Origin of the sequence: Enterobacter sp. AC1 (assembly GCF_050434705.1) — a bacterium.
GTDB lineage: Bacteria > Pseudomonadota > Gammaproteobacteria > Enterobacterales > Enterobacteriaceae > Enterobacter > Enterobacter cloacae_L.
In genome coordinates, this window is the sequence record NZ_JBNDIZ010000009.1 from 57,672 (window position 1) to 115,342 (window position 57,671).

52 protein-coding genes (2 of these 52 cut by a window edge) are annotated in these 57,671 nt (G+C 55.2%); 22 read left to right on the forward strand and 30 right to left on the reverse strand.

Features of this window, described 5'->3' with window-relative positions; genetic code table 11:
- From aceF to traT, 3 genes are all read left to right on the forward strand, one after another.
- Window positions 1-515, forward strand: the 3' end of a protein-coding gene (gene aceF, locus M2433_RS20635) for a pyruvate dehydrogenase complex dihydrolipoyllysine-residue acetyltransferase (protein WP_063957487.1). Its footprint begins 1,387 nt before the window's first position; 515 of the gene's 1,902 nt are visible here — the last part of the coding sequence; the start codon falls outside the window, past its left edge; the stop codon is at window positions 513-515.
- Window positions 516-690: 175 nt separating this feature from the next.
- Window positions 691-2,115 carry a dihydrolipoyl dehydrogenase gene (gene lpdA, locus M2433_RS20640; RefSeq protein ID WP_014068924.1) on the forward strand — a complete coding sequence of 475 codons (1,425 nt, stop codon included), beginning with the start codon at window positions 691-693 and terminating at the stop codon, window positions 2,113-2,115.
- Window positions 2,116-2,310: 195 nt separating this feature from the next.
- Window positions 2,311-3,042 (forward strand): conjugal transfer complement resistance protein TraT, encoded by a 732-nt coding sequence (traT, locus tag M2433_RS20645; protein ID WP_429057284.1) that lies wholly within the window; start codon window positions 2,311-2,313, stop codon window positions 3,040-3,042.
- Window positions 3,043-3,105: 63 nt separating this feature from the next.
- Here traT and M2433_RS20650 read toward each other — a convergent pair whose 3' ends face one another.
- The 3 genes from M2433_RS20650 to M2433_RS20660 all read right to left on the reverse strand — a co-directional run bounded on the left by M2433_RS20650 (window position 3,106) and on the right by M2433_RS20660 (window position 5,780).
- Window positions 3,106-3,897, reverse strand: a complete 792-nt coding sequence (locus M2433_RS20650) for a DUF2950 family protein (RefSeq protein ID WP_429057285.1) — start codon at window positions 3,895-3,897, stop codon at window positions 3,106-3,108.
- 10 nt (window positions 3,898-3,907) lie between these two features.
- Window positions 3,908-5,458: a DUF3300 domain-containing protein gene (locus M2433_RS20655; protein ID WP_429057287.1), complete on the reverse strand. Its 1,551-nt coding sequence runs from the start codon at window positions 5,456-5,458 to the stop codon at window positions 3,908-3,910.
- Window positions 5,459-5,600: 142 nt separating this feature from the next.
- Window positions 5,601-5,780, reverse strand: coding sequence for a hypothetical protein (locus M2433_RS20660; RefSeq protein ID WP_429057289.1), 180 nt, complete (start codon window positions 5,778-5,780; stop codon window positions 5,601-5,603).
- Window positions 5,781-6,351: 571 nt separating this feature from the next.
- Here M2433_RS20660 and acnB point away from each other — a divergent pair.
- Both acnB and yacL read left to right on the forward strand, forming a co-directional pair.
- Window positions 6,352-8,949 (forward strand): bifunctional aconitate hydratase 2/2-methylisocitrate dehydratase, encoded by a 2,598-nt coding sequence (gene acnB, locus M2433_RS20665; protein ID WP_429057292.1) that lies wholly within the window; start codon window positions 6,352-6,354, stop codon window positions 8,947-8,949.
- Between the two features lie 182 nt (window positions 8,950-9,131).
- The gene (gene yacL / locus M2433_RS20670; protein WP_047346374.1) at window positions 9,132-9,494 is read left to right on the forward strand and encodes a protein YacL; all 363 of its coding nucleotides are present in this window, start codon (window positions 9,132-9,134) and stop codon (window positions 9,492-9,494) included.
- Window positions 9,495-9,525: 31 nt separating this feature from the next.
- Here the strand turns inward: yacL and speD are convergent, their stop codons facing one another.
- The 3 genes from speD to M2433_RS20685 form a co-directional block, all read right to left on the reverse strand.
- Window positions 9,526-10,320 carry an adenosylmethionine decarboxylase gene (speD, locus tag M2433_RS20675; RefSeq protein ID WP_023334531.1) on the reverse strand — a complete coding sequence of 265 codons (795 nt, stop codon included), beginning with the start codon at window positions 10,318-10,320 and terminating at the stop codon, window positions 9,526-9,528.
- Entirely contained in the window at window positions 10,321-11,190 is an 870-nt protein-coding gene (gene speE / locus M2433_RS20680; protein WP_047346375.1) for a polyamine aminopropyltransferase, read from the reverse strand.
- A 115-nt stretch (window positions 11,191-11,305) separates the two neighbouring features.
- Window positions 11,306-11,653, reverse strand: a complete 348-nt coding sequence (locus M2433_RS20685; protein WP_014882582.1) for a YacC family pilotin-like protein — start codon at window positions 11,651-11,653, stop codon at window positions 11,306-11,308.
- A 145-nt stretch (window positions 11,654-11,798) separates the two neighbouring features.
- Here M2433_RS20685 and cueO point away from each other — a divergent pair, with 145 nt between their 5' ends.
- Window positions 11,799-13,367, forward strand: coding sequence for a multicopper oxidase CueO (gene cueO, locus M2433_RS20690; RefSeq protein ID WP_429057295.1), 1,569 nt, complete (start codon window positions 11,799-11,801; stop codon window positions 13,365-13,367).
- 438 nt (window positions 13,368-13,805) lie between these two features.
- On the opposite strand, the gene M2433_RS20695 is transcribed toward cueO, so the two are convergent.
- Window positions 13,806-16,196 carry a glucose/quinate/shikimate family membrane-bound PQQ-dependent dehydrogenase gene (locus tag M2433_RS20695; protein WP_429057297.1) on the reverse strand — a complete coding sequence of 797 codons (2,391 nt, stop codon included), beginning with the start codon at window positions 16,194-16,196 and terminating at the stop codon, window positions 13,806-13,808.
- 208 nt (window positions 16,197-16,404) lie between these two features.
- Between M2433_RS20695 and hpt the strand changes: the two genes are divergently transcribed.
- Window positions 16,405-16,941 (forward strand): hypoxanthine phosphoribosyltransferase, encoded by a 537-nt coding sequence (gene hpt, locus M2433_RS20700; protein ID WP_008501948.1) that lies wholly within the window; start codon window positions 16,405-16,407, stop codon window positions 16,939-16,941.
- 61 nt (window positions 16,942-17,002) lie between these two features.
- Here the strand turns inward: hpt and can are convergent, their stop codons facing one another.
- On the reverse strand, window positions 17,003-17,665 hold the full coding sequence (gene can / locus M2433_RS20705) for a carbonate dehydratase (RefSeq protein ID WP_429057299.1): 663 nt from the start codon (window positions 17,663-17,665) through the stop codon (window positions 17,003-17,005).
- A 107-nt stretch (window positions 17,666-17,772) separates the two neighbouring features.
- Here can and M2433_RS20710 point away from each other — a divergent pair, with 107 nt between their 5' ends.
- The 4 genes from M2433_RS20710 to M2433_RS20725 all read left to right on the forward strand — a co-directional run bounded on the left by M2433_RS20710 (window position 17,773) and on the right by M2433_RS20725 (window position 21,322).
- A complete protein-coding gene (locus tag M2433_RS20710; RefSeq protein WP_159515530.1) occupies window positions 17,773-18,699 on the forward strand; it encodes an ABC transporter ATP-binding protein in 927 nt (308 codons plus the stop codon).
- A complete protein-coding gene (locus M2433_RS20715) occupies window positions 18,696-19,466 on the forward strand; it encodes an ABC transporter permease (protein WP_023334536.1) in 771 nt (256 codons plus the stop codon). The genes M2433_RS20710 and M2433_RS20715 overlap by 4 nt, the downstream gene beginning before the upstream one ends.
- A 105-nt stretch (window positions 19,467-19,571) precedes the next feature.
- Window positions 19,572-20,012, forward strand: a complete 441-nt coding sequence (locus tag M2433_RS20720) for a PTS sugar transporter subunit IIA (protein ID WP_429057301.1) — start codon at window positions 19,572-19,574, stop codon at window positions 20,010-20,012.
- A gap of 62 nt (window positions 20,013-20,074) precedes the next feature.
- Window positions 20,075-21,322 (forward strand): polysaccharide deacetylase family protein, encoded by a 1,248-nt coding sequence (locus M2433_RS20725; protein ID WP_429057302.1) that lies wholly within the window; start codon window positions 20,075-20,077, stop codon window positions 21,320-21,322.
- 1 nt (window position 21,323) lies between these two features.
- Here M2433_RS20725 and M2433_RS20730 read toward each other — a convergent pair whose 3' ends face one another.
- From M2433_RS20730 to thpR, 16 genes are all read right to left on the reverse strand, one after another.
- Window positions 21,324-22,397, reverse strand: a complete 1,074-nt coding sequence (locus tag M2433_RS20730) for a fimbrial protein StkG (protein WP_429057304.1) — start codon at window positions 22,395-22,397, stop codon at window positions 21,324-21,326.
- Window positions 22,398-22,429: 32 nt separating this feature from the next.
- Entirely contained in the window at window positions 22,430-23,077 is a 648-nt protein-coding gene (locus M2433_RS20735; protein WP_429057306.1) for a fimbrial-like protein, read from the reverse strand.
- The gene (locus tag M2433_RS20740) at window positions 23,077-23,634 is read right to left on the reverse strand and encodes a fimbrial protein (protein WP_429057308.1); all 558 of its coding nucleotides are present in this window, start codon (window positions 23,632-23,634) and stop codon (window positions 23,077-23,079) included. The genes M2433_RS20735 and M2433_RS20740 overlap by 1 nt, the downstream gene beginning before the upstream one ends.
- 24 nt (window positions 23,635-23,658) lie before the next feature.
- Window positions 23,659-24,237, reverse strand: a complete 579-nt coding sequence (locus tag M2433_RS20745; protein ID WP_429057310.1) for a fimbrial protein — start codon at window positions 24,235-24,237, stop codon at window positions 23,659-23,661.
- Window positions 24,238-24,250: 13 nt separating this feature from the next.
- A complete protein-coding gene (locus M2433_RS20750) occupies window positions 24,251-26,830 on the reverse strand; it encodes an outer membrane usher protein (RefSeq protein WP_429057313.1) in 2,580 nt (859 codons plus the stop codon).
- 65 nt (window positions 26,831-26,895) lie between these two features.
- On the reverse strand, window positions 26,896-27,633 hold the full coding sequence (locus M2433_RS20755) for a fimbrial chaperone (RefSeq protein WP_429057315.1): 738 nt from the start codon (window positions 27,631-27,633) through the stop codon (window positions 26,896-26,898).
- Between the two features lie 60 nt (window positions 27,634-27,693).
- Window positions 27,694-28,281, reverse strand: coding sequence for a fimbrial protein (locus M2433_RS20760; RefSeq protein ID WP_429057317.1), 588 nt, complete (start codon window positions 28,279-28,281; stop codon window positions 27,694-27,696).
- Window positions 28,282-28,700: 419 nt separating this feature from the next.
- Window positions 28,701-29,081, reverse strand: coding sequence for an aspartate 1-decarboxylase (panD, locus tag M2433_RS20765; RefSeq protein ID WP_047346386.1), 381 nt, complete (start codon window positions 29,079-29,081; stop codon window positions 28,701-28,703).
- 31 nt (window positions 29,082-29,112) lie between these two features.
- Window positions 29,113-29,964 (reverse strand): pantoate--beta-alanine ligase, encoded by an 852-nt coding sequence (gene panC / locus M2433_RS20770; RefSeq protein ID WP_047346387.1) that lies wholly within the window; start codon window positions 29,962-29,964, stop codon window positions 29,113-29,115.
- An 11-nt stretch (window positions 29,965-29,975) separates the two neighbouring features.
- Complete coding sequence (gene panB / locus M2433_RS20775) at window positions 29,976-30,767, reverse strand: 3-methyl-2-oxobutanoate hydroxymethyltransferase (protein ID WP_059311950.1); 792 nt, start codon at window positions 30,765-30,767, stop codon at window positions 29,976-29,978.
- 123 nt (window positions 30,768-30,890) lie between these two features.
- Window positions 30,891-31,370, reverse strand: a complete 480-nt coding sequence (gene folK / locus M2433_RS20780) for a 2-amino-4-hydroxy-6-hydroxymethyldihydropteridine diphosphokinase (RefSeq protein WP_429057320.1) — start codon at window positions 31,368-31,370, stop codon at window positions 30,891-30,893.
- A complete protein-coding gene (gene pcnB, locus M2433_RS20785) occupies window positions 31,367-32,764 on the reverse strand; it encodes a polynucleotide adenylyltransferase PcnB (RefSeq protein WP_429057392.1) in 1,398 nt (465 codons plus the stop codon). The genes folK and pcnB overlap by 4 nt, the downstream gene beginning before the upstream one ends.
- A 42-nt stretch (window positions 32,765-32,806) precedes the next feature.
- On the reverse strand, window positions 32,807-33,697 hold the full coding sequence (gluQRS, locus tag M2433_RS20790; protein WP_429057322.1) for a tRNA glutamyl-Q(34) synthetase GluQRS: 891 nt from the start codon (window positions 33,695-33,697) through the stop codon (window positions 32,807-32,809).
- 59 nt (window positions 33,698-33,756) lie between these two features.
- Window positions 33,757-34,212 carry an RNA polymerase-binding protein DksA gene (gene dksA, locus M2433_RS20795; protein ID WP_003829221.1) on the reverse strand — a complete coding sequence of 152 codons (456 nt, stop codon included), beginning with the start codon at window positions 34,210-34,212 and terminating at the stop codon, window positions 33,757-33,759.
- A gap of 176 nt (window positions 34,213-34,388) precedes the next feature.
- A complete protein-coding gene (gene sfsA, locus M2433_RS20800) occupies window positions 34,389-35,093 on the reverse strand; it encodes a DNA/RNA nuclease SfsA (RefSeq protein ID WP_063957494.1) in 705 nt (234 codons plus the stop codon).
- The gene (thpR, locus tag M2433_RS20805) at window positions 35,083-35,637 is read right to left on the reverse strand and encodes an RNA 2',3'-cyclic phosphodiesterase (RefSeq protein ID WP_429057324.1); all 555 of its coding nucleotides are present in this window, start codon (window positions 35,635-35,637) and stop codon (window positions 35,083-35,085) included. Before thpR ends, sfsA begins: the two co-directional genes overlap by 11 nt.
- A gap of 73 nt (window positions 35,638-35,710) precedes the next feature.
- Here thpR and hrpB point away from each other — a divergent pair, with 73 nt between their 5' ends.
- The 6 genes from hrpB to fhuB all read left to right on the forward strand — a co-directional run bounded on the left by hrpB (window position 35,711) and on the right by fhuB (window position 46,981).
- On the forward strand, window positions 35,711-38,140 hold the full coding sequence (hrpB, locus tag M2433_RS20810; protein ID WP_429057326.1) for an ATP-dependent helicase HrpB: 2,430 nt from the start codon (window positions 35,711-35,713) through the stop codon (window positions 38,138-38,140).
- Between the two features lie 152 nt (window positions 38,141-38,292).
- Entirely contained in the window at window positions 38,293-40,818 is a 2,526-nt protein-coding gene (gene mrcB, locus M2433_RS20815) for a bifunctional glycosyl transferase/transpeptidase (protein WP_134349695.1), read from the forward strand.
- Between the two features lie 235 nt (window positions 40,819-41,053).
- Complete coding sequence (gene fhuA / locus M2433_RS20820; protein ID WP_429057329.1) at window positions 41,054-43,264, forward strand: ferrichrome porin FhuA; 2,211 nt, start codon at window positions 41,054-41,056, stop codon at window positions 43,262-43,264.
- Window positions 43,265-43,314: 50 nt separating this feature from the next.
- Window positions 43,315-44,112: a Fe3+-hydroxamate ABC transporter ATP-binding protein FhuC gene (gene fhuC / locus M2433_RS20825; RefSeq protein ID WP_047346397.1), complete on the forward strand. Its 798-nt coding sequence runs from the start codon at window positions 43,315-43,317 to the stop codon at window positions 44,110-44,112.
- On the forward strand, window positions 44,112-45,002 hold the full coding sequence (fhuD, locus tag M2433_RS20830) for a Fe(3+)-hydroxamate ABC transporter substrate-binding protein FhuD (protein ID WP_429057332.1): 891 nt from the start codon (window positions 44,112-44,114) through the stop codon (window positions 45,000-45,002). The genes fhuC and fhuD overlap by 1 nt, the downstream gene beginning before the upstream one ends.
- Entirely contained in the window at window positions 44,999-46,981 is a 1,983-nt protein-coding gene (gene fhuB / locus M2433_RS20835) for a Fe(3+)-hydroxamate ABC transporter permease FhuB (RefSeq protein ID WP_429057333.1), read from the forward strand. The genes fhuD and fhuB overlap by 4 nt, the downstream gene beginning before the upstream one ends.
- Before the next feature lie 93 nt (window positions 46,982-47,074).
- Here the strand turns inward: fhuB and hemL are convergent, their stop codons facing one another.
- On the reverse strand, window positions 47,075-48,355 hold the full coding sequence (gene hemL, locus M2433_RS20840; protein ID WP_429057335.1) for a glutamate-1-semialdehyde 2,1-aminomutase: 1,281 nt from the start codon (window positions 48,353-48,355) through the stop codon (window positions 47,075-47,077).
- Between the two features lie 177 nt (window positions 48,356-48,532).
- Here hemL and clcA point away from each other — a divergent pair, with 177 nt between their 5' ends.
- Both clcA and erpA read left to right on the forward strand, forming a co-directional pair.
- Complete coding sequence (clcA, locus tag M2433_RS20845; protein ID WP_429057338.1) at window positions 48,533-49,933, forward strand: H(+)/Cl(-) exchange transporter ClcA; 1,401 nt, start codon at window positions 48,533-48,535, stop codon at window positions 49,931-49,933.
- An 86-nt stretch (window positions 49,934-50,019) separates the two neighbouring features.
- Window positions 50,020-50,367 (forward strand): iron-sulfur cluster insertion protein ErpA, encoded by a 348-nt coding sequence (gene erpA / locus M2433_RS20850; RefSeq protein WP_010426752.1) that lies wholly within the window; start codon window positions 50,020-50,022, stop codon window positions 50,365-50,367.
- 93 nt (window positions 50,368-50,460) lie between these two features.
- Here the strand turns inward: erpA and M2433_RS20855 are convergent, their stop codons facing one another.
- Genes M2433_RS20855 through mtnN form a run of 3 tightly spaced genes read right to left on the reverse strand, consistent with a single transcriptional unit; the run spans window position 50,461 to window position 52,597 of the window.
- Window positions 50,461-51,078 (reverse strand): TRIC cation channel family protein, encoded by a 618-nt coding sequence (locus M2433_RS20855; RefSeq protein ID WP_429057341.1) that lies wholly within the window; start codon window positions 51,076-51,078, stop codon window positions 50,461-50,463.
- Between the two features lie 27 nt (window positions 51,079-51,105).
- The gene (gene btuF, locus M2433_RS20860; protein ID WP_429057342.1) at window positions 51,106-51,906 is read right to left on the reverse strand and encodes a vitamin B12 ABC transporter substrate-binding protein BtuF; all 801 of its coding nucleotides are present in this window, start codon (window positions 51,904-51,906) and stop codon (window positions 51,106-51,108) included.
- Entirely contained in the window at window positions 51,899-52,597 is a 699-nt protein-coding gene (mtnN, locus tag M2433_RS20865) for a 5'-methylthioadenosine/S-adenosylhomocysteine nucleosidase (RefSeq protein WP_008501920.1), read from the reverse strand. The genes btuF and mtnN overlap by 8 nt, the downstream gene beginning before the upstream one ends.
- A gap of 82 nt (window positions 52,598-52,679) precedes the next feature.
- Here mtnN and dgt point away from each other — a divergent pair, with 82 nt between their 5' ends.
- The 3 genes from dgt to cdaR all read left to right on the forward strand — a co-directional run bounded on the left by dgt (window position 52,680) and on the right by cdaR (window position 57,073).
- A complete protein-coding gene (dgt, locus tag M2433_RS20870) occupies window positions 52,680-54,194 on the forward strand; it encodes a dGTPase (protein WP_429057344.1) in 1,515 nt (504 codons plus the stop codon).
- Between the two features lie 131 nt (window positions 54,195-54,325).
- Complete coding sequence (degP, locus tag M2433_RS20875; RefSeq protein ID WP_059311934.1) at window positions 54,326-55,762, forward strand: serine endoprotease DegP; 1,437 nt, start codon at window positions 54,326-54,328, stop codon at window positions 55,760-55,762.
- A gap of 153 nt (window positions 55,763-55,915) precedes the next feature.
- On the forward strand, window positions 55,916-57,073 hold the full coding sequence (gene cdaR / locus M2433_RS20880) for a DNA-binding transcriptional regulator CdaR (protein WP_429057346.1): 1,158 nt from the start codon (window positions 55,916-55,918) through the stop codon (window positions 57,071-57,073).
- A gap of 92 nt (window positions 57,074-57,165) precedes the next feature.
- On the opposite strand, the gene M2433_RS20885 is transcribed toward cdaR, so the two are convergent.
- Window positions 57,166-57,552, reverse strand: coding sequence for a DUF3461 family protein (locus tag M2433_RS20885; RefSeq protein WP_014168696.1), 387 nt, complete (start codon window positions 57,550-57,552; stop codon window positions 57,166-57,168).
- A gap of 111 nt (window positions 57,553-57,663) precedes the next feature.
- Window positions 57,664-57,671: the end of a 2,3,4,5-tetrahydropyridine-2,6-dicarboxylate N-succinyltransferase gene (dapD, locus tag M2433_RS20890; protein ID WP_008501915.1), read on the reverse strand. 817 nt of this gene lie beyond the right edge of the window; only the last 8 of its 825 coding nucleotides appear in the window; its start codon lies off the right edge, out of view; it ends in the stop codon at window positions 57,664-57,666.

The window sequence follows — 57,671 nt, forward strand, 5'->3', positions numbered from 1 at the left end:
TGGTCTTCATCATGAAAGCCGTTGCCGCTGCCCTTGAGCAGATGCCACGCTTCAACAGCTCCCTGTCCGAAGACGGCCAGAAGCTGACGCTGAAGAAATACATCAACATCGGTGTTGCGGTTGATACGCCAAATGGTCTGGTTGTTCCGGTCTTCAAAGACGTGAACAAGAAGAGCATCACTGAGCTGTCCCGTGAACTGACCACCATCTCCAAGAAAGCGCGTGATGGTAAGCTGACTGCCGGCGAAATGCAGGGCGGCTGCTTCACCATCTCCAGCATCGGCGGCCTGGGTACCACCCACTTCGCGCCGATTGTGAACGCGCCGGAAGTGGCTATCCTCGGTGTGTCCAAGTCCGCGATGGAGCCGGTGTGGAATGGCAAAGAGTTCGTGCCGCGTCTGATGATGCCAATCTCTCTGTCCTTCGACCACCGCGTGATCGACGGTGCTGATGGTGCGCGTTTCATCACCATCATCAATAACACCCTGAGCGACATTCGCCGCCTGGTGATGTAATCGAAAAGCCGGCCAATCGGCCGGCTTTTTTCTGGTAATCTCCTGATGGTTGTGAGGTTATCGGCGAAAGCGACAATTCGTGAGCCGTTTGTTGTTTCAAAATTGTTAACAATTTTGTAAAATACGGACGGATAGAACGACCCGGTGGACGACGGGTATAAATTAAGAGGTCATGATGAGCACAGAAATCAAAACTCAGGTCGTAGTACTTGGGGCAGGCCCGGCAGGTTACTCCGCAGCATTCCGCGCAGCGGATTTAGGTCTGGAAACCGTCATCGTAGAACGTTACAGCACCCTCGGCGGTGTTTGTCTGAACGTCGGCTGTATCCCTTCTAAAGCGCTGCTGCACGTAGCGAAAGTTATCGAAGAAGCCAAAGCGCTGGCTGAACACGGTATCGTCTTCGGCGAGCCGAAAACCGATATCGACAAAATTCGTACCTGGAAAGAGAAAGTTATCACTCAGCTGACCGGCGGTCTGGCGGGTATGGCCAAAGGCCGTAAAGTGAAAGTGGTAAACGGTCTGGGTAAATTCACCGGTGCGAACACCCTGGAAGTAGAAGGCGAAAACGGCAAAACCGTGATCAACTTCGACAATGCGATCATCGCAGCAGGTTCTCGCCCAATCGAACTGCCGTTCATTCCACATGAAGATCCGCGCGTGTGGGATTCCACCGATGCGCTGGAGCTGAAAACCGTTCCTAAGCGCCTGCTGGTTATGGGTGGCGGTATCATCGGTCTGGAAATGGGTACCGTGTACCACGCGCTGGGTTCTGATATCGACGTGGTTGAAATGTTCGACCAGGTTATCCCGGCTGCAGACAAAGACATCGTTAAAGTCTTCACCAAACGCATCAGCAAGAAATTCAACCTGATGCTGGAAACCAAAGTGACTGCCGTTGAAGCGAAAGAAGACGGTATCTACGTTTCCATGGAAGGCAAAAAAGCCCCTGCAGAACCACAGCGTTACGACGCCGTGCTGGTGGCTATCGGCCGTGTGCCGAACGGTAAAAACCTCGACGCGGGCAAAGCTGGCGTGGAAGTTGACGACCGTGGCTTCATCCGCGTTGACAAACAGCTGCGCACTAACGTGCCGCACATCTTTGCTATCGGCGATATCGTCGGTCAGCCAATGCTGGCGCATAAAGGTGTTCACGAAGGTCACGTTGCCGCTGAAGTTATCGCCGGCATGAAGCACTACTTCGATCCGAAAGTGATCCCATCTATCGCGTACACCGAGCCAGAAGTTGCATGGGTTGGTCTGACTGAGAAAGAAGCGAAAGAGAAAGGCATCAGCTACGAAACTGCCACCTTCCCGTGGGCTGCTTCTGGCCGTGCTATCGCGTCCGACTGCGCAGACGGTATGACCAAACTGATCTTCGACAAAGAGACTCACCGCGTGATCGGTGGTGCGATTGTCGGTACCAACGGCGGCGAGCTGCTGGGTGAAATCGGTCTGGCGATCGAAATGGGCTGCGACGCTGAAGACATCGCGCTGACTATCCACGCTCACCCGACTCTGCACGAGTCTGTTGGCCTGGCGGCAGAAGTGTTTGAAGGCAGCATCACCGACCTGCCAAACGCGAAAGCGAAGAAGAAATAAGTTTATTGCTTCTTACTAAACGCCTCCTTCGGAGGCGTTTTTTTTGCCTGAAAACTACCCATTATGGTGGGTAACTTATTGTTATTTCCTCTAAAAATTTGCGCTTATCTGCCGATACTTTTTTCACCATTGTGTAGCTACTGGCCGCACGGTTAGAAGTGATGGATTTTTGATTACACGCAAAAAGGAAATAACATGTTTTTGAAGAAAGTGATGGGGATTGGCCTACTGGCGGCAGTCATGACGCTGACCGGATGCGGTGCGATGACGACGGCGGTGAAAAAACGTAACCTGGAAGTGAAAACGCAGATGAGCGAGACCATCTGGCTTGAGCCGTCTAACGAGAAAACGGTCTACATTCAGGTAAAAAATACCTCTGATAAAGACATGAGCAACCTCCAGACGTTGCTGGCAAACGATCTGAGCGCTAAAGGGTATAAGGTAACGTCCTCTCCTGACAGCGCATACTACTGGGTTCAGGCTAACGTCCTTAAAGCGGACAAAATGGACCTGCGCGAAGCCCAGGGCTATCTGAAAACCGGCTATGAAGGTGCCGCCGTTGGCGCTGCGCTGGGTGCCGGTATCACGGCCTATAACAGTAATTCTTCAGGTGCGGCGCTGGGCGTAGGGCTGGCGGCGGGTCTGATCGGCATGGCGGCAGATGCCATGGTAGAAGATGTGAACTACACCATGGTAACCGACCTGCAGATCTCCGAGCGTAGCAAAGCGAAAGTCACCACCGATAACATTGCGGCGCTGCGTCAGGGGACGTCCGGCGTGAAGCTGCAAACCAGCAGCGAGCAGGGCGATCGCGCGAAGTATCAGACCCGCGTGGTATCGAATGCGAACAAAGTGAATCTGAAATTCGAAGAAGCGAAACCGGTTCTGGAAGCGCAGCTGGCGAAGTCGGTCGCAAATATTCTGTAAGTTAAAAAGCCGGGTGGTGGCTTCGTCATATCCGGCTTGCAAAACGTGGTCCGTTGACCTTACTCAGGGCGCAACGGGCTGCCAGGTTTTATCAGGGTGATACGCGGTTAACGCCCGGGCTTTCTGCTCCGAATCGCTGCCGAGATCTGACTGATAAACCTTGTCGTCCTGATTTATCACGAAGCTCATGATGCCCGTCTGGCCATAGCTGACCGGCCAGGCAACCATCGCGAAACCGTTGTTCTCAGGCAGGATCCGAAAGCGATAGCCGTGATAGCCGGTACCCGGCTCTTTCGGACTGAATGCCGGTCCGAGCGGACTGGGCGCTTCCCCGGGTGAGGCTGGCCAGTACAAACCGTCTTTTTTCCCTCCCGCGCTGACAATTTTCTGCGCGTATTTTTGGTTCATCGCAAAGTAGCTTTGCTGCGCATCGACATAGGCATGTAAGGCTTCAATGGCGGCGAGCTCGTTACGCCCAATTTCGCGGGTCAGGATCTCTTCTGCACCTTCTTTGATATCGAACTGCCAGCCTGCTGCGGTTTTGTTCACCGGAATGGGAAGCTGCCAGCGGCTCTCTCCGACAACAAGATGCGCCGTATCCCCCTCGATAACAGTGTTATGACGGACTTTCCAGTCGCGCAGGAAGCGATCGACGGCGTCCGGATCAACGCCTTCAGGCGGCAGAAAATCGCGCCAGTTCTCTCCAAGCAGGTTGCTCATCGCGCTCTCATTATGTTCGCTTATGGCGTTGACCAGCGCATCGGTCGCCTGGTCGGGCGTGCTAAAGGACTGCTGCGCCATCGCCGAGGCCGAAAGCATGAACAACACCATTCCACTGAGTAGTTTACTTTTCATGTCGGTTCCCTTAGCGATGTCGAATTTCACGGCGTTCAGCGCGTCCACCAGACGCCTGGCGCGGCTGCTGCTGGCGAGCCGCGAGCTGTCTGCTTTGCGCACCACGCTGCTGCTGCGCCTGCCAGTTAGCGGAGCGGCTGTCGTTGCCGCTCAGCGCATTAGCCCGGGGCTGAATGTTTCGCTGCTGAGGAGCGCGTTGCTGCGCAGGTTGCGAACCCCGTTTTTCTTGTCTCTGGGCTGTGGCCTGGCGGTTTTCTCGCTGCTGCGCGGTCGTCCGCTTCGTCGTCTGCGGTTTGGTGTCGTAGCCCCGGTAGTTATTGCGCTGAGAAATCTGCTTCAGCTGTTCACTTGAGGCCTGGCGCTGCCCCTCTTTCGTTCCGGGACGGGCCGTTTGCGGGAAGGTTTTGCCCGTGGATTTCTCCATCTGGCTGAGGGCGGCCTGACGCTGGGTATCGCGGTTAGCCGGTTTTTGCTGCGTTGAGCTTAACCCTGTGGCCGCGCTGGTGGCGTGGAAGCGATTGTTGAGCTGGTTAGTGGGGTAGGGGACACCTTCCCGGTAGGCCGGGTTGTGCTGCCAGGTGCGGTTGGCATCCGTCAGCCGCTGCCCGCTGATTTTATTAAAGTTCTCAACGTTAATATTGATGTTGTTATCACCGTTGCGATTATAGCCGCCGTGATTATCCCAGTCGTCATGGTGATGGTCCCAGTCATCGTCATCATCCCAGTCGATGTTGCTGAAGATGGCATAGGTTGTGGCGACGCCCAGGCTGAAGCCTAAACCGTTGACGAAGCTGTTGCCAAACTGCTCTCCGGGTGAAGGAGGGAGATAGGTAGGCGGATAGGCGGTGTTTGGCCAGGTACCGTACACCGTATTGGGGTTATAGGTTGGGACGTAAACGACCTGCGGATCGGCAGATTCAATTTTAATCACCGTAGGCGCTGGCGCGGACGTTGTGGCTGTCGTTGACTCGGTGGTGCTGGTTTTAGCCGGCGCCGGTTTGGTCACGGTGGTGACCGTCTGCTGAGGCGTCGATTGTAAGGCGCCGGTCTTCTGTGCCAGCGCGCGCAGGCGCTGAACGGAATCCATCACATCTTTCGGTTGTGCGAGAAACGCATCGCCGAGATTTTGTACCCACGGCGGGTTCTCGCCCATCAGCGACATAAGCTGAGGAAACGCGACCAGCGATTTTACGCTGGGATCCCAGGGCTGGCTGGCAACGGCCTGGATAGCGGCGTCTCCTTCCATTTTGGGGTTGTCTTTGGACCACTGCGCCGCCTGGATCACGTTAGCCGGGTAGGTCGAAGCCATCAAAATTTGTGACAGCAGGGCGTCCGGATAGAGCGCGATGGGGGCAACCCACTGGTCGATTTGCGCGGCAGTATACGCTGGCGCGGCGACAGGGGCGGGTGGTGCTGCGGCAGGTGCAGCCGACGGTTGTGCGGCAGGGGCTGGCGCAACGGGTTCCGTTGCACGACTTTTGACAAACATGACGCCTGAGGCGGCAAGCAGCCCGGCACTGCACAGAAGAACGAGCAGATGTGGCTTAAAGGGCAACTTCATAAAATGACTCCAACGAGACAAGCGCTGTGCCGTGAGGCGTTACGGTTGGCGTGAGTATTATTCACCCGTCTTTTACTGTTTTGACTTTTATTGGGAAGCGTCCGGTACGTCCGGATAAAGAGTGTGAGTATTTATTACACAATTATATGCGATGCGGGAAAAACAGCTGGGAATTCAGAAGGCCGCTCTTGCGAGCGGCCAGCAGCGAGTTGCCGAGGTTAACGACAAACAGCACCGTGATGTCGGATATATTCCAGCCACCGTGCAGTGCGGTAAGCAGTAAACCGATCGCAACGATCAGCGCAGTGATTCGCATCTCCATTGCATGCGTTCCTGTAAAGGCTACGCGGGTTCATTCTCCACCGGGAAAGGCCGAACCAGGCAAATAAGTGTATTGCCGCGTAGGTTACGGAACTGCTCCCGGGCCCGGTGACTGGTTGCTACGCCAGCGAAGCAGGCCGGGAGCAACAGTATTACAGTCGGTACGAGCTGAGAAGAATGGCAATGCAGTTACATCCTTTTTCATGCGAAACTGGACGGCGGCTCGTAAATGCCAGACAGGTACTTGCAGATTTTCTTACTGAGGAGCATTATTCATGTCGAGTGTATTGCCGCAAATCTGCCAGCCCGGTGTGCTACCACCGCAAGGCAACAAATAAACCGCTACCAGGCGGTTTTTTTGTACCCAAAATTCGTCTTGTCTCCCCGCTACACCATGCTTAACGATTCAGCAAACTTTTTAATGTTGCTTTTTTGTAAACGGATTAACACTGTGCAGAAATCCTGCTATGCTGCCCGACGCGGTATCGGGCATTTACCCTACAAACTGCTGTCTCACAGGAGCGTGAAGAGAACGCCCGCCGCATATGACAATGAGAGCGAGGAGAACCGTCGTGCTAGAAGAATACCGTAAGCACGTAGCAGAACGTGCCGCCGAGGGAATTGTACCCAAACCTTTAGATGCAACCCAAATGGCCGCGCTCGTCGAGCTGCTGAAGAACCCGCCTAAGGGCGAAGAAGAATTCCTGTTAGATCTGTTGATCAACCGCGTACCGCCTGGCGTAGATGAAGCTGCCTACGTAAAAGCCGGATTCCTTGCTGCTATCGCCAAAGGCGAAGCCACCTCCCCACTGGTTACTCCTGAAAAAGCCATTGAACTGCTCGGCACCATGCAGGGTGGTTATAACATTCATCCGCTGATTGACGCGCTGGATAACGACAAGCTGGCACCGATTGCCGCTAAAGCGCTCTCTTCTACGCTGCTGATGTTCGATAACTTCTACGATGTGGAAGAAAAAGCCAAAGCAGGCAACGTCTATGCGAAGCAGGTGATGCAGTCCTGGGCTGATGCCGAATGGTTCCTGAACCGTCCAGCGCTGGCTGAAAAAATTACCGTCACCGTTTTCAAAGTAACCGGTGAAACCAACACCGATGACCTCTCTCCGGCGCCGGATGCATGGTCTCGCCCGGATATCCCTCTGCACGCCCTGGCAATGCTGAAAAACGCCCGTGAAGGTATTGAGCCGGACCAGCCTGGCAGCGTCGGCCCGATCAAACAGATCGAAGCCCTGCAGAAAAAAGGTTTCCCGCTGGCCTACGTGGGTGACGTTGTGGGGACCGGTTCTTCCCGTAAATCCGCGACCAACTCCGTGCTGTGGTTCATGGGTGACGACATTCCTCATGTGCCGAACAAACGCGGCGGCGGCCTGTGCCTCGGCGGTAAAATTGCGCCTATCTTCTTCAACACCATGGAAGATGCGGGCGCACTGCCAATTGAAGTCGACGTGAATAACCTGAACATGGGCGACGTGATTGACGTTTACCCGTATAAAGGCGAAGTGCGTAATCACGAAACCAACGAGCTGCTGGCAAGCTTTGAGCTGAAAACCGACGTGCTGATCGACGAAGTGCGTGCCGGTGGCCGTATCCCGCTGATTATCGGCCGTGGCCTGACCACCAAAGCGCGTGAAGCGCTGGGTCTGCCGCATTCAGACGTTTTCCGTCAGGCGAAAGACGTGGCCAAGAGCGACCGCGGTTACTCTCTGGCGCAGAAAATGGTGGGCCGCGCGTGCGGCGTAGCCGGTATTCGTCCAGGCGCGTACTGCGAGCCGAAGATGACCTCCGTGGGGTCTCAGGACACCACTGGCCCAATGACCCGTGACGAACTGAAAGACCTGGCGTGCCTGGGCTTCTCTTCCGATCTGGTGATGCAGTCCTTCTGCCACACCGCGGCGTATCCGAAGCCGGTTGACGTGACCACGCACCACACGCTGCCAGACTTCATCATGAACCGCGGCGGCGTCTCTCTGCGTCCGGGCGACGGCGTCATCCACTCCTGGCTGAACCGCATGCTGCTGCCGGATACCGTGGGTACCGGCGGTGACTCCCATACCCGTTTCCCAATCGGTATCTCCTTCCCGGCGGGCTCCGGTCTGGTTGCGTTTGCTGCGGCGACCGGCGTGATGCCGCTGGATATGCCGGAATCGGTGCTGGTGCGCTTCAAAGGCAAAATGCAGCCGGGTATCACCCTGCGCGACCTGGTTCACGCAATCCCGCTGTATGCAATTAAACAGGGCCTGCTGACCGTTGAGAAGAAAGGTAAGAAAAACATCTTCTCCGGCCGTATCCTGGAAATTGAAGGTCTGCCGGATCTGAAAGTAGAGCAGGCGTTCGAGCTGACCGATGCTTCCGCCGAGCGTTCTGCTGCAGGCTGTACCATCAAGCTGAACAAAGAGCCGATTATTGAGTATCTGAACTCGAACATCGTGCTGCTGAAGTGGATGATTGCAGAAGGCTACGGCGACCGTCGTACGCTGGAGCGTCGTATCCAGGGTATGGAAAAATGGCTGGCCGATCCGCAGCTGCTGGAGGCCGATGCTGACGCAGAGTACGCGGCGGTGATCGACATCGATCTGGCGGATATCAAAGAGCCGATCCTGTGTGCACCGAACGATCCGGACGACGCGCGTCCGCTGTCTGAAGTTCAGGGCGAGAAGATCGACGAAGTGTTCATCGGATCCTGTATGACCAACATCGGTCACTTCCGTGCTGCCGGTAAACTGCTGGATACCCACAAAGGCCAGCTGCCAACCCGTCTGTGGGTGGCACCGCCAACCCGTATGGACGCGGCTCAGCTGACCGAAGAGGGCTATTACAGCGTGTTTGGTAAGAGCGGTGCGCGTATTGAAATTCCTGGCTGTTCCCTGTGTATGGGTAACCAGGCGCGCGTAGCCGACGGCGCGACGGTGGTTTCCACCTCTACCCGTAACTTCCCGAACCGTTTAGGTACCGGTGCGAACGTCTTCCTGGCCTCTGCGGAGCTGGCGGCGGTTGCGGCGCTGATTGGCAAACTGCCAACGCCGGAAGAGTACCAGACCTTTGTGGCTCAGGTGGATAAGACGGCGGTGGATACCTATCGCTATCTGAACTTCGACCAGCTCGCTCAGTACACCGAGAAGGCTGACGGGGTAATCTTCCAGACGGCAGTATAAAAACCAACCCCTCACCCTCAGCCCCTCTCCCCAAAGGGGCGAGGGGAGTCCAGTTCCCTCTCCCCTTTGGGGAGAGGGTTAGGGTGAGGGGCTTTTTTATTTTCATTCCTCCCACCTCTCATGCTTTTTTTCTTCTTCTCTGCTGCGATAATTACCCTAATGGCTTTGCAGAGGAAAACACTATGGATTACGAATTTCTGCGCGACATCACCGGAGTGGTGAAAGTGCGTATGTCGATGGGCCACGAAGCCGTTGGACACTGGTTTAACGAAGAGGTGAAAGAAAATCTCGCACTTCTTGATGAAGTTGAACAGGCGGCAGATACGGTAAAAGGCAGTGAACGCTCCTGGCAACGGGCCGGACATGAATACACGCTGTGGATGGATGGCGAAGAGGTGATGGTGCGCGCAAACCAGCTCGAGTTTTCAGGTGACGAGATGGAAGAGGGGATGAGCTACTACGACGAAGAAAGCCTGTCGATGTGCGGCGTAGAGGACTTTCTTCAGGTGGTAACGGCGTACCGAGACTTTATGAAACAGAAATAACAGACCGGAGCATCCCTGCTCCGGCTTGCTTTTACACGGCCGGAATATTGCGGCCGTAGTAGATCTCGCGCATCTCTTTCCAGAGCAGGTCAGTGATCGCCTTACGCTCTTCTTCGCTCAAATCTTCCGGCTTCGTGTGGAACATATAGTGCTTAAGGTCGAACTCCTTAAGTAACATCTTGGTATGGAAGATGTTTTCCTGATACACGTTCACGTCCATCATGTCGTACAACGATTTCATATCGTCGGACATAAAGTTCTGAATAGAATTGATCTCGTGGTCGATGAAGTGTTTCATGCCGTTGATATCACGGGTAAAACCACGCACGCGATAATCAATCGTGACGATATCCGATTCCAGCTGGTGAATTAAATAGTTCAGCGCGTTCAGCGGGGAAATCACACCGCAGGTCGACACTTCGATATCGGCGCGGAACGTACACAGCCCGCCTTCCGGATGGCTTTCCGGGTAGGTATGAACGCAGATATGGCTTTTATCAAGGTGCGCAACAACCACTTCCGGCAGCGGGCCAGGATGTTCAGTTTTGTCGATAAGCTTCGGGTCGACCGGCTCTTCGCTGACCAGTATGGTCACGCTGGCGCCCTGGGGTTCATAATCCTGGCGGGCGATATTAAGGATGTTTGCGCCGATAATGGAGCAGGTCTCTGACAGGATCTCGGTCAGACGGTTGGCGTTGTAGAGTTCATCGATATAGGCGATGTAACCATCGCGTTCTTCCGCTGTTTTGGCATAGCAGATATCGTAAATACAAAAACTCAGGCTTTTGGTCAGGTTGTTAAAGCCATGCAGTTTAAGCTTTTTCAATTAGCTCACCCCCTTTGTGGATAATGCATCTTGCAGGTATTGCGGCAACGCAAACGCAGCGGTATGCACGGCCGGATTGTAGTATCGGCACTGAAGACCGGCCTGGTGGAAGCGGGCCTGGATAATTTCGGTGGAGAGATGGCGCAATACGTCGTTGTCCGTTGCCCACGCGAAGGTCATGATCCCGCCGTAGTACGTCGGAATGGCGGCCTGATAGAAGCTGACATCGCCGAAATAGGTGCTCAGCTTGCGATGGCTGTCAATCGCTTCATCCTGCTGCAGGAAGCAGACGCCATTTTGTGCGACAAAGATCCCGCCAGGGTTCAGGCAGCGCTTGCAGCCTTCGTAGAAGGAGGAGGTAAACAGCGACGCGCCGGGGCCGATCGGGTCGGTACAGTCGGAGATAATGACGTCAAACGTTTGGGTAGTCTGGTTAACGAAGTTAACACCGTCGTCAATCACCAGGTTAAAGCGCGGATCGTCATAGCTACCGGCATTGTGGTTGGGCAGGTACTGGCGGCAGAAAGAGACCACGCCCGCATCGATTTCCACCATGGTGATGGTTTCAATGGACCGATGGCGGGACACTTCACGCAGCATTGCGCCGTCGCCACCGCCGATAATCAGGACATGCTTCGCATGACCGTGCGCCAGCAGAGGGACGTGGGTCATCATCTCATGATAGATAAACTCATCCCGCTCGGTCGTTTGCACGACGCCGTCCAGCGCCATGACGCGGCCAAAGGCGGCATTCTCGAAGATGATCAGATCCTGGTGATCGGTTTTCTCATGATAGAGCACGTTATCAACGGCAAAGTACTGACCAAACTGGTCATGCAGTGTTTCATGCCACAACGTGTGGTCGGCCATATGCGGACTCCTCCTGTGTTAACATCCGTTACACTCTCAAAAAATGAGCGAAACATGATAGCTAACTATAACCGTGGTTGCACGGCTATAGGCTCAACAAGGGGCGTCGGGAAGGTTATTTCACGTAGGCGAGAAGGCTGAGTGAATCACGAGCCAGCGCTTTGCATTTTTTTGCAGTGGGGATACCAATGCCGCTTAAGTCACGGTAGCTGTCTTCACCGAGCGCCTTCATGTCGAAGCTGTCGTAGTTGCTGAGATCCCACTGGTTCTGCTGGGCAAAAAAGACCAGCGCGCGGCGAATTTGCCCGTTGGGTAAATTCTGGTAGCCACAATCATTTTTCAGGAATACAAAAACCGCCGTTAAGTCGGCCATATCTTCCGCTTCATTTTCACTTAGCGCATAGCTGTTCGCACACATTGCCATCAGGCTACCGAACAAAATTGTCCTGAAAAACGTCTTCATTGCTTCTACCACATCTTCACGGAAAATTAACGTTAGCATACTTGATGCCAGTGCGACGATCTTTATTATTGCCGCCGTGCTTGACCTTCCGGTAAGGGGAGGGTTTATGCTCAAAAGATCGCCTGCTGGAAATAAGGAAATGAACATGCAACGTCGTGATTTTTTGAAATACTCTGTTGCGCTGGGGGCTGCCAGCGCATTACCACTCTGGAGCCGCGCGGTTTTCGCCGCTGACAGGCCGGCCTTACCCATCCCTGATTTACTGACCGCTGACGCCCGCAGCCGTATCCAGCTTGTTGTTCAGTCCGGCAAAACGACGTTCGGCGAGCACAGTGCCACGACGTGGGGCTATAACGGCAATCTGCTCGGTCCGGCGCTTCAGTTACGTAAAGGGAAAGCGGTGACGGTGGATATTCACAACACGCTTGCTGAAGAGACGACGCTGCACTGGCACGGGCTGGAAGTGCCGGGCGAGGTGGACGGCGGGCCGCAGGGCGTCATCAAAGCGGGCGGCAAGCGCAGCGTCACCTTTACGCCCGATCAGCGTGCGGCCACCTGTTGGTTTCATCCGCATCAGCATGGTAAAACCGGCCATCAGGTAGCGATGGGGCTGGCGGGGCTAGTGCTGATTGAAGACGACGAAAGCCGCCTGCTGCGCCTGCCTAAACAGTGGGGCATCGACGACGTGCCGGTGATTGTGCAGGACAAGAAATTCACCGCTGATGGGCAAATTGACTACCAGTTGGACGTCATGAGCGCGGCGGTGGGCTGGTTTGGCGACACGCTGCTGACCAACGGGGCTATTTATCCTCAACATGCCGCACCGAAAGGCTGGCTGCGTCTGCGCCTGCTCAACGGCTGTAACGCACGCTCCCTCAATTTCGCCGCCAGTGATAAACGTCCTCTGTACGTGGTTGCCAGCGACGGGGGGCTGCTGCCCGAGCCGGTGAAGGTAAACGAGCTACCAATGCTGATGGGAGAACGTTTTGAGGTGCTGGTGGATATCAGCGACGGTAAGGCGTTTGACCTGGTAACGCTGCCGGTCAGTCAGATGGGGATGGCGGTTGCGCCCTTTGATAAGGCGCACCCGGTGCTGCGCATTCAGCCATTACTGGTGACCGCTTCCGGCACGCTGCCGGATAGCTTAGCCAACCTGCCAGCACTCCCCTCGCTTGACGGGCTTACGCAACGCAAGCTGCAGCTCTCCATGAACCCGATGCTCGACATGATGGGCATGCAGGCGCTGATGGCGAAATATGGCGATAAGGCGATGGCGGGGATGCACCACGGGCAGATGATGGGCCATATGAATATGGACCACGGTAACATGGGCGGCATGGGGAACATGAACCATGGCGAACATGGCTTTGATTTCCACAACGCCAATATGATTAACGGCAAAGCGTTCGACATGAACACGCCGATGTTTGCTGCCGCAAAAGGGCAGTTTGAGCGCTGGGTGATTTCAGGCGAAGGGGACATGATGCTGCATCCGTTCCATATCCACGGTACCCAGTTCCGCATTCTCTCCGAGAACGGTAAGGCCCCTGCTATACACCGTGCGGGCTGGAAGGATACGGTGAGGGTTGAAGGCGGGGTCAGCGAGGTGCTGGTGAAGTTTGACCACGATGCGCCGAAGGAGTTTGCCTACATGGCGCACTGCCATCTGCTGGAGCATGAGGATACGGGGATGATGCTTGGTTTTACTGTTTAAAACAGTGCGGCCAGATGCCCTCACCCTGACCCTCTCCCACAGGGCTGAAGGTTCCCCACAAAATAATGCCTGCACGGACGATCCCCTCTCCCTTGAGGGAGAGGGCTAGGGTGAGGGAGAACATACGGCTCTGGTGGTCATTCCGTTCACTTTATGTTCCCTGCTACTCTGTAACGACATGACCGGTGAACGTGCCAGGGTGGCTCAATCGCCTCGCCCCGGCCTTACGGAAACGCCTCGGCGATTTACAGCCGGACCAGGGCATCGCTGTAAGCCATTCATTTTCCTGAAGCAACATTCACCGCTTCCGGTAAAAAAAATTACTGGGGATCCCTCAGCCCACAGGGAGAGGGAACAGACACAAAAACGGCAACCGAAGTTGCCGTTTTGGATATTTCTGTAGGCCGGGTAAGGCGTAGCCACCACCCGGCTTTTCAGTTACTTGTTTTCGTCCGGCAACGCATACGCGACGATATAGTCGCCCATCTTCGTGCCAAACGAACCGTGACCACCGGCAGAGATGACAACGTACTGCTTGCCATTCACTTCATAGGTCATCGGCGTAGCTTGTCCACCGGCTGGCAGACGGCCTTGCCACAGTTTTTCACCGTTGGTCATGTTGTACGCGCGCAGGTAGTTATCTGCGGTTGCCGCGATGAACAGCACGTTACCGGCGGTGGAAATCGGGCCACCCAGCATTGGCATACCCATATTGAACGGCACCGGAACCGGCATCGGGAACGGCATGCTGTCCTGCGGGGTACCAATACGTTTTTTCCAGACGACCTGGTTAGTTTTCAGATCCAGACCGGAGATATAACCCCAGGCAGGCTGTTTACACGGCAGACCAAACGGAGACAGGAACGGGTTCAGCGTCACGCCAAACGGTACGCCGTACTGCGGCTGAATGCCGGCTTCGGTACCGCTGCCTTTCGCGTCTTTCGGCTGCTCCATTGGGTTACCTGGACCACGCGGGATCAGGCGGGATACGAACGGCAGGGCCATTGGGTTAGCAATCGCGACCTGACGGTTAGGGTCAACGGAAATGCCGCCCCATTCGAACATCCCCAGGTTACCCGGGAAGACCAGCGTGCCCTGCTCGGAAGGCGGTGTGAAGATGCCTTCATAGCGCAGCTGGTGGAACATCACGCGGCACACCAACTGGTCAAACATGGTGGCGCCCCACATGTCTGCACCGCTGAGGTCTTTCTTCGGACGGAAGCTCAGATCGGAGAACGGCTGGGTTTTACTGACGTAATCGCCTTTAGCCGCGCCCTGCGGAACCGGTTTTTCCGGAGCAGGCACGACCAGTTTACCGTTGCTGCGATCCAGGACGAAGATGTTGCCCGTCTTCGCCGGCGCGTAAATCACCGGTACGGTTTTGCCGTTAACGGTAATGTCCGCCAGCGTCGGCTGGGACGGCATATCCATATCCCACAGATCGTGGTGAACGGTCTGGTAGCTCCATGCCAGCTTACCGGTGGTCGCATTCAGCGCCACGATAGCGCTCGCATAACGTTCCTGCTCCGGCGTGCGGTTACCGCCCCAGATATCTGGCGTGGTCACACCCATTGGCAGGTAGACCAGGTCCAGCTTCGCGTCATACGCCGCCGGTGCCCAGGAGTTTGGCGAGTTAAAGGTAAAGGTGTGTTCATCCGACGGGATCGCGTTTGGATCTTTCGCGCCCGGGTCGAAGGCCCACAGCAGTTTACCGGTGTTCACGTCGAAACCACGAATAACGCCGGAAGTTTCGCGGGTGGAGAAGTTATCCGTTACCGAACCGGCAATCACGATAGTTTTATCGGTGATGATCGGCGGAGAGGTTGGCTCATACAGACCCGGCGTGGTGTCCGGCATGTTGGTCTGCAGGTTCAGGATACCTTTGTTCGCGAAGGTTTCGCACAGCTTGCCCGTTTCGGCATTGATGGCGAACAGACGGCCATCGTTCACCGGCAGCATGATGCGGCGAGGACAGTCGGCCACCACCTCAGGGCTCGCATTATCGGCGCGCGCTTCGTGGTAAGAGACGCCACGGCAGGTGACATGCTGGAAGGACGGGTTGGAGTTCAGCTGCGGATCGAAGTGCCATTTCTCTTTACCGGTGGCCGCGTCGAGCGCGAACAGACGCTGGTGCGCCGTACACAGATAGAGCATGTTGCCGACTTTAATTGGCGTCACTTCGTTGGTCAGTTCACCCGGATCGTTCGGCATCTTCAGGTCACCGGTACGGAATACCCAGGCTTCCTTCAGGTTCTTCACGTTGTCCGCGTTGATCTGCTTCAGCGGAGAGTAGCGTTGGCCTTCCTGGTTACGACCATACGCAGGCCAGTCACCGTCAGCGACCTGGGAGATAGCCGCCGCAGGCGTGGATTCCGCGTTCAGCGTACCGTTGATCTCCTGTGGGTCATTAAAACCGGCCCAGGTCAGAATGCCGCCGGTAATCAGCAGGGCAACAACCAGGCCCGCCACAGCACCGCTTGAAGGCACAATCAGGCGACGCCAGACGAACGGCAGGATCAGCCAGATACCAAAGAAGACCAGGATGTCGCTGCGCGGCGTCAGTGCCCAGAAGTCGAACCCGACTTCCCAGACGCCCCAGATCATGGTGGCAAGGAGGAGTGCGGCATACAGCCACAGTGCGGATTGTTTTCTACGCAACAGCAGGACGGTTACGGCAACCATAACCAGACCCGCAATCGGGTAGTACCAGGAGCCGCCTAAAGCGACCAGCCAGACGCCACCGATTAACAGATACAGCGCGCAGAAGGCTGCGAACGCGGCTGTTAATGTCACCAGTAGACGCGGCTGTTTAGAGTGTGTTTCAGCCATAGAAAGTGTACTCGTCAGTTTTTGTTAATAATTTGCTAGCAACTAATTATAGGTATTAACAAGTGTGATCGGAATCACAATATTTGCTTTTTATAACTCATGCGCCAGGCTTAGCCATTTGCTGATATAATGGCTGGCTTGCGTATCGATGCCGGAGATGAATTCACCCGCATTGAGAGATTTTCATTAAAATCATTTGGTTAGTAATATGAAACATACTGTTGAAGTGATGATCCCGGAAGCCGAGATCAAAGCGCGTATCGCCGAACTGGGTCGTCAAATCACCGAACATTACAAGGACAGCGGCAGCGAAATGGTGCTGGTCGGTCTGTTGCGTGGCTCTTTCATGTTCATGGCAGATCTGTGCCGTGAAGTGCATGTGCCACATGAGGTCGATTTTATGACCGCCTCCAGCTACGGCAGCGGCATGTCCACAACCCGTGATGTGAAAATCCTGAAAGATCTGGATGAAGATATTCGTGGCAAAGATGTGTTGATCGTTGAGGACATTATCGACTCCGGCAACACCCTTTCAAAAGTGCGCGAGATCCTGAGCCTGCGAGAGCCAAAATCTCTGGCTATCTGCACCCTGCTGGATAAACCTGACCGCCGTGAAGTGCAGGTGCCGGTCGAGTTCGTGGGCTTCTCCATTCCGGACGAATTCGTCGTCGGTTATGGCATTGACTACGCGCAGCGTTATCGTCATCTGCCGTATGTTGGGAAAGTGGTGTTGCTGGACGAGTAACTGCGGGCTGATGCCCTCACCCCGACCCTCTCCCACAGGGAGAGGGAGAAAATCTCCGGCTTTATTTATGGTTCACATGCTTCAGCTTAAGGTTGGCAATTCCTGAACGGTAACGCTGCTCCAGCGTTTCGCGGTTGGTGGCGGTCACTTCCAGATTGCGCAGCAGACCATCGTGAATACCGTACGCCCAGCCGTGAATAGAGACCTTCTGCCCGCGCTTCCACGCTGACTGAATGATCGTTGAATGTCCCAGATTATATACCTGCTCCATCACGTTGAGTTCGCAAAGGGTATCCATGCGACGCTCCTGCGGCATTTCGCCTAACAGTGAGCTATGTTTGAACCAGATATCGCGGATGTGCAGCAGCCAGTTATCAATAAGCCCCAGCTCCGGGTTTTCAACCGCTGCCTGCACGCCGCCGCAGCCATAATGGCCGCAAATAATGATGTGCTCGACTTCCAGAACGTCAACGGCATACTGAACAACAGAAAGACAGTTAAGATCGGTGTGAATGACCAGGTTGGCGACATTACGGTGAACAAACAGTTCGCCGGGTTCGAGGCCGGTCAGACGCTCCGCCGGTACGCGGCTGTCGGAACATCCAATCCAGAGAAAGCGTGGGTTCTGAGCCTGCGCGAGTTTTCCAAAAAATCCGGGGTCTTCCTCCACCAGCATTTTTGACCATAGTGCATTGTTGCTGATGAGTGTATCTATGTTGTTCATGGAGGTTAGCGACCTGTAACCGAGTAATTGCGTTGCGCTACTATAGGGTAACCCGACTTTTAATGAAACCACACAACGCGTGTAAGAACTGAAGGTAAGTGAATTTCATGGCAATTGCACTGGAGCTTGAGCAGCTTAAAAAAACCTATCCGGGCGGCGTTCAGGCGCTACGCGGGATAGATCTTAAAGTAGAGGCCGGCGATTTTTATGCGCTTCTGGGGCCGAACGGGGCGGGGAAATCGACCACCATTGGTATTATCAGCTCGCTGGTTAATAAAACGTCCGGCAGGGTAAGCGTCTTTGGATACGACCTCCAAAAAGATGTGGTGAACGCCAAGCGCCAGCTGGGGCTGGTACCGCAGGAGTTCAACTTCAACCCGTTCGAGACGGTGCAGCAAATTGTCGTTAACCAGGCGGGTTATTATGGCGTTGAGCGTAAAGAGGCTCTGGAGCGTAGCGAAAAGTACCTCAAACAGCTCGATCTGTGGGAAAAGCGCAACGAGCGCGCGCGCATGTTGTCCGGCGGGATGAAGCGCCGCCTGATGATTGCCCGTGCGCTGATGCACGAGCCAAAACTGCTGATCCTCGATGAACCGACGGCAGGCGTGGATATCGAACTGCGTCGTTCCATGTGGGGCTTCCTGAAAGACCTCAACGACAAAGGCACCACCATTATTCTGACCACCCACTATCTTGAAGAGGCTGAAATGCTGTGCCGCAATATCGGCATCATTCAGCACGGCGAGCTGGTGGAAAACACCTCAATGAAGAATCTGCTCTCGAAGCTGAAATCAGAAACCTTCATTCTCGATCTGGCGGCAAAAAGCCCGCTACCGAAGCTCGAAGGGTACCAGTATCGTCTCGTCGATACCTCGACGCTGGAAGTGGAAGTGCTGCGCGAGCAGGGGATTAACAGCGTGTTCTCGCAGCTGAGCGCGCAGGGTATTCAGGTATTAAGTATGCGTAACAAAGCGAACCGACTGGAAGAGCTGTTTGTCTCTCTGGTGCACGATAAACAAGGAGACAAGGCATGACGCATCTTTACTGGGTCGCGCTGAAAAGTATCTGGGCAAAAGAGATAAACCGTTTTATGCGTATCTGGGTGCAAACCCTGGTGCCGCCGGTTATCACGATGACGCTCTACTTCATCATCTTCGGTAACCTGATTGGTTCCCGGATTGGTGAAATGCACGGCTTTACCTATATGCAGTTCATCGTGCCGGGCCTGATCATGATGGCGGTGATCACCAACGCCTATGCCAACGTGGCGTCGTCATTCTTTAGCGCCAAGTTTCAGCGCAATATTGAAGAGCTGCTGGTCGCGCCTGTGCCGACGCACGTCATTATTGCTGGTTATGTCGGCGGTGGCGTGGCGCGCGGGCTGTGCGTGGGGATCCTGGTTACGGCGATTTCGCTGTTCTTTGTCCCGTTCCAGGTGCACTCGTGGCTGTTTGTCGCGCTGACGCTGCTCCTGACGGCAATCCTGTTCTCGCTGGCTGGACTGCTGAACGCCGTATTCGCCAAAACGTTTGACGATATTAGCCTCATCCCGACCTTCGTGCTGACGCCGCTGACCTATCTCGGTGGGGTGTTCTACTCCCTGACGCTGCTGCCGCCATTCTGGCAGGCGCTGTCGCACCTGAACCCGATTGTCTACATGATCAGCGGTTTCCGCTTTGGCTTCCTCGGGATTACCGACGTGCCGCTGTTTACCACGGTGGCGGTGCTGGTGGTGTTTATCATCGCTTTCTACCTGCTGTGCTGGTATCTGATCCAGCGCGGGCGCGGTCTGCGCAGCTAACCTTCTGCCCGGCGACATTCTGTTTGCCGGGCACGTTTCTTTGATAGTTATCACCGAAAGCTAACCTTCACTCCGCTAAACTACTTGCCTGCTAAGGAGAGGATTATGCTGGGATGGGTTATCACCTGCCACGATGAACACGCGCAGGATATGCTGGACAAGCTTGAAGCCAGATTTGGCCCGCTGGTGCAATGCCGGGCGGTAAATTACTGGCGCGGGTTGAGCACCAACATGCTGAGCCGAATGATGTGCGATGCCCTGCATGAGACTGACACGGGTGATGGCGTTATTTTTCTTACCGATAAATCAGGCGCGGCACCTTACCGTTCAGCCGCGTTGCTGAGCCATAAGCATGCGTGCTGTGAAGTGATCTCGGGCATTAACTTCGCTCTGCTGGCGTTAATGTATCCACAGCGTGAATCATTAAGCAGCGCTGAGTTTCGCAATGTTCTTGTGGCGCAGGGCGTTCCGGGCGTCAGCAGCTTATGGCATCAGCAGCAAAAAAATCCTCCCTTTGTCCTGCTCCATGACTTGTATAAGAATTAAACATTGGTATTGATGTCTCATTTGTTACAATAGCGGCAGTTTCCCGCACCGATTAAGACACCATGTTACCGCGTATTCTTTTCTTGCTTTTGATGCTCACTTCCGGCGTCAGCTTAGCCAGTTTACTTAGTCAGCAAACGCTGCCCGCCCAGTATATGCAAACCACCGAAGATGCGGTTATCTGGGCGCAGGTGGGGAACAGTGTGATCAACGTTGGCAACGTGCGCGCCGGGCAGATCCTGGCGGTTGTGCCCGCGGCGGCGGACTACTACGAATTTCGCTTCGGTTTTGGTACGGGCTTTATCGACAAGGGACACCTGGAGCCGGTTCAGGGGAAACAGCGCGTCGAGGACAGCCTTGGGGATCTCAATAAACCCCTGAGCAATCAGAACCTCATTACCTGGAAAGACACGCCGGTGTATAACGCGCCTTCCAGCGGAAGTGCACCGTTCGGCACTTTAAGCGCGAATCTTCGCTATCCGATCCTGAACAAACTTAAAGACCGTCTGAATCAGACCTGGTTCCAGATCCGCATCGGTAACCGCCTGGCGTGGGTGAGTAGCCTGGATGCCCAGGAAGATAACGGCATCCCGGTCCTGACCTACCATCATATTCTGCGCGATGAAGAGAACACCCGTTTTCGACATACCTCCACCACGACGAGCGTGCGTGCGTTCAACAACCAGATGGCCTGGCTGCGCGATCAGGGGTATACCACCCTGACGATGTATCAGCTGGAAGGATACGTGCGCAATAAACTGAATTTGCCGGCCAAATCGGTGGCGATCACCTTTGATGACGGTCTGAAATCGGTAAGCCGCTATGCGTATCCGATCCTGAAAGAGTACGGCTTTAACGCCACGGCGTTTATTATCTCGTCCCGTATTAAGCGGCATCCACAGAAGTGGGATCCTAAATCGCTGCAGTTTATGAGCGTTCAGGAGCTGAAGGGCATTCAGGACGTGTTTGATATCCAGTCCCACACGCACTTCCTGCACCGCGTCGATGGCAACAAACATCCGATTTTACTGAGCCGCAGCTACCACGTGATCCTCTTCGATTTTGAACGTTCTCGCCGGGGGCTGGCGCAGTTTAATCCGCGCGTGCTGTATCTCTCTTACCCCTTTGGCGGCTACGACAGCAAAGCGATAAAAGCAGCGAACGATGCCGGTTTTCACCTGGCGGTGACAACGGTAAAAGGAAAGGTTAAGCCGGGGGATAATCCGTTCTTACTGAAACGTCTGTATATCTTAAGAACGGATTCGCTGGAGACGATGTCGCGGCTGATCAGTAATCAGCCGCAGGGGTAAATTACTCGTAGGTAAACTGCAGGGTGCCGATGGCGCTGAACTGGCCTGAGGTGACTTTTTCTGTGTCAGATTTCACCAGGCGAGCGGTTAATGATGCGCTGAATAAGGCAATAGTTGTACCTTGCTCAACGCTATAGCTGCTGGTTGAGTTTGGCATGATCTGGGTGTTGTTCGGCCACTTAATGAGGGCACCTACGCCTTTTGCAGCATTAGATGAGGCTGTGTTAGCGAGTAATGAGCCGTCGCTTCCGGTGGTCTTGCTGGTGGTTAACTTCATGGTGATTTTACGCGTATTGGTGCAATTTCCGTTGATTCCGAATGAAACACTTAGCGTAGTATCATTCTCAATATCTGAAACATCGTATTCCCCCAGATTAACGGTTTTTGGTGCTGTTAATGTGCAAGTGGGTTTTTCCACTGGTATGAAGAATGCGTTATTGGTAATTGTCACGGTTGGGCGAGGATGGTCAGTTTCACTCTGTTCACTTGGGTTTCCAAGTATTACTTTACCAAATGTCCCTCCAACAGGCGTGATAGATGTTACATCTGCTGGGATACCTGCATAGCTTGGAAGTTGATAAAATATGGCTGCTGCTGACCAGTTTTTATCTTCGACAAGGCTTTCTCTATCTTGGGTGTCAACCGATTTTATCCAGCTACCTACTGGCGAGGTAAAAAAAGCGACCACGGCATTATCCAGGGTCCTGATGGCAAGGGAATATGCAATACCGGTGACATTTGTTGCAAAGAGAGCTGTGGAGCCGATGCTTCCAATGTAAATACCAGATTGGGTCAATGTATACACATTCTCTCCGTCATTCCCAACGGAGCATTTACTTCTTAATGATGGACTGAGGTTGAGATTAACCTGCTGGCTTATTTGTGTTGGCGCACTGACTGCATCCAATGGTTGCAACGTTTGTGTCAAGCCACTCGTTCTGCCAATAGAAAGTGTCGCGCCACTTTCAAATTTGCATTCTGTTGCAGCATAGTTATTTGCACTATTTAATATCATTATAATAAATAGTGATAAATGATGAACGATACGCATCAGCATTTTTTTATTACAAGACATCATACTTTCCTTGTTACAGTAGCCACGTTAAATCATTTATAAATCACGCTGACCAGTGCATGCGCCGTCACTTTTCCTGCACTGACCTTGCCGTAATTTTGATAGCGGGCGTAAAAGGCATACTCCTTCAGATAGCTTTGTTGATCTGATGGCGAAGCGATTTTAATTGCCACATCAGACTCACCATTGCTATCAAGTACATTTTGATTATTGGATTCTGAAAAAATAACAATACCCACGTTTTCAGCGCCGCCAGCGAGGACGGGCGTATCGTTATCGAATATCTGTTTTGAGATGTGATCTGGTTGGGCTGTCTGCGGTTTAAAGGTGAAGTGCAGCGCCTGTCCGGAGCCGGAATCATCACCATTACAATCAACGACCTGTACCGCAAAGTGCGTTCCCCCTGCGGGATCGGCAGGCTTAAGGCGGTCACTGCCATCTGACGAATAAAACCACGACTTTCCAACGGTCGGCAGCGATACCTTTCCATTTTCAGGAATAGCGATCTGACAGGTGTTGTTGATGATGTTTGCCGTCATATCCATTTCCATATTCGATGCTTGCCCCACTGCGGGAAACATTCCGCAGATCATTAGACAAGCGGGCAGAGCCGAGACGGCGTTTTTCAAATAAAAGTGGGACTGAGACATCCTGAATAATATGCCTGTCTGAAAAAACATTATTGGTAAGTCACGATAAACGTAACCGGTGCACTGACGGAGCCTGTCGTCACGTCAGAAATAGTTTTCCCTTTTGCGATGACTATACGGGCATCCATTTCAAAATCACCCGCTCCGTTAGACAGGTTGAGCATAGGGGATGGTGACGCGAAGCAGTTCATTAGTGAGCCTGATGCAACGGTTCCTTTCCAGATTTCAAAACCTACGTTGTGGCCACCTGCAAAAGAGCTGCCACTTTTGTCATCACCGGTACACGATCCCCCTGCACCTGGCGTGGTCTGGATGGTGGCACTTTTTACGCCGGCACAGTTGGTGAAGGCGATTTTGAACGCTTCTTCCCGGTTCTGGCTAACCAGGTCAGACTTAAACACGTCGCCAAACGGTAAAATGCTAATAGGAGCCCCGCTGGCATTCTGAATTTCCGCGTTACAGGTACCCGCCTCAATAGCGGAGGTAAAGGTTGCCTGAACGCTCGTCGTACCCGTAATGGCGCTTAACGCGACGGAAGGTAGTTGGGCAGTAATCGCAAGTACTAATAGTGTCATTTTCACTTTCATTTCAACGCTCCGTATTACTGCCGGTTATTCATAGGTAAAATTAAATGTAGCGATACCGCTAAAGTTGCCGGTTGTGCCTTTTCCGCTTGCGGTTTCAACCAGCGTCGCCAGAAGTGAAACTTCTCCTGAGCTTATCTCTCCGCTTGACCAATTGAGGCGCAGGGCATCGGTGGTTGAGTTTATGGTGAACGGTGCGTCCGGAGTGGCTGTCCGGGAAATGGCCACACCAATATTCTCCGCACTACCGTCACCGGAGAGCGAGTTATCAATGGCCGTGGGGACAGGGCTGGCATTACCGCTAATGGTTGTTTTCAGCGATGCGAGACTTGACGGGCAAGACACCATTTTGAGTTTAAAACTGGTTGTGGCTTTTGCATTTTTGAGAATGATGTAATCCAGCCGTACCTTACCGCTGGTACCAATTGGGATAACGTTGCTTGTCCCGTCGCCGCTGCCTCCTTCAATCTCCATATCGCAGGTGGTGTCACGGATATTCGCGGTAAACGTAATATCGAGATTATCTGCATGCGATATCAGGGACAGTGCCATTAGACCTGAGCCCAGAATAAGCAACCCTATTTTTTTACCCGCTTCAAAAAGCATGTTTTAACTCCCTTTATAATGCTGAGATATGGCAGGCCTGGCCTGTCAGCAGCGTTGTCGGTCCAATCTTTTTCGCATCAGGTGGGATCAGATAGGAGACGGTACAGGATGATCCGGGCCCGCTTCCCCAGACGATTTTTAACATTCCTTTATCGTCAATCCCGCGAATCCAGGCTTGTCCCGCCTGGCCTACGCTACCCACGGATACGCCTTTCTCGGTTTGAACATCTGCACCGAGCGGAATAAACCCGCTATCGTCACGCGTCAGTTCCATTAATACCGAGCGGCCCTGGTCGGTCTCAAAGTTAACCAGCACAACGGCACCGCTGCGTGGAATGGTCATAGACTGGGTGTTTTTCATTTCAACGTCGGCCTGCATATTGCTGATATCAAGGCTTACGTTATTTTCACGATAGGCAGACAGATAAGGCATGATGGCGTAGCCCGAAGATCCTATTTCTCCATTACCAATCGATACGCGGGCACCTTCTGCGCCCTCGGCTTTTATCAGTGCAAGGGTGTCGCTTTCGCTGATGCTGCCGGGTGCGAGTGTGATGCCGCCAGCATGCAATACCATCCCGCCGCTATAGCTTGCTGAGTATTGTTGAGTGCCATCATCTGACGCGGAGGCGGAAAGACTTAACGGCCCGTGCGGGCTGTTGTAACTGCCGTAGCCACTGATCTGGTTTACTGAGTCATCACTGTGCGTAGTGCTTTCGGTAAGGCTGTAACTAAAGCGATTATCTTCAGTATTGCCATTGGCACTGGTGTTAAAGCTGCTGCTACCGTTACGATCGCTCCCGACACCCATATTGATCGACGAAAAGCCTGCTGCACGTTTCCCGTTACCCATTAATGAGTCAAACGGGATATTCAGGCTTAAGTAGATGCTATCTTCCTTCTCACCGAATTCATCGTAGGTACGCTGCAAAGAGAGGCTGTAGCTTCCCCAGCTCAAGGAGTTACTGTGGCCGACTGAATACTGCGCCGATGAGCCGTTATCATTCCAGTAGTCCTGCCAGGTCGTGTTAACGTAAAGCGATCCTAAATCACGCCCGGCAATTTTCAGCGGCTGGCTGATATTCACCTGAATCTGATTTTTCATTCGCTGGAAGGTCTGATACACCTCGCTGTTACCGCGTGCAGGGTTTCGCTCTCTGTCCCGGTATTTAATCTCATTACTAAGTGAGGCGGCATCGCTGAGGCTGAGATAGTCAGATGTCGAAAAACGGTATGCCGCAACGTTGAAAGACGTATTCGTCTCTTCCATCAGCTTGCTGTAGGAAACCCGATAGCTTTCACCCTTGAGATTGCGTAAACCCTCAATGCGGGCATCAGAGTGGGTAACATCGAAAGCGACCGCGCCGATGGGGGTATTCATCGCAATACCTAACAATGCGGCGTAAAAATCGGTATCGGTATATTCCAGACCCGTGTAACCGGTAAATGCATTGGTTAAGCCATAGTAGCCCGTCGCATAGCCGACTTGAGGTTTGTCGCGAAGGCTGTCATCGCGAAGTACACCTATACCCACATCCCACCGCGAGTATCCGGGGCGAAGCATTTGCGCCACGGATGAATATGACACGGAGAAAGAGCGTTTGCTGCCATCCGATTCTTCTACCGTCACGATGAGATCGCTGCCGTAGCCAGTCGTGCTCAAATCGGTGATTTCAAAAGGGCCTGGCGGAACGGAGGTTTCATAAATGGTACTTCCGCTTTGGCTAATTGTGACTTTGGCGTTACTGTTCGCCACGCCCCGAATGACTGGCGCGTAGGTGGATACGCCGTTAGGAAGCATTCGATCGTCGTTGTATAAGCGCGCGCCTCTCAGGCTAATCGAATCAAATGCATCGCCGCGGGTATAAGAATCTCCCGCGATAAACTGCGCTTTAAGCGGGGTGACGTCACGTTGAACATAAATATCCTGGCTGGTGTAATGCGTGCCAGAATCCTGATCCCAGTTCAGGTTACCTCTCGCTCGAAGGCGCCATAACCCCAGATTAGCCCCGTAGCGTAAGCCTGCATATGCCGTATCAGCACTGCTTCCGGAACTGTCCGTATGCCAGGCGTTGAGATCCCAGGAAAGCATTGCCGCAGGGATACCTTCTTCCCAAAGTGAAGGGTCGACGTACCCGGCAGGGCGTTGAATGAAAAAAGCCTGGGGAATAGAAAGATCCAACTCTTGTGTGGAAGGATCGTACGCAACGCGCGAGCCAGGATAGGTGCCAGCCATAGGGACACAGGTTGCTGCTGACTCATCTTCAGGATTCTCAATCTGTTCGATTGTGACTCCAGTCTGGGTAAGTAATTTGCGTGTAATACACGGTGTAGCGCGCGGTGTCCCATTTTCTTCGAAGAGTACTTCGGTGCTTACAGAGGGTTTACCGTTTATATTTACTTTTACTTTATAGGTTCCGGCAATGACGGGGTTGCCTTGTGAAAAGCGACTGACGTCAATAGTACTGCCTGTGTTATAAAGAAACTGGTCATTAAACTGCACATTTTCTTCTGTCCCATTTTCGGCAGCAAATGCACATAGCGGCAATACCGCACTTATCGATAAACATATTAGCGAACGTCTAAAGTGCATAATGAACTCAGTTCCAGAAGCTTGATTATTACAATTCTCATTAATGAGATAATGAACCCAGGGAATCAATTTTGTACGTATTCATACTTATCAATGCCACCGAAATCATTAATTGCACTCCAGATGATTTTGCTATTTTTTACGGGGGCGTAATTTTTCACATTCATCGCCTGGCTGGAAAATGGTTCAATATAATGCGTTTCAATATCGTAAGTTTTTCCACCTGAAATGATTGCCGCACTTGCCAGTGAAACATAATAAGGTGAATCATTTTTCGCGGTTAAGACGCTCTTCTGTCCTTGCTGGTTTTGTGTCCATTTAAGATTTTTGGCCGCTTCCGTCGGCTCTCCTTTCAACCCTGTCGGACGGAAAAAAAGCTTAATGCGGGTACGAAAAGCAAGCTGAAGCATGCTTTGGCTGTCGCTCTCGCTGGCCTTAGGAGGGACTTCAAGAACGTTAAACCAGAACAGCGATTCCTTATCCTGCGGCAATGCCGTACCAAGCCAGGTGATTCTCACCGTTTGGCCTTTTTTCGATTCCACGCGTGAAACGGGTGGGGTAACAATAAAAGGTAGCTTCAGCTCCTGCGGATTCGTCGAATCTCGTCCATCATCCAGCCAGGTTTGCACCAGTAATGGCCGGGTACCGCGGTTATCCATTGTTACCGTTACATCTTTCGCTGAGGCAGGATAAATCACGCGGGTGCCCGAAATGACAATATCTGCATTGGCCTCCAACGCAAATGCGCTTACCGATGCCAGTAGCAATGCTTGTAACCCTCTTTTAATATTCAGTGCGTACATACTTAATCTCTTGTGATACGAAAAATGTGCCCGAAGGCACATTGTTTAGTTCGGAAGATATTATTCGTAGCTCATCGTGAAGTAGGCGTTAGCGCTAACCTTACCTGACTGAACGGGGCTGGTGTCTTTCACCCAATTTGAGCCTTGGACATAAGCAACGCGATAGAACAGCTTGCCGGAACCTGATTTCAGATCGGCTTTCTGGGTATTGTTGTCAGGCTGGCCCACCATAATGCGTGAAGAGACGGTTGGGGCATTGTTGAAGAGGGCTAACGCAACGTTTGTTGCTGAGCCAGCTACGCCAGCGTCAGGTTCAATGGTACCGTTTGCAATTGCCCCCATGTTTTTTGACATAAAGCTCGCTGAAGCATTCTTGAGCGTATCAGGACAATTCGTCAGTAGTAATTCGAAATTCTTAGAGCCAACGCCAGTATCGATGGTTGTAGATTCAACCTCTGATTTTTTAACAACCGGTAGGGTGATAGTAATATTGTTTTGTGATTCACCATTTGAGGTGGAAATATTACACGTCGTATCTGTTACTGCACCATCAAAAGTGATCAGGCCCAGATCTGTGTCAGCAAAGGCAGATAAGGAGCCCATCACTGACAAAGTTACAACTGAAGCTAACAACGTTTTTTTTAACATGATTCAAATTCCCTTTAAAAGCCATTTTGCATTTTGAATTTAAGCAAAATGATAATAAATATGCATTAGTGGATTGGATATTTAGAATTGCTAAAACTCGTTATTAGAAGAATTGAAAGTTAGATAAGTTGTTGAAATTGATCTTGAAAGTTACGGCGTGTTTTATTTTTCTCAATTATTTTATTGTGATGTATGAAGTGTGAATTGAGTTATTAATAAATCAGAAAGATCTTTTGCCGCAATCTATCGATCGAGAGAATATGTTTGAAAGGTGAATGAACAAAGATAATTAAAGATGAATAACCAGCCAATAAACGAGAGATCTATTTTCGGCTATTAATTTCGATGAGGAGTATTATGGATGGAATATTAGCTAAGAAAAAGGAGCAGATGCTTAACGCATCTGCTCCTTAGCGCTATCAGGCAACCTGCACCGGAATGGCTTTCGCGGTACGTTTCATGTCGTTGTCGCCTTCAAAGTAAGCGACTTTAGGCTGCCAGCGGCGCGCTTCGTCATCAGACATCATCACGAAGCTGGCGATAATCACAATGTCGCCCACGTCCGCGCAGTGTGCAGCCGCGCCGTTAACGGAGATGATTTTAGACCCGCGTTCTGCGGCGATAGCGTAAGTGGAGAAACGTTTGCCGTTGTTGACGTTCCAGATATCAATCGCTTCGTTTTCAAGGATGCCCGCAGCATCAAGGAAATCCTGATCGATGGCGCAGGAGCCTTCATAGTGCAGGTCGGCCTGGGTGACTTTCACACGGTGAAGCTTACCTTGCAGCATTTTGCGAATCATTACGTTTACCTTTAATTTTCAGAGGCGAGAACTACGCCAGCTCAACCACTTTATTATCAATCAGACGAGCCTGGCCAAGCCATGCCGCTACCAGGATCACTGCGCGTTTGCTGGATTCAGTCAATTCCAGCAGCGTATCAGCATCACGAATTTGTACGTCGTCAGCGCGAAGGCCTTTATCGTTCAGCGCCTGTTCGGCGAGGGCGACGATCTCTTCGGCGGTCAGCTCTTTGGCAAGAAGCTGTTCCGCCATCGTATTCATGACCTTGCTTAAGCCGGGGGCGATTTTACGCTGGTCGGCGGTCAGATAGCCATTACGGGAGCTGAGCGCCAGACCGTCTTTTGCGCGTACGATCGGTACGCCGACGATCTCAATATCGTAACCCATATCCGCCACCATCTTGCGGATCAGCGCCAACTGCTGGAAATCTTTCTCACCAAAGCACGCGACGTCCGGCTGTACCAGGTTGAACAACTTGCTGACGATGGTGGAAACGCCACGGAAGTGGCCCGGGCGGCTGGCGCCTTCGAGCATGGTGGAGATGCCCGGTACGTCAACGTAGGTTGCCTCTTCCGTCCCCTGAGGATACACGTCCGCCGGTGCCGGAGAGAAGACGATGTCCGCATGGCGTTTTTTCAGCTTCTCGCAATCTTCCTGCAGGGTGCGCGGATAGCGCGCCAGGTCATCGGCGCGGTCAAACTGCATGGGGTTAACGAAGATACTGACCACCACGATATCCGCACGGGCTTTCGCTTCGTCGACCAGCTTCATATGGCCGTCATGCAGGTTGCCCATGGTGGGGACGAGTGCAATACGTTTACCTTCCTGACGCGCGCGACGGATATGCTGGCGAAGCAGCGGCAGGGTTTCAATGATAAGCACAACGAGACTCCTTAATGGAAACTGTGTTCTTCACCCGGGTAAACACCGGATTCGACGTCGGCAATATACTGCCTGACCGCGGCGCGCATGTCGCCCGCTTCAGTAAGGAAATTTTTGGCGAATTTCGGGATATGGCCGCCGGTGATGCCAAAGGCATCGTGCATCACCAGAATCTGGCCGTCGGTCACGTTGCCAGCACCAATGCCAATCACCGGAATCGACAGCGCGTCGGTGATGCGTTTCGCCAGTTCAACCGGAACGCACTCCAGCACCAGCAGCTGCGCGCCTGCGGCTTCCAGCGCCAGGGCATCATCAAACAGCGTCTGGGCAGCGTCACCGCGCCCCTGCACCTTATACCCGCCAAAGATGTTGACGGACTGCGGCGTCAGGCCCAAATGGCCGCACACCGGCACGGCGCGCTCGGTGAGCATTTTCACCGTCTCAACCAGCCAGGCTCCGCCTTCGATTTTGACCATGTTGGCCCCGGCGCGCATGACGGCTGCCGCATTGTCGAAGGCCTGCTCTGGCGTGGCGTAGGCCATAAACGGCAGATCGGAGAGCAGCAGGCAGGCAGGCGCGCCGCGGCGCACGGCGCGGGTATGGTAAGCGATATCCTCAACCGTGACCGGGAGGGTGGAATCATGTCCTTGTACCGTCATCCCTAACGAATCACCGACCAGCATGACGTTGATACCCTCTTCGGCAAAGAGTTTGGCGAAGCTGTAGTCATACGCGGTGATGGTGGCGAAGCGTTTTTTTTCCTGTTTGCATTTCTGCAGTAAGGAGATGGTGGTTGGTTTCATACTGTTTCCTGATAGCCCAAAAGCGAATCTTTGCGCATTCTAACAGTAACATTCGAGGGAACAATGATTTTAGATAGTCTATTAGCCACAATTATTTTATGGCTAATGGGCAGGGGATCTGGCTTACCAGCGAGCGGGTTTTTCCGCGTCGAGTTTGTCCAGAATATCCCTGAGCGGAATGCCGTCCGGGAAGGTGAGATCGGGGGCGACTTCAAACAGCGGCCAGAGCATAAAACCGCGATTTTTCATGTCGTAATGCGGAACGGTGAGCCGTTCAGTGGTAATGGTCTCGTGACCGAACAGCATAATGTCAAGGTCCAGCGTGCGCGGTCCCCAGCGTTCGGCTTTGCGTACGCGGCCCTGCTGCAGTTCGATACGCTGGGTATTGTCCAGCAGCGTTTCGGCATCCAGAGCGGTTTCCAGCACCACGGCGGCATTGAGATAATCAGGCTGATCCTGTGGACCCAGCGGCGGCGTGCGGTAGAAAGAGGAGACCGCGACGACCCGGCACTGGGGGATCTCACCCAGTGCCTGAACGGCAGCATTCACCTGCTCCAGCGGAGAGGCTAAATTGCTGCCGATGGCGATATACGCGAGGGTCATGCGGTACCTTCACGACGCGGCGCGCGTTTGCGCGGACGACGATGGCGGCGACGCGGTTCCGGCTCTTCATCCAGACCGGTAAGCATATCTTTCTGCTCTGGGGGGGCGGAAACCTGGAATTCGGCCCACCACTGCGTCAGACGCTGCAGCTCCTGGTTCCTTTCAATTTCAGCACGCAGCGACAGCAGGTCGAATGCGGCGCGGAACTTCGGATGCTCCATCAGCTTCCAGGCGCGCTTGCCCTGGCGACGGGACATGCGCAGCTGAAGCTGCCAGATATCGCGCACCAGCGTGGTAATTCGTTTCGGGATCGCCAGCGTCCGGCATCCTTCGTCCAGAACGTCGTTTGCGGCTAGCGCAAAGGCATCATAATAGGCGAGCCCGCTCTCCTGGGTAATTCGCTGGGCCGTTTCCAGCAGCGGATACCAGAACATTGCCGCAAACAGGAACGCCGGGTTCACGCGCATGTCGTTGCGAATACGGGTATCGGTATTTTTCAGCACCTGCGCAATCATCCGCTCCATTGGGCTGTCACCGCTTTCGGTGAAGTAGCGGGTAATGGTCGGGAACAGCGGCTGGAACAGGTTGTATTCACGCAGCAGATTATAGGTTTCAAAGCCGTGGCCGGCCTGCAGCAGCTTCAGCGCCTCTTCAAACAGGCGGGCAGGCGGCACGTCGTTGATAAGCGTTGCCAGACGCGGAATCGGCTCTGCCGTTTCCGGGCTGATGCGCATATTCAGCTTGGCGGCGAAACGCACGGCGCGCAGCATACGCACGGGATCTTCACGGTAGCGTGTTTCCGGCGTGCCAATCAGGCGGATCAGACCCTCTTTCAGGTCCTGCATGCCGCCGACATAATCGCGCACGGTGAAATCCGCCACGCTGTAATAAAGGCTGTTGATGGTGAAGTCGCGACGCTGGGCATCTTCTTCAATAGAGCCGAAGATATTATCTCGCAGCAGCATACCGTTCTGGCCGCGCTGTGACGTGGTGCGATCGGATGCGCCCGCTTCGTGGTGGCCGCGGAAGGTCGCCACTTCGATAATTTCCGGTCCAAACATCACGTGAGCCAGGCGGAAACGGCGACCAACAAGACGGCAGTTGCGGAATAATTTGCGCACCTGATCGGGCGTGGCGCTGGTCGTCACGTCGAAATCTTTCGGTTTTTTGCCCAGCAGTAAATCACGTACTCCACCGCCCACGAGATAGGCCTCGTAGCCCGCTTTATTCAGACGATAGAGCACCTTGAGGGCATTTTCACTGATATCTTTGCGGGAAATCGTGTGCTGCTCACGCGGAATAACCGACATGTGTGGCTGTGCAATAGCATCGTTCACCATGCTCTCTTCGCGGCTTAGCACTTTACGGCAAAAATTAGCGACTCGGGTAAAAATGGTACACCTCGTAGTGTGTTTTGTTATGAAAAAAGCGGCTAATCATAGCTCAGCGCAACGCATTTGAGAATGCTGGATTTTTGGCACGGCTGTGAGCGTCCAGTGAGCCGTTGCCATTTTCAGCAGTTCGTCAATACGCAGATCCTGCCATTCGTTGGTTACATTCTGGTTGAGAAATCGCAGCGCGTCGATCAAAACAGGGCGCGGATCGCCCTCTGGCAGGGCCGGGGCGTGATTCTGCTTCGACAGCTTATAGCCCTGCTCGTTGACCGCCAGCGGCAGATGAATGTAGTCCGGTGCCGCCCAGCCAAACTGGTGATAAAGCGAGATTTGTCGCACGGTAGGCTCAACCAGGTCCGCCCCGCGCACGATTTCCGTTACGCCCTGAAAATGATCGTCCACCACCACGGCCAGGTTGTAGGCAAACAGACCGTCACGGCGGTGAATAATAAAATCCTCGCGTGCAAGACGCTCATCGGCAAGGATTTCACCGGAGAGTAAATCGTTAAAGCGCGTCACCGGGGCGCGCTGCTTGATGCGTACTGCGGCATTATCCGGGGGAAGATTAAGCGTGCGGCAGTGACCGTCATAGACCCCTCCCACGCTCTGGATACGCGCGCGGGTGCAGGTGCAGTTGTAGGAAAGCCCCTGAGCGCTAAGCCAGGCCAGGCGTTCCCGATAAGCGTCGTGACGTTTTGACTGCCAGAGAACCTCGTCATCCCAGTGAAGACCGTAATGTTCCAGCTGACGCAGAATGGATTCTGCTGCACCGGGAACTTCACGCGGAGGGTCAATATCTTCAATGCGAACGAGCCATTTGCCCTGGCTGGCGCGAGCCTGCAGGTAGCTGCCGAGCGCGGCAATTAATGAGCCGAAGTGTAATTCACCGGAGGGAGATGGCGCGAAGCGCCCAATATAGTGTGATTCAGACATATCAACAGTAACAAGGCGGGAGAGACTCCCGCCTTTGGAGTGTGTAAACAGCGCTGGTGTTAACCGGCCATCTGTTTTTCGCGGATTTCGGCCAGCGTTTTACAGTCGATGCACAGATCGGCGGTTGGACGCGCTTCCAGGCGACGAATACCAATTTCAACACCGCAGGATTCGCAGTAGCCAAAATCTTCGTCTTCGACTTTTTTCAGCGTTTTCTCGATTTTTTTGATCAGTTTGCGTTCGCGGTCACGGTTACGCAGTTCGAGGCTGAACTCTTCTTCCTGAGCGGCACGGTCTACCGGATCCGGGAAGTTAGCAGCTTCATCCTGCATATGAGTAACGGTGCGATCGACTTCATCCCTGAGTTGATTACGCCATGCTTCAAGAATACGCCTGAAGTGCGACAGCTGGGCTTCGTTCATATACTCTTCGCCCGGCTTCTCTTGATACGGCTCCACCCCAGCGATGGCGAGAATACTCAGGGACGATGTTTTACGGTTTTGCCCTTCTTGCATGTTGCTTCTCCTTAACACGCACTATCGATCCCCGTGTTGGGGGAAAAATCAGGTCGCTATAAATAGCAGATGCTTTTCCGTATGGCAATTATCTAAACGTAACACTTGACAAGCCTGTGAGGAAAAGCGTATTTGCGCCCGCGGCCAGAACACTTAATCATCAATCGTCTAATCCCTTATAAGACAATGGGAAGAGAGGATCTCAGAGTCATATTATCGGCAGAAAGTTCCGCTTTATAAGCTAAAACCTCCACCCCCTGCTTTTGTGCCTCATTCAACAATTGCGCGTATTTAGGATCAATATGGCGGGCAGGCGAGAACCGTTCAATGGCTGAATGCAATACTGCAAACAGCAATACGGCGCGTTTGCCCGCCGCCGCAACACTCATTAGCTCTCGCAGATGCTTCTGGCCACGTAGCGTTACCGCATCCGGGAAGTAGCCATTTTCCTGTTCCGCTAACGTCACTGATTTTACTTCAATATAGCACTCAGGCCTGTCTTCCGCCTGTAACATGAAGTCAATTCTGCTGCCTTCATCGCCATACTTCACTTCGCTTTTATGCGTGCCATATCCCACCAGTTCGGGAAGGGTACCCAAGGACAGGGCTTCCTTAACTAATTGATTCGCGCGCAGGGTGTTAACGCAAATAAATGCCCCGTTTTGCGTTTCGGTCATTTCCCAGGTATGCGCATATTTGCGTTTAGTATTTTCTGAAGTGGAATACCAGACTCTGTCGCCCGGCGTCGCACACCCCGTCATGGCTCCCGTGTTGGGGCAGTGCAGGGTGAGCGGTACGCCTTCGGGCGTGATCACGTCGGCAAGGAAGCGTTTGTAGCGTTGGATCAGCGTGGCGTGCTGCAGGGGAGGATCAAACTTCATCAGAATTCCTTTCGGTGTTGCCCAGCGTCCAGCGCTGGAGCGGCGTATAGCGGGTGCGTCCCTGTGCAAAGACGGATTCGTAAAGCGCGAATTCATTGACCGGAAAAGCCCAGTGAAAACCCGGGGGCGGGATGGCAACGGCCTGACCGGCATCGCGCAGCAGCGTGATATGCGGATGAAACGGCTGCGGGCTCTGATAACAGCCGCTGCGTGCCGCCTGCGCGCGCAGCATGTTCGCCAGCTGCAATAGTCCGCGCGGCGGCCGGCGGGTCCCCAGCCAGATTACGCGCGAACGCAGCCACTGACCCGCGTCGTCGAGGTGCAGCGTAAATTCCGGCTGGGAAATCCGCCCCGCCATAGCGGCCAGTGCACGCTGTTTTTCGGCGCTGACGTCGCCCAAAAAGGCCAGCGTCAGGTGCAGGTTAGCGGCCGCAACGGGACGGCCAGCTTCCGGCGGGAAGTGTTCAGCACGCCAGCGAACAATTTGACGCTGTATGGTGGTGGGCAATTCAATGGCAAAAAACAGCCGTTTCGACTCAGGCATACGGGGGACTCGGTAATGATATGCGCCGATGCTACAATGTACGCCGACTAATGTTAACCCTCTGGAGCTGTTAGTGTCCTCATTGCCGGTCGCCGTCGTCCTTCCTGAGCTTCTTGCTGCCTTACGTCATGCCCCGCAGGTTTTGCTAAACGCCCCCACGGGGGCCGGTAAATCTACCTGGCTGCCGCTACAGATTCTGAAAGATGGCAATATCAGCGGAAAAATTATCCTGCTGGAGCCGCGCAGGCTGGCCGCGCGCAACGTGGCGCAGCGCCTGGCGGAACTGCTGGACGAAAAACCGGGGGAGACGGTGGGATACCGCATGCGCGCGGAAACCTGCGTGGGGCCTTCCACGCGGCTTGAGGTAGTGACCGAGGGGATCCTCACCCGCATGCTGCAAAACGATCCGGAGCTGACCGGCGTCGGGCTGGTGATCCTGGATGAATTCCACGAGCGCAGCCTGCAGGCGGATCTGGCCCTGGCGCTCTTACTGGACGTGCAGCAGGGGCTGCGCGACGATCTTCGGCTGCTCATCATGTCGGCTACGCTGGATAACGAGCGGCTGCAGCAGGCGTTACCGCACGCACCGGTAATGAGCTCGGAGGGGCGCGCGTTCCCGGTCGAGCGGCGTTACCAGCCGCTGCCGGCTCATCAGCGTTTTGATGAGGCCGTGGCCATTGCAACCGCAGAGCTGCTGCGTCAGGAACCCGGTTCGCTGCTGCTGTTCTTACCCGGCGTGGGCGAGATCCAGCGCGTGCAGGAGCTGCTGGCCTCCCGCGTAGGCCGCGACGTGCTGCTTTGCCCGCTCTACGGTGCGCTGTCGCTGGCCGAGCAGCGTAAAGCGATCCTTCCCGCGCCTGCGGGACAGCGCAAGGTGGTGCTGGCAACCAATATTGCTGAAACCAGCTTGACCATCGAAGGCATTCGTCTGGTGGTGGATAGCGCGCAGGAGAGGGTGGCAAGCTTTGACCCGCGTACCGGGCTGACGAAACTCCTGACGCAACGCATTAGCCAGGCGTCGATGGTGCAGCGCGCGGGCCGTGCGGGACGCCTTGAGCCAGGTATTTGTCTGCATTTGACCAGCGCGGAGCAGGCTGAACGCGCGGCGCAGCAAAGCACGCCGGAAATTTTACAAAGCGATTTGTCCGGCCTGGTGATGGAACTGCTGCAGTGGGGCTGCCCGGAACCCGCCCAGCTGACCTGGCTTAACCCTCCTTCCGGCGTGAACCTTGCCGCGGCGCGCGCTTTGCTGACCCAGCTCGGCGCGCTTGACGGCGAGCGGTTGTCCTCCCGCGGGCAAAAAATGGCCGCGCTGGGGAACGAGCCTCGTCTGGCCGCCATGCTGGTGGCTGCGCAGGGAGACGATGAAATTGCTACGGCCGCGAAACTGGCAGCTATCCTTGAGGAGCCGCCGCGCGGAGGCAGTAGCGATCTGGCTCAGGCTTTTTCGCGCAGTCAGGGGAACTGGCAACAGCGGGCGCAGCAGCTGTGTAAGCGGCTTAACAGCCGCGGCGGCGTGCCAGACAGTGAGAGTATCCCACGGCTGCTGGCGCAGGCGTTTCCGGACCGGATTGCGCGTCGGCGCGGGCTGGACGGACGCTATCAGCTGGCAAACGGCATGGGGGCGATGCTGGACAGCGATGACGCCCTGACGCGTCACGAGTGGCTGATTGCGCCGCTCTTGCTGCAGGGGAGTCACTCCCCGGATGCCCGTATTTTGCAGGCGATTGCCGTGGATATTGACGCCCTGACGCACGCGTGCCCTCAGCTGATCCAGCAGTCCGATATCGTCGAGTGGGATGATGCCCAGGGGACGCTGAAGGCATTTCGTCGTCGCCAGATAGGTAAACTGACCCTCGGGACGAAGCCGCTGGCAAAACCCTCGGAAGAAGAGCTGCACCAGGCCATGCTGAACGGTATCCGGGAAAAAGGGCTCGGCGTGCTGAACTGGTCGCCAGAGGCGGAACAGTACCGTATTCGCCTGCATTGCGCCGCGCGCTGGCTGCCAGAGTATGCCTGGCCTGCTGTGGATGATGAGACATTGCTGGGCTCTCTGGAGCGCTGGTTACTGCCGCAAATGCAGGGCGTTCATTCGCTTCGGGCGCTGAAAGCGCTTGATGTTAAGGTCGCGTTACAGAATTTACTCGACTGGTCATTACGTCAACGTCTGGATAGTGAACTGCCAGAGCATTACACTGTGCCGACCGGAAGCCGGATTGCCGTTCGTTATCACGAGGATAATCCGCCGGCGCTGGCGGTACGGATGCAGGAGATGTTTGGGGAGGCGACCACGCCGTCTATCGCCGAAGGGCGCGTTCCGATGGTGCTTGAGCTCTTGTCGCCTGCGCATCGTCCGCTGCAGATCACCCGCGATCTGGGAGCGTTCTGGGCGGGGAGCTACCGTGAGGTACAAAAAGAGATGAAGGGGCGCTATCCCAAACACGTCTGGCCGGACGATCCGGCGAATACGGCCCCGACGCGGCGGACGAAGAAGTATTCGTAATGCGCGAAAGAGGGGAGTGCGGCCTGATGCCCTCACCCCGGCCCTCTCCCACAGGGAGAGGGAGAAAGAGATTTTGAGAGATTTCTTCTTTCACTGATCGGTGGAAGAAAAGAGAATCGGGCCTTTGCGCCTGAAAGTTGCGGAGAAAAAGCATGGCGGGGAATGACCGCGAGCCAATAGGACGTAAGGGAAAACCAACGCGTCCGGCGAAAGAAAAGGTAAGCCGTCGTCGCCTCAGAGATGAGGACTATGACGATGACTATGAAGACGATTATGAGGATGAAGAACCGATGCCGCGTAAAGGGAAAGGCAAAGGGCGTAAGCCTCGGGGCAAACGCGGCTGGTTCTGGCTGCTGCTGAAGCTGTTTATTGTTTTTGTTGTGCTGATGGCGATTTACGGCGTGTATCTGGATCAGAAGATCCGCAGCCGTATCGACGGTAAAGTCTGGCAGCTACCTGCGGCAGTGTATGGCCGTATGGTGAACCTTGAGCCAGATATGTCCATCAGTAAGAACGAGATGGTGAAGCTGCTGGAAGCCACCCAGTATCGTCAGGTGTCTAAAATGACGCGCCCTGGCGAATTTACCGTGCAGGCAAATAGCATTGAGATGATCCGCCGTCCGTTTGATTTCCCGGACAGCAAAGAGGGGCAGGTGCGTGCGCGTCTTACCTTTGATGGCGATCGTCTGGATATTATTGAGAACATGGATAACAACCGTCAGTTCGGTTTCTTCCGTCTCGATCCCCGTCTGATCACCATGCTCTCCTCGGCAAACGGCGAACAGCGCCTGTTCGTTGCGCGTAACGGTTTCCCGGACCTGCTGGTGGACACCCTGTTGGCAACTGAAGACCGCCACTTCTACGAGCACGATGGCATCAGCCTCTACTCGATTGGTCGTGCGGTACTGGCTAACCTCACTGCGGGCCGTACCGTGCAGGGCGCGAGTACGCTGACTCAGCAGCTGGTGAAGAACCTGTTCCTCTCCAGCGAGCGTTCTTACTGGCGTAAAGCTAACGAAGCCTACATGGCCGTGCTGATGGATGCGCGTTACAGCAAGGATCGTATCCTTGAGCTGTATATGAACGAGGTGTACCTCGGTCAGAGCGGCGATAACGAAATCCGCGGCTTCCCGTTGGCGAGCCTGTACTACTTTGGCCGTCCGGTGGAAGAACTGAGCCTCGACCAGCAGGCACTGCTGGTGGGTATGGTGAAAGGTGCGTCCATTTATAACCCGTGGCGTAACCCGAAGCTGGCGCTTGAGCGTCGTAACCTGGTGCTGCGCCTGCTGCAACAACAGCAGGTGATTGACCAGGAGCTGTACGACATGCTGAGCGCGCGCCCACTCGGCGTGCAGCCGCGCGGTGGCGTGATTTCGCCTCAGCCTGCGTTTATGCAACTGGTGCGTCAGGAGCTGCAGAGCAAGCTCGGTGATAAGGTCAAAGATCTCTCCGGCGTGAAGATCTTCACCACCTTTGACTCCGTAGCGCAGGATGCGGCAGAAAAAGCGGCTGTGGAAGGCATTCCGGCGCTGAAGAAACAGCGTAAGCTGAGCGATCTGGAAACCGCGATGGTGGTGGTTGACCGTAACACCGGCGAAGTTCGCGCGATGGTGGGCGGTGCCGAGCCGCAGTTTGCGGGCTACAACCGTGCCATGCAGGCGCGTCGCTCGATCGGTTCTCTGGCAAAACCTGCGACCTATCTCACAGCGCTGAGCCAGCCAAATCAGTATCGCCTGAATACCTGGATTGCGGATGCGCCTATCTCCCTTCGTCAGCCTAACGGCCAGGTCTGGTCACCGCAGAACGATGATAAACAGTTCAGCGGCCAGGTGATGCTGGTGGATGCTTTAACGCGCTCTATGAACGTGCCAACGGTTAACCTGGGGATGTCGCTGGGCCTGCCGGCCATTGTCGACACCTGGCAGAAACTCGGCGTGTCGAAAGATCAGCTGCATCCGGTGCCCGCAATGATTCTCGGTGCGCTTAACCTGACGCCGATCGAAGTGGCGCAGGCGTTCCAGACCATTGCCAGCGGGGGCAACCGCGCGCCGCTGTCTGCCCTGCGTTCGGTGATTGCCGAAGATGGCTCCGTGCTGTATCAGAGCTTCCCGCAGGCAGAACGTGCCGTTCCTGCTCAGGCAGCTTATATGACGCTGTGGACGATGCAGCAGGTTGTGCAGCGCGGTACCGGACGTCAGCTGGGGGCGAAGTATCCGGGTCTGCATCTGGCGGGCAAAACCGGGACCACCAACAACAACGTCGATACCTGGTTCGCCGGTATCGATGGCCGTGAAGTGGTGATCACCTGGGTAGGCCGCGACAACAACCAGCCGACCAAGCTGTACGGTGCGAGCGGGGCGATGTCGATTTACCAGCGCTATCTGGCGAATCAGTCCCCTGTGCCGCTGAATCTGGTTGCGCCGGAAGACATCGTCGATATGGGCGTGGACAGTTCCGGCAACTTTGTCTGCGGGGGCGGGATGCGAACCCTGCCTGTCTGGACCGCAAATCCGGACTCGCTGTGCCAGCAAAGTCAGCCAGAACAGCCAACGGGTAACCCGTTCGACCAGTCTTCTCAGCCACAGCAGCCGCAGCAGCAACAGCCGCAGCAGCAGAATGAGAAGAAAGACAGCGACGGTGTCGCGGGCTGGATTAAAGACATGTTCGGCGGTAACTAAACTTTTAAAGCCCTCTTCCCAGGAAGGGGGCTTTTTTTACCCGTAAAACCCATTTTGTTAACCCTCGCTTTAACTCTGATTAACCCTTCGTTTTCTCTTGTCTATTTCTTAAACCCTTAATTCTCGTAGGGGCGCTTACTGCTTGCTATGCAACCAGCGTTTCGCATATTATTCTGGCGCTCATAATAATAATTCTCGTTTACGTTATCATTCACTTTCACATCAGAGATTCAACATGGCGCTTTCCAATACTGCTCAGCCAATTAACACGTCGCTGCGTAAAATCGCGGTCGTCGTAGCCACAGCGGTTGCCGGCATGTCGACTTATGCACATGCTGCCGAAACCCCGAAAAAAGAAGAAACCATTACCGTTACTGCCGCGCCCGCTGCGCAGGAGAGTCCGTGGGGGCCAGCACCCACGATTGCGGCAAAACGCACCGCAACGGCGACCAAAACCGATACCCCAATTGAGAAAACCCCGCAGTCTATTTCCGTGGTCACGCGTGAAGAGATGGACATGAAGCAGCCGGGGACGGTTAAGCAAGCGTTGGCCTATACGCCGAGCGTTTTTGCGACTCGTGGTGCTTCAACAACGTATGATGTTGTTTCTATCCGTGGTTTCACCACCTCCAGTACCGTGAATACTAACCAGTACCTGGACGGTATGAAGCTGCAGGGGGATAACTATTCTGAAGCGTCCATGGATCCGTATTTCCTTGAGCGCGTTGAACTGCTGCGCGGTCCAACGTCCGTTCTGTACGGTAAAAGTCACCCGGGCGGCGTGGTCAGCATGGTTAGCAAGCGTCCAACCACCGAGCCACTGAAAGAAATCCAGTTCAAAATGGGTACCGATAACCTGTGGCAGACCGGGTTTGATTTCAGCGATGCGATTGATGATGACGGCGTGTGGTCATACCGTCTGACCGGCCTGGGGCGCAGCGAAAATGCGCAGCAGGAGATGGTTAAGTCATCCCGCTACGCCATTGCGCCTGCTTTCAGCTGGCGACCTGACGATAAAACCGATTTTACGTTCCTGAGCAACTTCCAGAGCGATCCGGATGCAGGCTATTACGGCTGGCTGCCGCGGGAAGGTACCGTTGTGCCTTACTATGATGCCAACGGCAACGCGCACAAGCTGCCGACCGATTTCAACGAAGGTGAAGAAGACAACAAGATCTCCCGTCGTCAGAAAATGGTGGGCTACAGCTTCTCGCATCAGTTTGACGACACCTTTACCGTGCGTCAAAACCTGCGCTACACCAAAATCAACACGCTTTACCGTTCCGTCTACGGTAACGGCTATATTGCACCGGCTCAGATCAGCCGTGCGTACGTGCGCTCTGATGAGGACCTGAACTCGTTCACGGTCGATACCCAGCTTCAGTCTAAATTTGCAACCGGTGCAGTGGATCATACCCTGTTAACGGGCGTCGATTACCTGCGCATGCGTAACGATATTGATGCTGATTACGGCACTGCCGATCCCATCAGCATGACGAAGCCTGCGTACGGCAATCCGAATGTCGACGTTTACTACCTATACAAAGTGCTGAACCGTCAGGAACAAACCGGCTTGTATGCTCAGGATCAGGCTGAATGGGATAAGTGGGTACTCACAATGGGGGGCCGCTACGATTTTGCGAAAACCTCTGCGCTGACGCGTACAACCGGTACTACTGCGGAAATCAACGACCAGGCATTCACATGGCGCGGCGGGATTAACTACCTGTTCGACAACGGCATAACGCCTTACTTCAGCTATAGCGAGTCGTTCGAACCGATTTCGGGTACCACTCAGGGCGGCAAACCGTTCGATCCGGCGCGCGGCAAGCAGTATGAAGCGGGCGTGAAATACGTACCGAAAGATCTGCCTGTGGTTGTGACTGCAGCGGTATATCAGCTGACTAAAAACAACAACCTGACGGCCGATCCGGCGAACCCGACCAGCGGCTTTAGCGTGCAGGGCGGCGAAATTCGTTCCCGCGGGTTCGAACTGGAAGCGAAAGCCGCAGTCTCTGCCAATGTGAACGTGACGGCTTCCTATAGCTTTACCGATGCGGAATACACGCACGATACCTGGTATGAAGGCCGTCGTCCGGCGGAAGTGCCGCGTAACATGGCGTCACTGTGGGCCGATTACACCTTCCACGAGACGGCCTTGAGTGGCCTGACCGTTGGCGCGGGGACGCGTTACATCGGCAACACGGTCTCCTACTACTCTGCCTCGTCGCCAAAAGCCTACCAGTCGTTCAACGTCGCGGGCTATGCCCTGGCGGATGCCACAGTGAAATACGACCTGGCTCGCTTTGGGCTGCCGGGCTCGTCAGTCGGCGTCAACGTGAACAACATCTTCGACCGTGAATATGTCTCCAGCTGCTACAGCGAATACGCATGCTACTGGGGAGCAGGACGTCAGGTTGTTGCCACCGCGACCTTCCGCTTCTAACCGCTCTTTGGGCACGGTTCGCCGTGCCCTTTTTATTTAAGTTGGCTGATATGCAGGATAATCAAACGCAACCCGACACCACCTTTACGCTCAACCACCTCTCCTTTCGCGTACCCGGACGCACGCTGCTGCATCCGCTCTCTCTGACGTTTCCGGCAGGTAAAGTGACGGGGCTGATTGGCCACAACGGCTCCGGTAAATCCACGCTGCTCAAAATGCTGGGACGCCACCAGCCACCTTCAGAAGGCGATATTCTGTTGGATGACCAACCGCTGGAGAGCTGGAGCAGTAAAGCCTTTGCCCGCAAAGTCGCCTATCTGCCGCAGCAGCTGCCGCAGGCGGAAGGGATGACGGTACGCGAGCTGGTGGCCATTGGGCGTTATCCGTGGCACGGGGCGCTGGGCCGCTTCGGCGTCGCCGACAGAGAAAAAGTGGAAGAGGCAATTGCGCTGGTGGGGCTCAAACCGCTGGCGCACCGGCTGGTGGATAGCCTGTCCGGCGGTGAACGCCAGCGCGCGTGGATTGCGATGCTGGTGGCACAGGATAGCCGCTGCCTGCTGCTCGACGAACCGACCTCTGCGCTGGATATTGCCCACCAGGTCGACGTGCTGGCGCTGGTGCATCGCTTAAGCCAGCAGCGTGGGCTGACGGTGATTGCGGTCCTGCATGATATCAACATGGCGGCGCGCTACTGTGACTACCTCGTCGCGCTGCGCGGGGGCGAGATGATTGCCCAGGGCACGCCGTCTGAGCTGATGCGCAGTGAAACGCTGGAACACATTTACGGTATTCCGATGGGTATTCTGCCTCACCCTGCCGGGGCTGCGCCGGTGAGCTTCGTATACTGATGCTGGACAACATGCTTATCAGCCGCCGTCGCCTGCTGACGGCCATGGCGCTCTCACCGCTGCTGTTGAAAATGAATACGGCGCGGGCTGCCGCCGTGGATCCGCACCGTATTGTGGCCCTGGAGTGGCTGCCGGTTGAACTGATGATGGCGCTCGGCGTTACGCCCTACGGCGTGGCGGACATTCCTAACTATAACCTCTGGGTGAACGAGCCGAAGCTGCCGGACTCGGTAATTGACGTCGGCCTGCGTACGGAGCCAAACCTCGAGCTGCTCACCCAGATGAAGCCGTCGTTCCTGTTCTGGTCCGCGGGCTACGGTCCGTCAGAAGAGGTGATGGCGCGTATTGCGCCAGGACGCGGATTCTCGTTCAGCGACGGTAAAAAACCGCTGACCGTGGCGAAAAACTCGATTAACGAGATGGCGCATTTCCTCAATCGCGAGGCGGAGGCCAAACGGCATCTCGATGAATTTGATGCCCTGATTGACGCGCTAAAGCCGCGTTTTGCTCACCGGGGCGATCGCCCGCTGCTGATGGTGACGCTGCTGGATGCCCGCCATATGCTGGTCTTTGGTAAAAACTGCCTGTTCCAGGAAGTGCTCGACAGTTTTGGCATTCGTAATGCCTGGGAAGGGGAGATGACGTTCTGGGGCAGTACCGCCGTGGGTATCGATCGTCTGGCGGCGTTTCGCGATGCAGATGTGATCTGTTTCGACCACGGAAACGAGCGTGACATGCAGGCCCTGATGGCGACGCCGCTCTGGCAGGCAATGCCGTTTGTGCGCGAGCAGCGCTTCCAGCGCGCCCCGGCGGTCTGGTTCTACGGCGCGACGCTGTCGGCCATGCATTTTGCCCGTCTGCTGGATAACGCGCTGGGAGGTAAAGCATGAGCATGCGCATTGCGCGCTTCCCGGCGCTGCTGTTGTCCTTACTGTTCCTTGCCGCGCTGGGATTAACCTGGTTCAACCTCTCGACGGCGCTACCGCGTGGACAGTGGGGCACTGCCCTGGCCGCGCCGGATATCGATAATATTCAGCAGATGCTGTTTCACTACAGCCTGCTGCCGCGCCTGGCGATCTCCCTCTTAGTCGGTGCCGGTTTAGGGCTGGTGGGCGTGCTGTTCCAGCAGGTTTTACGCAATCCGCTGGCGGAACCGACCACGCTCGGCGTCGCGACCGGCGCGCAGCTTGGGATCACGGTCATCACGCTGTGGTCATTGCCGGGGGCGTTGACCTCGCAGTTTGCCGCTCTCGCGGGGGCGTGCGTGGTGGGGGCGCTGGTCTTTGGCGTGGCCTGGGGCAAACGCCTTTCCCCGGTGACGCTTATTCTGGCCGGGCTGGTGGTGAGCCTGTACTGCGGGGCGATTAACCAGCTGCTGGTGCTGTTCCACCACGATCGGCTGCAAAGCATGTTCCTGTGGAGTACCGGCACGCTCACCCAGACCGACTGGAGCGTGGTGGCGCATCTGTGGCCACAGCTGGCCGGCGGCGTCGTGCTGACGCTGCTGCTCCTGCGTCCCCTGACGCTCATGGGGCTGGATGACGGCGTGGCGCGAAACCTGGGGCTGGCGCTGTCGCTGGCTCGCCTGGCGGCGCTGACGCTGGCGATTGTACTGAGCGCCCTGCTGGTGAACGCGGTCGGCATCATCGGGTTTATCGGCCTGTTCGCGCCGCTGCTGGCGAAAATGCTCGGTGCGCGTCGTTTGCTGGCGCGTCTGCTGCTGGCCTCGCTAATTGGGGCGCTGATCCTCTGGCTTTCCGATCAGCTCATTCTGTGGCTGGCGCGGGTCTGGAGGGAGGTGTCCACCGGATCGGTCACGGCGCTTATCGGTGCGCCGCTGCTGCTGTGGCTGCTGCCGCGCCTGCGCAGCATGAGCGCGCCGGCGATGGATGCGGGCGATAAAGTCTATGCGGAACGCCAGTCGGTGCTGTGGTTTAGCCTTGCCGGCCTGGCGGTGCTGGTTATCGCCTCGTTTACCGCGCTCGCGTTTGGGCGCGATGCGGCGGGCTGGCACTGGGCAACGGGCGATTTACTCAACGAACTGCTGCAGTGGCGTTGGCCGCGTATCTTCGCCGCGCTGATCGCCGGCGTGATGCTGGCGGTGGCGGGGTGCATTATTCAGCGTCTGACCGGCAACCCAATGGCAAGCCCGGAAGTGCTCGGGATCAGCTCCGGCGCCGCCTTTGGCGTGGTGCTGATGCTGTTCTTTGTGCCGGGCAATGCGTTTGGCTGGCTGATGCCTGCCGGGAGTATTGGTGCGGCGGCCACGCTGATGATTATCCTGATGGCTGCCGGTCGCGGCGGATTTTCCCCGCACCGGATGCTGCTGGCCGGGATGGCGCTCAGCACCGCATTTACGATGCTCCTGATGATGCTGCAGGCGAGCGGCGATCCGCGCATGGCGAAGATCCTGACCTGGATTTCTGGCTCAACGTACGGTGCCACCGGCAGTCAGGTTGTCTGGTCCGGGATCGTGTTGATCGTGCTGCTGGCGATTGTGCCGCTGTGCCGTCGCTGGCTGACTATCCTGCCGCTCGGCGGTGAAACGGCGCGGGCGGTGGGAATGGCGCTGACCCCAGCGCGCGTGGCCCTGCTGCTGCTGGCGGCGTCCCTGACGGCTGTGGCAACCATGACTATCGGACCGCTGAGCTTTGTTGGGTTGATGGCGCCGCACATTGCCCGAATGATGGGATTCCGCCGAACGATGCCGCATATTGTGATGTCTGCCCTCACGGGCGGGGTCATGCTGGTGTTTGCGGACTGGTGCGGAAGAATGGTGCTGTTCCCGTATCAGATCCCGGCGGGTCTGCTGTCGACCTTCATTGGCGCGCCGTATTTTATTTATCTGTTGAGAAAGCAGAGCCGCTAATAAAAGTAAACGGCAATCCTGAGATTGCCGTTTTAGGGTTTGCTCCCTCTCCCCGTGGGAGAGGGTTGGGGTGAGGGCATCAAGCCGCACATCTTACAGCTTCGCAAACACCTTACGCGCCGCGTCGATGGTGTTATTGATATCTGCTTCGCTGTGCGCCACGGACATGAAGCCCGCTTCGAACGCGGACGGCGCCAGGTACACGCCTTCTTCCAGCATCAGGTGGAAGAAGCGCTTGAAGCGTTCGACGTCGCACTTCACCACGTCCTGATAGCAGGTCACGGTTTTCGAATCGGTGAAGAAAATCCCGAACATCCCGCCCACGTGGTTAACGACCAGCGGAATACCGGCTTCCTCTGCCGCTTCAAGCAGTCCGTTTGCCAGCTGCGTCGTCAGGGCGGTCAGGGTTTCATGAATCCCCGGCTGAGCGACTTCGTTCAGGCAGGCGAAGCCCGCCGCCATCGCGATTGGGTTACCGGAGAGCGTGCCCGCCTGGTAAACCGGACCGGTTGGCGCCAGGGCTTCCATAACGTCCTTACGGCCACCGAATGCCCCGACCGGCATGCCGCCGCCGATGATTTTGCCGAGGCAGGTCAGGTCCGGCTCAACGCCATAATAAGACTGGGCACCCGCCAGCGCCACGCGGAAGCCGGTCATCACTTCGTCGATGATCAGCAGGGCGCCGAATTCGTCGCACAGGGCACGCAGGCCCGGCAGGAAATCAGGCTGCGGTGGAATACAGTTCATGTTACCCGCAACAGGCTCAACGATGATGCAGGCAATCTCCTGCGGATACTGCTCGAACGCCGCGCGAACGGTAGCCAGATCGTTGTAGGTGCAGGTCAGGGTGTGTTTGGCGAAATCTGCCGGTACGCCAGGGGAGTTTGGCTGGCCGAGCGTCAGCGCGCCGGAGCCCGCCTTCACCAGCAGGCAGTCCGCGTGACCGTGGTAGCAGCCTTCAAACTTGACGATCTTGTCGCGGCCGGTGAAGCCTCGCGCCAGGCGGATAGCGCTCATGGTGGCTTCGGTACCGGAGTTCACCATACGCACCATGTCCATGGTCGGCACCAGTTCGGTGACCAGCTCCGCCATTTTCACTTCCATTTCCGTCGGCGCGCCGAAGCTCAGGCCGCGCTGGGCGGCTTCAATTACCGCGTTACGGATCGCCGGGTGGTTGTGGCCCAGCACCATCGGGCCCCAGGAGCCGACATAATCGATATAGGCTTTGCCATCGACATCATACAGATACGCGCCGTCAGCACGTTCGATAAACAGCGGCGTGCCGCCCACGCCGGTAAAGGCGCGCACGGGTGAGTTCACGCCACCCGGAATAAGCTCGCGGGCTGCACTGTAGAGGTTTTCAGACTTGCTCATGGCGTCGTTCCTGGTTCGTATAAAATGATTAAGCACACTATTCTAAGTGATTCGCGGAAGGTTATGAAATTTTTGCCCCATTAATGCATAAACAATTGTTAAGGATTTTTCACGGGACGGCGCGACTGTCTCTGGTAAAATCCTCGCGGCTTTTTGTGTGATGAATAAGAACAGGACATGAAATCAGATTCTCCGTCTTTTGAAGAACAACAGTTTTCGCGCGCCCAACACCGAATCAGTATTCGGCGGCTGCTCAATCGCGATAAAACGCCGCTGGCGATCCTGCTGGCCGCTGCCGTGGTGGGTACCCTTGCGGGTCTGGCTGGCGTGGCGTTTGAAAAAGCGGTTAATGCCGTACTCAACTGGCGAGTGGGGACCGTAGCCGGTTTCGCCGACAGCAGATGGCTGGTCTGGACAGCGGCATTTGGGCTGTCTGCGCTGCTTGCTATGGTGGGTTATTTTCTGGTGCGTAAATTTGCGCCGGAGGCGGGCGGCTCTGGTATCCCGGAAATTGAGGGCGCGCTGGAGGAGCTGCGTCCGGTGCGCTGGTGGCGAGTGATCCCGGTGAAATTTATCGGCGGCATGGGAACCCTCGGTGCGGGGATGGTGCTGGGGCGAGAGGGGCCAACCGTGCAGCTGGGCGGGAACGTCGGGCGCATGGTGGGCGATCTGTTTCGGATGCGCAGCGCCGAAGCGCGCCATACGCTGCTGGCCACCGGCGCGGCGGCGGGGCTGTCGGCGGCGTTTAACGCGCCGCTGGCTGGGATTTTGTTCATCATCGAAGAGATGCGCGCCCAGTTTCGCTACAACCTGATCTCCATAAAAGCGGTGTTTACCGGCGTCATTATGTCGAGCATCGTCTTTCGCATCTTTAATGGCGAAGGGGCGGTCATTGAGGTGGGAAAACTCACCAACGCGCCGGTCAATACCCTGTGGCTTTATCTGATCCTCGGTATGATTTTTGGCGTGGTGGGCCCGCTCTTTAACACCTTCATTCTGCGCGCTCAGGATATGTTCCAGCGTCTTCACGGCGGGAATACAACCAAATGGGTGCTGATGGGTGGCCTGCTGGGCGGGATGTGCGGCGTACTCGGCTTTATTGAACCGAATGCCGCAGGCGGCGGGTTCGGCCTGATTCCCATCGCGGCGGCAGGGAATTTCAGCGTCGGGCTGCTGCTGTTTATGTTTATTTCGAGGGTCATCACGACGGTGCTGTGCTTCTCCTCCGGTGCGCCAGGGGGAATCTTCGCACCCATGCTGGCGCTGGGCACGCTGCTGGGAACCGCTTTTGGCATGGCGGCGGCTGTGGGTTTCCCGGCCTATCATCTTGAAGCCGGGACGTTTGCCGTCGCCGGAATGGGGGCGCTGCTCGCCGCGTCCCTGCGTGCACCCTTGACCGGGATCGTGCTGGTGCTTGAGATGACGGACAATTACCAGCTCATTTTGCCAATGATCATTACCTGTCTCGGCGCGACACTATTAGCCCAATTCCTGGGTGGAAAACCGCTATACTCCACCATTCTTGCACGGACCCTGGCGAAACAGGAGGCTGAACGGGCCTCAACGCAGAATACTTGAATGAATTACCAGGGTATTAGATAATGAAAAAAAGAATTGGGTGATTTTTACCCAATAGCAGTATGCAGTCTTCATGGGAGCATAAGATGAGTGATGACGTAGTAGCTGTACCGCTCGAATTTACCGAAGCAGCAGCCAAAAAAGTGAAAGTCCTGATTGCCGATGAAGACAATCCGGAACTGAAACTCCGTGTTTATATTACCGGTGGTGGCTGCAGCGGCTTCCAGTATGGTTTTACCTTTGATGACCAGGTGAACGAGGGTGATATGACCATCGAGAAGCAGGGTGTCGCGCTGGTGGTTGACCCGATGAGCCTGCAATATCTGGTCGGTGGTTCGGTTGATTATACCGAAGGTCTGGAAGGTTCGCGCTTTGTGGTGACCAACCCGAACGCAACAAGCACCTGTGGGTGTGGTTCGTCGTTCAGTATTTAAGAGGGTGCGAGCTGATGCCCTCACCCCGGCCCTCTCCCACAGGGAGAGGGAGAAAAGACTAAAAACGGTAACCTTGCGGTTACCGTTTTGCGTTTACCTGTCATCCAGCGCAAACGTCGGCAGCTTCAGGTGCCAGCGTATCGCCGCTAAACGTATCACCAGCGTCACGAGCATCCCCAGCATCGCGGCATTTTCCAGCGGGACTGCAAAGGTGTAATACGCGGTGGCGTGAACAATTCCACCTACAATACAGGCCGTCGCGTAAATTTCAGTACGCAGGATCATCGGCACTTCACGCGCCAGAATGTCGCGAATGATCCCGCCGCCCACGCCGGTTAATACACCCATGCAGATCGCCACCATCGGACCGGTACCTGCATTAAACGCCTTATTAACACCAATGCCGACAAACACGGCCAGACCCACGGCATCCAGCACCGGCAATATCCATTTGGGTAATCTGCGGGGTTGACGAACCAGTACAATGGTCAACATGCAGGTGACCATCGCCACCACCAGGTCGGTCGGGTCTTTCACCCAAAATACCGGGCCATTCGCCAGCGCCATATCGCGGATAGTTCCGCCGCCCACGGCGGTCACTACGCCCAGCACCAGCACGCCAAACGGATCCATGCGCAGTTTTCCGGCGAGTAAAACGCCGGAGATAGCAAAAACGGCTGTGCCAAGAATATCCAGCCAATACACGAGCATCGTTAAATCCTCGAAAAGGGTCTTATGTTAGCGGCTCTCTGCCAGGGCGGCACAGAGCTGTTTTGCGGCGAGGATAATACGCGGGCTGGCGCGTTCAAACCAGTCACCGTTGAGTGGGATCACCGGAATTTTTAGCTGCCTTTGCCAGAATTGTTCAATTTTAGGAATCTCGCTCGCACTTCCGACCACGACGATAGCCTGTGGCTGGCGCGCCAGAACCTGCTCACGGCTAACCTGAGGCCACGGCACCCGGCTGGCAGCAAAGATATTTTCACCGCCGCAGACTTCCAGCACCTGGTTCTGAATTGATCCTTTTCCGGTGGTGAACAGCGGCTGGCTGCCAAACTGCAGGAAGATGCGCTTTTTAACCGGCGTATCGTAGCGGGATTTCAGCGCGGCATAGTCGCTAAGCATCTGTTTCGCTGCGGCTTCGGCTTTTTTGGGAGAAGGGCTATAGGGCGCCAGAGCGCGTAGCGCCTGAGCAACTTGTTCAATGCTCACGGCATCAACCCACATGACCTTGATGCCAAGCGTGGCGAGCTGGTTAACCTGCCGCTCGGCGTTGCCCCCACGCCAGGCCAGCACGAGGTCAGGCTTAAGCGCCACAATGCGCTCGAGATTCATTCCTTGCCAGGTCGCGACCTGCTCAATGCTGGCGGCCTGGGGGGGATAATTCGAAAAGCTACTCACGCCCACAGGGGTGATCCCGGCAGCAAAGGCCAGTTCGGTATTCGCGGGGGAGAGAGTAATCACACGCGGCATGGCGAAAAGCCATGCCGGTGCGAAAAGAAGCAGGGCGGCCAGCGCCCTGACGCTATGTTTAGCCACGTGCCAGATTCTGCACCAGGCGTTCCACCATCACGGTGGACTGTTTTGCCGCAACGGTAAGGAACTCGTCGAAGCTGATGTGGGACTGCTGGTCTGCCACGTCAGAGATGGCGCGAACCACCACGAACGGTACGTTGAAGTTATGGCAAACGTGAGCGATCGCGGTCGCTTCCATCTCAACGGCCACCGCCTGAGGGAAGTTATGGCGGATTTTCGCCAGGCCCACGGAGCCATTGATGAAGGCATCACCGCTGACAATCAGGCCGCGCACCGCATTGAGATTGAGTTCAGCAATGCAGGTTTCTGCCGCCGCAATCAGTTTGTCGTCAGCCTTAAACCCTGCCGGACAGCCCGGAAGCTGACCGTACTCGTAACCGAACGCGGTCACGTCAGCATCGTGGTAACGCGCTTCGTCGGAGACAACGATATCACCCACTTTCAGCGTCGGCGCCAGGCCGCCCGCAGAGCCGGTATTCACGATTACGTCCGGCTTGCAGCGCTCAAGCAGCAGGGTTGCACCCAGCGCAGCAGCCACTTTACCGATGCCTGATTTCAGCAGAGCCACGTCAACACCGTTCAGCTGGCCGGTGTAGATCTCACAGCCTCCGAGAGAGAGGGTCTGACGGTTCTCAATTTTGTCACGCAGCAGCGTAACTTCTTCTTCCATTGCACCAATAATGCCGATTTTCATAGATTTACTCGCGATGTGCCTTGTTAAGATGCATAGTCTATCATGCGGTTAAGGGGAAACGCATTCTCAGGCGGGGGAGCACATGTCACCAATCGATTTTCGCACCAAAATTAACTGGCACCGGCGTTTCCGTTCGCCGCAGGGCGATAAGAGCGAACATGAGATCCTGCGTATCTTCGAAAGCGATCGCGGGCGGATTATTAACTCGCCGGCCATCCGTCGTTTGCAGCAAAAAACACAGGTGTTTCCGCTCGAGCGTAACGCCGCGGTGCGCACGCGCTTAACCCACTCCATGGAAGTGCAGCAGGTCGGGCGCTATATTGCCAAAGAGATTTTAAGCCGTCTCAAAGAACAGCGCTTACTGGAAACTTATGGCCTGGACGAACTGACGGGGCCCTTCGAGAGCATCGTTGAGATGGCCTGCCTGATGCATGACATCGGCAACCCGCCTTTCGGCCACTTTGGTGAGGCGGCAATCAATGACTGGTTTAAGCAGCGGCTTCATCCTTCGGATGCGGCCAGCCAGCCCCTCAGCGATGACCGCTGTACCGTACGCGATTTACGCCTGCGTGAAGGGGAAGAGGGGCTGAACGATCTGCGTCGCAAAGTGCGCCAGGATCTTTGTCACTTCGAGGGGAACGCGCAGGGGATCCGGCTGGTGCATTCACTGATGCGTATGAACCTGACCTGGGCACAGGTCGGCTGTATCCTGAAATATACCCGCCCCGCGTGGTGGATGGGAGATACGCCCGAATCGCACAGTTATCTCATGAAAAAACCGGGCTATTACCTTTCTGAAGAAGCCTATATTGAACGGCTGCGTAAAGAACTTTCATTGACGCCAAACGGCCGCTTTCCCTTAACCTGGATTATGGAGGCCGCCGACGATATTTCCTATTGTGTGGCCGATCTGGAAGACGCCGTTGAGAAAAGAATCTTCAGCGTCGAGGAGCTTTATCAGCATCTTTATGCGGCCTGGGGCACCCATGAAAAAGGCTCGCTATTTGCGCAGGTTGTCGAAAATGCCTGGGAAAAATCGCGTTCAAATACATTAAGCCGCAGTACTGAGGACCAATTCTTTATGTATTTGCGGGTCAATACATTAAATAAACTGGTGCCGTATGCGGCTTCGCGCTTTATTGATAATTTGCCGCTGATTTATAGCGGAGAATTCAATCACGCGCTGCTGGAAGACGACAGTAGTTTCAGCCAGCTCCTTGAGCTTTATAAACATGTGGCGATGCGGCACGTGTTCAGCCATCCGGATGTCGAGCAGTTAGAGCTGCAGGGGTACCGGGTAATCAGTGGGTTACTGGAAATTTATTCCCCGTTGCTTCAGCTGTCGGTCGACGAATTCTGCGAGCTGGTGGAACACGAGCGCGTGCGCCGAATACCGATTGAGTCGCGGCTGTATCAGAAACTCTCGACCCGTCATCGTCTGGCGTATGTCGAAGCGATTGGCAAGCTGGATCGTCATTCTCCCCAGTGGCCGGTGCTGGAATATTATTATCGCTGCCGCCTTATTCAGGACTATATCAGCGGCATGACGGATTTATACGCCTGGGATGAATACCGCAAGCTGATGGCGGTGGAATAACCGCTGAGTTTTGTAAAGACGGCCAATAAATTTTTACCTTTTCCATAAACTTATCGCCGGAACTAAGCGGTATAAAATGAATCTGAGTTACACAGCAATTTTGCGTTATCTGTAAATCGAGATTGAGAAACATGAAAAAAACCACATTAGCAATGAGTGCACTGGCTCTGAGTTTAGGTTTAGCGCTGTCTCCTCTGACTGCTACTGCAGCCGAGACCGCGTCGTCGGCAGCAACCGCGCAGCAGATGCCAAGCCTGGCACCGATGCTCGAAAAGGTGATGCCATCGGTGGTGAGTATTAACGTTGAGGGGAGCACGACCGTCAATACGCCGCGCATGCCGCGTAACTTCCAGCAGTTCTTTGGCGACAACTCGCCGTTCTGCCAGGACGGTTCGCCATTCCAGAGCTCTCCGTTCTGCCAGGGCGGTGGCGCAGGGGATGACAGCCAGGGCGGCGCCCAGCAGCAGAAATTCATGGCGCTTGGCTCGGGGGTGATCATTGATGCAGCGAAAGGCTACGTCGTCACCAACAACCACGTAGTTGATAACGCTAACAGCATTAAGGTGCAGCTGAGCGATGGCCGCAAGTTTGACGCCAAAGTAGTGGGTAAAGACCCGCGCTCCGACATCGCGCTGATCCAGATTCAGGATCCGAAGAACCTGACGGCGATTAAAATTGCCGACTCCGACGCGCTGCGCGTGGGTGACTATACCGTGGCAATCGGTAACCCGTTCGGTCTGGGTGAAACGGTGACCTCGGGTATCGTCTCTGCGCTGGGCCGTAGCGGCCTCAATGCCGAGAACTATGAAAACTTCATCCAGACGGATGCGGCGATCAACCGCGGTAACTCCGGCGGTGCGCTGGTGAACCTGAACGGTGAGCTGATCGGTATCAACACCGCTATCCTGGCACCGGACGGTGGCAACATCGGTATCGGCTTTGCTATCCCAAGCAACATGGTGAAAAACCTCACCGCACAGATGGTGCAGTATGGCCAGGTGAAACGCGGTGAGCTGGGTATCCTGGGTACGGAACTGAACTCCGAACTGGCGAAGGCAATGAAAGTTGACGCTCAGCGCGGGGCATTCGTCAGCCAGGTGATGCCGAACTCCTCTGCAGCGAAAGCGGGTATCAAAGCGGGGGATGTGATCACCTCCCTGAACGGTAAACCGATCAGCAGCTTTGCTGCCCTGCGCGCCGAAGTGGGCTCCATGCCGGTTGGCAGTAAAATCACCCTCGGCCTGCTGCGCGACGGTAAGCCGGTTAACGTGAGCCTGGAGCTGCAGCAGAGCAGCCAGAATCAGGTGGATTCCAGCACCATCTTCAGCGGTATTGAAGGGGCGGAGATGAGCAACAAAGGGGCAGATAAAGGCGTGGTGGTGAATAACGTGAAGGCGAACTCACCGGCAGCCCGTATCGGTCTGAAAAAAGGGGATGTGATCATGGGTGCTAACCAGCAGCCGGTGAAAAACATCGCTGAACTGCGCAAAATTCTCGACAGCAAGCCTTCCGTGCTGGCGCTGAATATCCAGCGTGGTGACTCCTCTATCTACCTGCTGATGCAGTAATTCCTGTAACCCCCTGCTGTAACAGGCAGGGGCTTTTCTCGTTTCTGTGACCCTTTCCACAAGTCCATATTTCCCCCTCTCTCTTTGTGCATTTGCACAATGCAGCCGCAGCTAAACTTCCCTATGCTTGAGCTCTGCTCACAGGAGGGTTGCATGGCTGTCTGGCATCTTGATACCAAAATGGCGCAGGATATCGTGGCGCGCACCATGCGCATCATTGATACCAATATCAACGTAATGGATGCCCGCGGGCGCATTATTGGCAGCGGCGATCGCGAGCGTATTGGTGAATTGCACGAAGGCGCGCTGCTGGTGCTTTCCCAGGGGCGGGTCGTGGATATCGACGACGCGGTAGCGAAACATCTTCACGGCGTCCGGCAGGGGATCAATTTACCGCTGCGTCTGGAAGGGGAGATAGTCGGCGTTATTGGCCTGACCGGCGAGCCGGAGTCCCTGCGAAAATACGGCGAGCTGGTCTGTATGACGGCAGAAATGATGCTGGAGCAGTCGCGCCTGATGCATCTGCTCGCTCAGGACAGCCGCCTGCGCGAAGAGCTGGTGATGAACCTTATTCAGGCGGAAGAGCATACCCCTGCACTCAGCGAATGGGCACAGCGTTTGGGGATCGATCTAAACCAGCCGCGCGTCGTGGCGGTGATTGAGGTCGATAGCGGCCAGCTTGGGGTCGACAGTGCGATGGCCGAGCTGCAGCAGCTGCAAAACGCGCTGGCAACGCCGGAGCGCGACAACCTGGTGGCGATAGTCTCTCTGACGGAAATGGTGGTACTCAAACCGGCACTCAATCAGTTTGGTCGCTGGGATGCAGAAGATCACCGTCGTCGCGTGGAGCTGCTAATCTCCCGGATGAAGGAGAATGGCCAGCTGCGCTTTCGCGTTGCACTGGGTAACTATTTTACCGGGCCGGGCAGTATCGCCCGCTCCTGGCGTACCGCGCGCACCACCATGATGGTGGGCAAGCAGCGCATGCCGGAGAGCCGCAGCTATTTCTACCAGGATCTGATGCTGCCGGTGCTGCTCGACAGCCTGCGCGGCGGCTGGCAGGCCAATGAGCTGGCACGACCATTAGCGCGTCTGAAAGCCATGGACAATAACGGCCTGCTGCGCCGAACGCTACAGGCGTGGTTCCGCCATAACGTGCAGCCGCTCGCGACGTCGAAAGCGCTGTTTATTCACCGCAATACGCTGGAATATCGGCTCAACCGCATTTCGGAGCTGACGGGGCTGGATCTGGGGAATTTTGACGACAGGCTGCTGCTGTATGTGGCGCTGCAGCTGGATGAGCAGCGATAGCTGAGTGCGGTCTGGTGCCCTCACCCCATCCCTCTCCCACAGGGAGAGGGCGCAAACACTAAAAACGGCAATCAAGGATTGCCGTTTTGCTTTTATTTCCGGGTTAACTTCTCAAGATCCGCTTCAATCTCACTGATCTTGTTGGTCACAACGCTTTCAAGGTGACGCAGATCGTCAAGGATCTTACGCTTGAGATCGACTTCAGTGCGGTCGCGCTGGCAGATCTGATCGAGTTCATCGATCACATAGCGCAGGTTAGGGCTGATTTCCTGTACTTCTTTGTATCCCTGACCTACGCCGTCAGCAACAACGGTCTTACGCTGGCGTGGATATTTAAACTTCACGCTTTTGGCGAAAAACTCTCCTTTGTCCTTGTGAAAATAGATTTTCAGAATATCGTTATTGGCTTCCTGACGGAGGCTGTAACGATCAATTTCATCAGGATTGGTAATGCCCAGACTTTTCAGATTATCGTACATAGCGGTACCCTTGATCTCAACATAACCTTTGAATAATTAACGAAAAAATCTATTTTCGCCACCCTCAGATATAAAAAAAGCGGGGTTGCCCCCGCTTTTTGTTATACCCGATTAATCGA

Bases quoted from the DNA above. Each gene is read 5' to 3' on its own strand.
- lpdA (WP_014068924.1), top strand. From the start codon at position 691: ATGAGCACAGAAATCAAAACTCAGGTCGTAGTACTTGGGGCAGGCCCG.
- sfsA (WP_063957494.1), bottom strand. From the start codon at position 35,093: ATGAAGTTTGATCCTCCCCTGCAGCACGCCACGCTGATCCAACGCTAC.
- fhuC (WP_047346397.1), top strand. From the start codon at position 43,315: ATGCAGGATAATCAAACGCAACCCGACACCACCTTTACGCTCAACCAC.
- cdaR (WP_429057346.1), top strand. From the start codon at position 55,916: ATGGCTGTCTGGCATCTTGATACCAAAATGGCGCAGGATATCGTGGCG.
- M2433_RS20725 (WP_429057302.1), top strand. From the start codon at position 20,075: ATGTTACCGCGTATTCTTTTCTTGCTTTTGATGCTCACTTCCGGCGTC.
- yacL (WP_047346374.1), top strand. From the start codon at position 9,132: ATGGATTACGAATTTCTGCGCGACATCACCGGAGTGGTGAAAGTGCGT.
- M2433_RS20660 (WP_429057289.1), bottom strand. From the start codon at position 5,780: ATGGAGATGCGAATCACTGCGCTGATCGTTGCGATCGGTTTACTGCTT.
- erpA (WP_010426752.1), top strand. From the start codon at position 50,020: ATGAGTGATGACGTAGTAGCTGTACCGCTCGAATTTACCGAAGCAGCA.
- mtnN (WP_008501920.1), bottom strand. From the start codon at position 52,597: ATGAAAATCGGCATTATTGGTGCAATGGAAGAAGAAGTTACGCTGCTG.
- speE (WP_047346375.1), bottom strand. From the start codon at position 11,190: ATGGCCGACCACACGTTGTGGCATGAAACACTGCATGACCAGTTTGGT.
- M2433_RS20760 (WP_429057317.1), bottom strand. From the start codon at position 28,281: ATGTTAAAAAAAACGTTGTTAGCTTCAGTTGTAACTTTGTCAGTGATG.
- fhuD (WP_429057332.1), top strand. From the start codon at position 44,112: ATGCTGGACAACATGCTTATCAGCCGCCGTCGCCTGCTGACGGCCATG.
- folK (WP_429057320.1), bottom strand. From the start codon at position 31,370: ATGACCCTCGCGTATATCGCCATCGGCAGCAATTTAGCCTCTCCGCTG.
- M2433_RS20755 (WP_429057315.1), bottom strand. From the start codon at position 27,633: ATGTACGCACTGAATATTAAAAGAGGGTTACAAGCATTGCTACTGGCA.
- hemL (WP_429057335.1), bottom strand. From the start codon at position 48,355: ATGAGCAAGTCTGAAAACCTCTACAGTGCAGCCCGCGAGCTTATTCCG.
- can (WP_429057299.1), bottom strand. From the start codon at position 17,665: ATGAACAACATAGATACACTCATCAGCAACAATGCACTATGGTCAAAA.
- M2433_RS20655 (WP_429057287.1), bottom strand. From the start codon at position 5,458: ATGAAGTTGCCCTTTAAGCCACATCTGCTCGTTCTTCTGTGCAGTGCC.
- M2433_RS20885 (WP_014168696.1), bottom strand. From the start codon at position 57,552: ATGTACGATAATCTGAAAAGTCTGGGCATTACCAATCCTGATGAAATT.
- M2433_RS20745 (WP_429057310.1), bottom strand. From the start codon at position 24,237: ATGCTTTTTGAAGCGGGTAAAAAAATAGGGTTGCTTATTCTGGGCTCA.
- M2433_RS20730 (WP_429057304.1), bottom strand. From the start codon at position 22,397: ATGTCTTGTAATAAAAAAATGCTGATGCGTATCGTTCATCATTTATCA.
- dgt (WP_429057344.1), top strand. From the start codon at position 52,680: ATGTCACCAATCGATTTTCGCACCAAAATTAACTGGCACCGGCGTTTC.
- M2433_RS20650 (WP_429057285.1), bottom strand. From the start codon at position 3,897: ATGAAAAGTAAACTACTCAGTGGAATGGTGTTGTTCATGCTTTCGGCC.
- traT (WP_429057284.1), top strand. From the start codon at position 2,311: ATGTTTTTGAAGAAAGTGATGGGGATTGGCCTACTGGCGGCAGTCATG.
- mrcB (WP_134349695.1), top strand. From the start codon at position 38,293: ATGGCGGGGAATGACCGCGAGCCAATAGGACGTAAGGGAAAACCAACG.
- M2433_RS20685 (WP_014882582.1), bottom strand. From the start codon at position 11,653: ATGAAGACGTTTTTCAGGACAATTTTGTTCGGTAGCCTGATGGCAATG.
- hpt (WP_008501948.1), top strand. From the start codon at position 16,405: ATGAAACATACTGTTGAAGTGATGATCCCGGAAGCCGAGATCAAAGCG.
- M2433_RS20715 (WP_023334536.1), top strand. From the start codon at position 18,696: ATGACGCATCTTTACTGGGTCGCGCTGAAAAGTATCTGGGCAAAAGAG.
- panD (WP_047346386.1), bottom strand. From the start codon at position 29,081: ATGATTCGCAAAATGCTGCAAGGTAAGCTTCACCGTGTGAAAGTCACC.
- M2433_RS20710 (WP_159515530.1), top strand. From the start codon at position 17,773: ATGGCAATTGCACTGGAGCTTGAGCAGCTTAAAAAAACCTATCCGGGC.
- panB (WP_059311950.1), bottom strand. From the start codon at position 30,767: ATGAAACCAACCACCATCTCCTTACTGCAGAAATGCAAACAGGAAAAA.
- M2433_RS20735 (WP_429057306.1), bottom strand. From the start codon at position 23,077: ATGTTTTTTCAGACAGGCATATTATTCAGGATGTCTCAGTCCCACTTT.
- M2433_RS20740 (WP_429057308.1), bottom strand. From the start codon at position 23,634: ATGAAAGTGAAAATGACACTATTAGTACTTGCGATTACTGCCCAACTA.
- M2433_RS20750 (WP_429057313.1), bottom strand. From the start codon at position 26,830: ATGCACTTTAGACGTTCGCTAATATGTTTATCGATAAGTGCGGTATTG.
- thpR (WP_429057324.1), bottom strand. From the start codon at position 35,637: ATGCCTGAGTCGAAACGGCTGTTTTTTGCCATTGAATTGCCCACCACC.
- cueO (WP_429057295.1), top strand. From the start codon at position 11,799: ATGCAACGTCGTGATTTTTTGAAATACTCTGTTGCGCTGGGGGCTGCC.
- clcA (WP_429057338.1), top strand. From the start codon at position 48,533: ATGAAATCAGATTCTCCGTCTTTTGAAGAACAACAGTTTTCGCGCGCC.
- M2433_RS20695 (WP_429057297.1), bottom strand. From the start codon at position 16,196: ATGGCTGAAACACACTCTAAACAGCCGCGTCTACTGGTGACATTAACA.
- dksA (WP_003829221.1), bottom strand. From the start codon at position 34,212: ATGCAAGAAGGGCAAAACCGTAAAACATCGTCCCTGAGTATTCTCGCC.
- M2433_RS20720 (WP_429057301.1), top strand. From the start codon at position 19,572: ATGCTGGGATGGGTTATCACCTGCCACGATGAACACGCGCAGGATATG.
- fhuA (WP_429057329.1), top strand. From the start codon at position 41,054: ATGGCGCTTTCCAATACTGCTCAGCCAATTAACACGTCGCTGCGTAAA.
- gluQRS (WP_429057322.1), bottom strand. From the start codon at position 33,697: ATGTCTGAATCACACTATATTGGGCGCTTCGCGCCATCTCCCTCCGGT.
- fhuB (WP_429057333.1), top strand. From the start codon at position 44,999: ATGAGCATGCGCATTGCGCGCTTCCCGGCGCTGCTGTTGTCCTTACTG.
- degP (WP_059311934.1), top strand. From the start codon at position 54,326: ATGAAAAAAACCACATTAGCAATGAGTGCACTGGCTCTGAGTTTAGGT.
- M2433_RS20855 (WP_429057341.1), bottom strand. From the start codon at position 51,078: ATGCTCGTGTATTGGCTGGATATTCTTGGCACAGCCGTTTTTGCTATC.